The sequence below is a fragment of the Natronobacterium texcoconense genome (assembly GCF_900104065.1).
In the GTDB taxonomy this organism is placed as follows: domain Archaea; phylum Halobacteriota; class Halobacteria; order Halobacteriales; family Natrialbaceae; genus Natronobacterium; species Natronobacterium texcoconense.
Map to the genome: position 1 here is coordinate 221838 of NZ_FNLC01000001.1, position 52749 is coordinate 274586.

General features: G+C 64.0%; 62 protein-coding genes (2 of these 62 running past the window's edge). 30 read left to right on the forward strand and 32 right to left on the reverse strand.

Going from position 1 to position 52749, the window contains the following annotated elements; translation table 11 throughout:
• Positions 1–16 carry the 3' portion of a ubiquitin-like small modifier protein 1 gene (locus BLR35_RS01120; RefSeq protein ID WP_090376094.1) on the forward strand. 269 nt of this gene lie to the left of the window's left edge, so only the last 16 of its 285 coding nucleotides appear in the window; its start codon lies off the left edge, out of view; the stop codon is at positions 14–16.
• 124 nt (positions 17–140) lie between these two features.
• Here BLR35_RS01120 and BLR35_RS01125 read toward each other — a convergent pair whose 3' ends face one another.
• The 4 genes from BLR35_RS01125 to BLR35_RS01140 all read right to left on the reverse strand — a co-directional run bounded on the left by BLR35_RS01125 (position 141) and on the right by BLR35_RS01140 (position 3336).
• The gene (locus tag BLR35_RS01125) at positions 141–440 is read right to left on the reverse strand and encodes a HalOD1 output domain-containing protein (RefSeq protein WP_244510164.1); all 300 of its coding nucleotides are present in this window, start codon (positions 438–440) and stop codon (positions 141–143) included.
• A 295-nt stretch (positions 441–735) separates the two neighbouring features.
• Positions 736–1716, reverse strand: coding sequence for a GNAT family N-acetyltransferase (locus BLR35_RS01130; protein ID WP_090376100.1), 981 nt, complete (start codon positions 1714–1716; stop codon positions 736–738).
• A gap of 2 nt (positions 1717–1718) precedes the next feature.
• The gene (gene gatD, locus BLR35_RS01135) at positions 1719–2969 is read right to left on the reverse strand and encodes a Glu-tRNA(Gln) amidotransferase subunit GatD (protein WP_090376103.1); all 1251 of its coding nucleotides are present in this window, start codon (positions 2967–2969) and stop codon (positions 1719–1721) included.
• Between the two features lie 169 nt (positions 2970–3138).
• Positions 3139–3336: a hypothetical protein gene (locus BLR35_RS01140; RefSeq protein WP_244510165.1), complete on the reverse strand. Its 198-nt coding sequence runs from the start codon at positions 3334–3336 to the stop codon at positions 3139–3141.
• A 160-nt stretch (positions 3337–3496) separates the two neighbouring features.
• On the opposite strand from BLR35_RS01140, the gene BLR35_RS01145 reads away from it, so the two are divergent.
• Positions 3497–4084 carry a hypothetical protein gene (locus BLR35_RS01145; protein WP_090376109.1) on the forward strand — a complete coding sequence of 196 codons (588 nt, stop codon included), beginning with the start codon at positions 3497–3499 and terminating at the stop codon, positions 4082–4084.
• Here the strand turns inward: BLR35_RS01145 and BLR35_RS01150 are convergent.
• Together BLR35_RS01150 and BLR35_RS01155 are read right to left on the reverse strand one after the other, a co-directional pair.
• On the reverse strand, positions 4081–4734 hold the full coding sequence (locus BLR35_RS01150; RefSeq protein WP_090376112.1) for an ArsR/SmtB family transcription factor: 654 nt from the start codon (positions 4732–4734) through the stop codon (positions 4081–4083). The two genes, BLR35_RS01145 and BLR35_RS01150, sit on opposite strands and share 4 nt — an antisense overlap.
• 127 nt (positions 4735–4861) lie before the next feature.
• Entirely contained in the window at positions 4862–5845 is a 984-nt protein-coding gene (locus tag BLR35_RS01155; RefSeq protein WP_090376117.1) for a hypothetical protein, read from the reverse strand.
• 218 nt (positions 5846–6063) lie between these two features.
• Between BLR35_RS01155 and BLR35_RS01160 the strand changes: the two genes are divergently transcribed.
• The 6 genes from BLR35_RS01160 to BLR35_RS01185 all read left to right on the forward strand — a co-directional run bounded on the left by BLR35_RS01160 (position 6064) and on the right by BLR35_RS01185 (position 11891).
• Positions 6064–6465, forward strand: a complete 402-nt coding sequence (locus tag BLR35_RS01160; RefSeq protein WP_090376119.1) for a DUF5802 family protein — start codon at positions 6064–6066, stop codon at positions 6463–6465.
• A gap of 29 nt (positions 6466–6494) precedes the next feature.
• The gene (locus BLR35_RS01165; RefSeq protein ID WP_090376123.1) at positions 6495–7445 is read left to right on the forward strand and encodes a Vms1/Ankzf1 family peptidyl-tRNA hydrolase; all 951 of its coding nucleotides are present in this window, start codon (positions 6495–6497) and stop codon (positions 7443–7445) included.
• A 96-nt stretch (positions 7446–7541) separates the two neighbouring features.
• A complete protein-coding gene (locus BLR35_RS01170) occupies positions 7542–8561 on the forward strand; it encodes an N-acetyltransferase DgcN family protein (RefSeq protein WP_090376126.1) in 1020 nt (339 codons plus the stop codon).
• Positions 8558–9604 carry a dipeptide epimerase gene (locus tag BLR35_RS01175; RefSeq protein ID WP_090376129.1) on the forward strand — a complete coding sequence of 349 codons (1047 nt, stop codon included), beginning with the start codon at positions 8558–8560 and terminating at the stop codon, positions 9602–9604. Before BLR35_RS01170 ends, BLR35_RS01175 begins: the two co-directional genes overlap by 4 nt.
• Positions 9605–9659: 55 nt before the next feature.
• Positions 9660–10787, forward strand: a complete 1128-nt coding sequence (locus BLR35_RS01180) for an acyl-CoA dehydrogenase family protein (RefSeq protein ID WP_090376132.1) — start codon at positions 9660–9662, stop codon at positions 10785–10787.
• A gap of 81 nt (positions 10788–10868) precedes the next feature.
• Positions 10869–11891 (forward strand): hypothetical protein, encoded by a 1023-nt coding sequence (locus tag BLR35_RS01185; RefSeq protein ID WP_090376135.1) that lies wholly within the window; start codon positions 10869–10871, stop codon positions 11889–11891.
• 266 nt (positions 11892–12157) lie between these two features.
• Here BLR35_RS01185 and BLR35_RS01190 read toward each other — a convergent pair whose 3' ends face one another.
• Entirely contained in the window at positions 12158–12793 is a 636-nt protein-coding gene (locus BLR35_RS01190) for an IS6 family transposase (RefSeq protein ID WP_090376138.1), read from the reverse strand.
• 37 nt (positions 12794–12830) lie between these two features.
• Positions 12831–13091, reverse strand: coding sequence for a hypothetical protein (locus tag BLR35_RS01195; RefSeq protein ID WP_090376141.1), 261 nt, complete (start codon positions 13089–13091; stop codon positions 12831–12833).
• A gap of 110 nt (positions 13092–13201) precedes the next feature.
• Between BLR35_RS01195 and BLR35_RS01200 the strand changes: the two genes are divergently transcribed.
• Positions 13202–13546, forward strand: coding sequence for a cupin domain-containing protein (locus tag BLR35_RS01200; RefSeq protein ID WP_090376144.1), 345 nt, complete (start codon positions 13202–13204; stop codon positions 13544–13546).
• Between the two features lie 31 nt (positions 13547–13577).
• On the opposite strand, the gene BLR35_RS01205 is transcribed toward BLR35_RS01200, so the two are convergent.
• The 3 genes from BLR35_RS01205 to BLR35_RS01215 form a co-directional block, all read right to left on the reverse strand.
• On the reverse strand, positions 13578–14129 hold the full coding sequence (locus tag BLR35_RS01205; protein ID WP_090376146.1) for a hypothetical protein: 552 nt from the start codon (positions 14127–14129) through the stop codon (positions 13578–13580).
• Between the two features lie 59 nt (positions 14130–14188).
• Positions 14189–15226 (reverse strand): DUF7972 family membrane protein, encoded by a 1038-nt coding sequence (locus BLR35_RS01210; protein ID WP_090376149.1) that lies wholly within the window; start codon positions 15224–15226, stop codon positions 14189–14191.
• 146 nt (positions 15227–15372) lie between these two features.
• Positions 15373–16389 carry a DUF7972 family membrane protein gene (locus tag BLR35_RS01215; RefSeq protein WP_090379572.1) on the reverse strand — a complete coding sequence of 339 codons (1017 nt, stop codon included), beginning with the start codon at positions 16387–16389 and terminating at the stop codon, positions 15373–15375.
• 198 nt (positions 16390–16587) lie between these two features.
• Between BLR35_RS01215 and BLR35_RS01220 the strand changes: the two genes are divergently transcribed.
• Complete coding sequence (locus tag BLR35_RS01220) at positions 16588–17160, forward strand: hypothetical protein (RefSeq protein ID WP_090376152.1); 573 nt, start codon at positions 16588–16590, stop codon at positions 17158–17160.
• 43 nt (positions 17161–17203) lie between these two features.
• Here the strand turns inward: BLR35_RS01220 and BLR35_RS01225 are convergent, their stop codons facing one another.
• Positions 17204–18274 carry a DUF7972 family membrane protein gene (locus BLR35_RS01225; protein WP_090376154.1) on the reverse strand — a complete coding sequence of 357 codons (1071 nt, stop codon included), beginning with the start codon at positions 18272–18274 and terminating at the stop codon, positions 17204–17206.
• 222 nt (positions 18275–18496) lie between these two features.
• On the opposite strand from BLR35_RS01225, the gene BLR35_RS01230 reads away from it, so the two are divergent.
• The gene (locus BLR35_RS01230) at positions 18497–19003 is read left to right on the forward strand and encodes an FxLYD domain-containing protein (protein WP_090376157.1); all 507 of its coding nucleotides are present in this window, start codon (positions 18497–18499) and stop codon (positions 19001–19003) included.
• Between the two features lie 55 nt (positions 19004–19058).
• On the opposite strand, the gene BLR35_RS01235 is transcribed toward BLR35_RS01230, so the two are convergent.
• Both BLR35_RS01235 and BLR35_RS01240 read right to left on the reverse strand, forming a co-directional pair.
• A complete protein-coding gene (locus BLR35_RS01235) occupies positions 19059–19418 on the reverse strand; it encodes a DUF5658 family protein (protein ID WP_244510166.1) in 360 nt (119 codons plus the stop codon).
• A gap of 192 nt (positions 19419–19610) precedes the next feature.
• Complete coding sequence (locus BLR35_RS01240; protein ID WP_090376160.1) at positions 19611–20168, reverse strand: cupredoxin domain-containing protein; 558 nt, start codon at positions 20166–20168, stop codon at positions 19611–19613.
• A gap of 110 nt (positions 20169–20278) precedes the next feature.
• Between BLR35_RS01240 and BLR35_RS01245 the strand changes: the two genes are divergently transcribed.
• On the forward strand, positions 20279–20851 hold the full coding sequence (locus tag BLR35_RS01245; RefSeq protein WP_090376163.1) for an HPP family protein: 573 nt from the start codon (positions 20279–20281) through the stop codon (positions 20849–20851).
• Between the two features lie 74 nt (positions 20852–20925).
• Here BLR35_RS01245 and BLR35_RS01250 read toward each other — a convergent pair whose 3' ends face one another.
• On the reverse strand, positions 20926–21282 hold the full coding sequence (locus BLR35_RS01250) for a hypothetical protein (protein WP_090376166.1): 357 nt from the start codon (positions 21280–21282) through the stop codon (positions 20926–20928).
• A 145-nt stretch (positions 21283–21427) separates the two neighbouring features.
• On the reverse strand, positions 21428–22267 hold the full coding sequence (locus BLR35_RS01255) for a PspA/IM30 family protein (protein WP_090376169.1): 840 nt from the start codon (positions 22265–22267) through the stop codon (positions 21428–21430).
• A 168-nt stretch (positions 22268–22435) separates the two neighbouring features.
• Between BLR35_RS01255 and BLR35_RS01260 the strand changes: the two genes are divergently transcribed.
• Positions 22436–23044, forward strand: a complete 609-nt coding sequence (locus BLR35_RS01260) for an alpha/beta hydrolase (protein ID WP_090376173.1) — start codon at positions 22436–22438, stop codon at positions 23042–23044.
• Between the two features lie 26 nt (positions 23045–23070).
• Here BLR35_RS01260 and BLR35_RS01265 read toward each other — a convergent pair whose 3' ends face one another.
• Positions 23071–23460 carry an STAS/SEC14 domain-containing protein gene (locus tag BLR35_RS01265; protein ID WP_090376176.1) on the reverse strand — a complete coding sequence of 130 codons (390 nt, stop codon included), beginning with the start codon at positions 23458–23460 and terminating at the stop codon, positions 23071–23073.
• A gap of 145 nt (positions 23461–23605) precedes the next feature.
• Here BLR35_RS01265 and BLR35_RS01270 point away from each other — a divergent pair, with 145 nt between their 5' ends.
• Both BLR35_RS01270 and BLR35_RS01275 read left to right on the forward strand, forming a co-directional pair.
• Positions 23606–24364, forward strand: coding sequence for an SDR family NAD(P)-dependent oxidoreductase (locus BLR35_RS01270; protein ID WP_090376179.1), 759 nt, complete (start codon positions 23606–23608; stop codon positions 24362–24364).
• A 77-nt stretch (positions 24365–24441) separates the two neighbouring features.
• A complete protein-coding gene (locus BLR35_RS01275; RefSeq protein WP_090376182.1) occupies positions 24442–25155 on the forward strand; it encodes a class I SAM-dependent methyltransferase in 714 nt (237 codons plus the stop codon).
• A gap of 12 nt (positions 25156–25167) precedes the next feature.
• Here the strand turns inward: BLR35_RS01275 and BLR35_RS01280 are convergent, their stop codons facing one another.
• The 4 genes from BLR35_RS01280 to BLR35_RS01295 form a co-directional block, all read right to left on the reverse strand.
• Entirely contained in the window at positions 25168–25542 is a 375-nt protein-coding gene (locus BLR35_RS01280) for an ArsR/SmtB family transcription factor (protein ID WP_090376185.1), read from the reverse strand.
• A gap of 47 nt (positions 25543–25589) precedes the next feature.
• Positions 25590–26258, reverse strand: a complete 669-nt coding sequence (locus BLR35_RS01285) for a hypothetical protein (RefSeq protein ID WP_090376188.1) — start codon at positions 26256–26258, stop codon at positions 25590–25592.
• A 79-nt stretch (positions 26259–26337) separates the two neighbouring features.
• Positions 26338–28161: an ATP-binding protein gene (locus BLR35_RS01290; RefSeq protein ID WP_090376191.1), complete on the reverse strand. Its 1824-nt coding sequence runs from the start codon at positions 28159–28161 to the stop codon at positions 26338–26340.
• A gap of 128 nt (positions 28162–28289) precedes the next feature.
• Positions 28290–28916, reverse strand: coding sequence for a DUF7344 domain-containing protein (locus BLR35_RS01295; protein ID WP_090376194.1), 627 nt, complete (start codon positions 28914–28916; stop codon positions 28290–28292).
• A gap of 273 nt (positions 28917–29189) precedes the next feature.
• Between BLR35_RS01295 and BLR35_RS01300 the strand changes: the two genes are divergently transcribed.
• Positions 29190–29531 (forward strand): DUF7113 family protein, encoded by a 342-nt coding sequence (locus BLR35_RS01300; RefSeq protein ID WP_090376196.1) that lies wholly within the window; start codon positions 29190–29192, stop codon positions 29529–29531.
• 1 nt (position 29532) lies between these two features.
• Here BLR35_RS01300 and BLR35_RS01305 read toward each other — a convergent pair whose 3' ends face one another.
• Positions 29533–30810, reverse strand: coding sequence for a DNA double-strand break repair nuclease NurA (locus BLR35_RS01305; RefSeq protein ID WP_090376200.1), 1278 nt, complete (start codon positions 30808–30810; stop codon positions 29533–29535).
• 198 nt (positions 30811–31008) lie between these two features.
• Between BLR35_RS01305 and BLR35_RS01310 the strand changes: the two genes are divergently transcribed.
• Positions 31009–31260, forward strand: coding sequence for a hypothetical protein (locus BLR35_RS01310; protein ID WP_170830939.1), 252 nt, complete (start codon positions 31009–31011; stop codon positions 31258–31260).
• 3 nt (positions 31261–31263) lie between these two features.
• On the opposite strand, the gene BLR35_RS01315 is transcribed toward BLR35_RS01310, so the two are convergent.
• On the reverse strand, positions 31264–31686 hold the full coding sequence (locus tag BLR35_RS01315) for a thiol-disulfide oxidoreductase DCC family protein (RefSeq protein ID WP_090376206.1): 423 nt from the start codon (positions 31684–31686) through the stop codon (positions 31264–31266).
• A 96-nt stretch (positions 31687–31782) separates the two neighbouring features.
• Here BLR35_RS01315 and gpmI point away from each other — a divergent pair, with 96 nt between their 5' ends.
• The 3 genes from gpmI (at position 31783) to BLR35_RS01325 (ending at position 35099) form a co-directional block, all read left to right on the forward strand.
• Positions 31783–33402, forward strand: a complete 1620-nt coding sequence (gene gpmI, locus BLR35_RS01320) for a 2,3-bisphosphoglycerate-independent phosphoglycerate mutase (protein WP_090376209.1) — start codon at positions 31783–31785, stop codon at positions 33400–33402.
• A 128-nt stretch (positions 33403–33530) separates the two neighbouring features.
• Positions 33531–33677 carry a hypothetical protein gene (locus BLR35_RS20485; protein ID WP_170830940.1) on the forward strand — a complete coding sequence of 49 codons (147 nt, stop codon included), beginning with the start codon at positions 33531–33533 and terminating at the stop codon, positions 33675–33677.
• A 135-nt stretch (positions 33678–33812) separates the two neighbouring features.
• Complete coding sequence (locus tag BLR35_RS01325; protein WP_090376212.1) at positions 33813–35099, forward strand: O-acetylhomoserine aminocarboxypropyltransferase/cysteine synthase family protein; 1287 nt, start codon at positions 33813–33815, stop codon at positions 35097–35099.
• 46 nt (positions 35100–35145) lie between these two features.
• Here BLR35_RS01325 and BLR35_RS01330 read toward each other — a convergent pair whose 3' ends face one another.
• Positions 35146–35328, reverse strand: a complete 183-nt coding sequence (locus BLR35_RS01330; RefSeq protein ID WP_090376215.1) for a hypothetical protein — start codon at positions 35326–35328, stop codon at positions 35146–35148.
• Positions 35329–35502: 174 nt separating this feature from the next.
• Here BLR35_RS01330 and BLR35_RS01335 point away from each other — a divergent pair, with 174 nt between their 5' ends.
• Entirely contained in the window at positions 35503–36027 is a 525-nt protein-coding gene (locus BLR35_RS01335; RefSeq protein WP_090376218.1) for a DUF5813 family protein, read from the forward strand.
• A gap of 294 nt (positions 36028–36321) precedes the next feature.
• On the opposite strand, the gene BLR35_RS01340 is transcribed toward BLR35_RS01335, so the two are convergent.
• Both BLR35_RS01340 and BLR35_RS01345 read right to left on the reverse strand, forming a co-directional pair.
• Positions 36322–36552 (reverse strand): Lrp/AsnC family transcriptional regulator, encoded by a 231-nt coding sequence (locus BLR35_RS01340; protein ID WP_090376221.1) that lies wholly within the window; start codon positions 36550–36552, stop codon positions 36322–36324.
• Complete coding sequence (locus BLR35_RS01345; protein WP_090376223.1) at positions 36552–37271, reverse strand: potassium channel family protein; 720 nt, start codon at positions 37269–37271, stop codon at positions 36552–36554. Before BLR35_RS01345 ends, BLR35_RS01340 begins: the two co-directional genes overlap by 1 nt.
• A 103-nt stretch (positions 37272–37374) precedes the next feature.
• On the opposite strand from BLR35_RS01345, the gene BLR35_RS01350 reads away from it, so the two are divergent.
• The 3 genes from BLR35_RS01350 to BLR35_RS01360 all read left to right on the forward strand — a co-directional run bounded on the left by BLR35_RS01350 (position 37375) and on the right by BLR35_RS01360 (position 38806).
• The gene (locus BLR35_RS01350) at positions 37375–37605 is read left to right on the forward strand and encodes an Lrp/AsnC family transcriptional regulator (protein ID WP_090376226.1); all 231 of its coding nucleotides are present in this window, start codon (positions 37375–37377) and stop codon (positions 37603–37605) included.
• A 98-nt stretch (positions 37606–37703) separates the two neighbouring features.
• Complete coding sequence (locus BLR35_RS01355) at positions 37704–38021, forward strand: RPA12/RPB9/RPC11 RNA polymerase family protein (protein ID WP_090376229.1); 318 nt, start codon at positions 37704–37706, stop codon at positions 38019–38021.
• Between the two features lie 368 nt (positions 38022–38389).
• Positions 38390–38806 (forward strand): HIT domain-containing protein, encoded by a 417-nt coding sequence (locus tag BLR35_RS01360; RefSeq protein ID WP_090376232.1) that lies wholly within the window; start codon positions 38390–38392, stop codon positions 38804–38806.
• Positions 38807–39079: 273 nt separating this feature from the next.
• On the opposite strand, the gene tmk is transcribed toward BLR35_RS01360, so the two are convergent.
• Positions 39080–39679, reverse strand: a complete 600-nt coding sequence (gene tmk / locus BLR35_RS01365) for a dTMP kinase (protein ID WP_090376236.1) — start codon at positions 39677–39679, stop codon at positions 39080–39082.
• Positions 39680–39781: 102 nt separating this feature from the next.
• Here tmk and BLR35_RS01370 point away from each other — a divergent pair, with 102 nt between their 5' ends.
• The 5 genes from BLR35_RS01370 (at position 39782) to BLR35_RS01390 (ending at position 45170) form a co-directional block, all read left to right on the forward strand.
• Positions 39782–40699 carry a complex I NDUFA9 subunit family protein gene (locus tag BLR35_RS01370; RefSeq protein ID WP_090376239.1) on the forward strand — a complete coding sequence of 306 codons (918 nt, stop codon included), beginning with the start codon at positions 39782–39784 and terminating at the stop codon, positions 40697–40699.
• A gap of 226 nt (positions 40700–40925) precedes the next feature.
• Positions 40926–42101, forward strand: coding sequence for a tubulin/FtsZ family protein (locus BLR35_RS01375; RefSeq protein WP_090376242.1), 1176 nt, complete (start codon positions 40926–40928; stop codon positions 42099–42101).
• A gap of 158 nt (positions 42102–42259) precedes the next feature.
• Positions 42260–42964 carry a 2-phospho-L-lactate guanylyltransferase gene (gene cofC, locus BLR35_RS01380; RefSeq protein WP_090376244.1) on the forward strand — a complete coding sequence of 235 codons (705 nt, stop codon included), beginning with the start codon at positions 42260–42262 and terminating at the stop codon, positions 42962–42964.
• A 35-nt stretch (positions 42965–42999) separates the two neighbouring features.
• The gene (gene cofG, locus BLR35_RS01385) at positions 43000–44160 is read left to right on the forward strand and encodes a 7,8-didemethyl-8-hydroxy-5-deazariboflavin synthase subunit CofG (RefSeq protein ID WP_090376247.1); all 1161 of its coding nucleotides are present in this window, start codon (positions 43000–43002) and stop codon (positions 44158–44160) included.
• Positions 44161–44201: 41 nt separating this feature from the next.
• The gene (locus BLR35_RS01390) at positions 44202–45170 is read left to right on the forward strand and encodes an AAA family ATPase (RefSeq protein ID WP_090376251.1); all 969 of its coding nucleotides are present in this window, start codon (positions 44202–44204) and stop codon (positions 45168–45170) included.
• Here BLR35_RS01390 and BLR35_RS01395 read toward each other — a convergent pair.
• Genes BLR35_RS01395 through BLR35_RS01415 form a run of 5 tightly spaced genes read right to left on the reverse strand, consistent with a single transcriptional unit; the run spans position 45156 to position 51397 of the window.
• Entirely contained in the window at positions 45156–46535 is a 1380-nt protein-coding gene (locus tag BLR35_RS01395) for a hypothetical protein (protein WP_090376254.1), read from the reverse strand. The genes BLR35_RS01390 and BLR35_RS01395 overlap by 15 nt on opposite strands.
• Positions 46532–47851 carry a DUF58 domain-containing protein gene (locus tag BLR35_RS01400; protein ID WP_090376257.1) on the reverse strand — a complete coding sequence of 440 codons (1320 nt, stop codon included), beginning with the start codon at positions 47849–47851 and terminating at the stop codon, positions 46532–46534. Before BLR35_RS01400 ends, BLR35_RS01395 begins: the two co-directional genes overlap by 4 nt.
• The gene (locus BLR35_RS01405) at positions 47848–48591 is read right to left on the reverse strand and encodes a Yip1 family protein (protein ID WP_211704959.1); all 744 of its coding nucleotides are present in this window, start codon (positions 48589–48591) and stop codon (positions 47848–47850) included. Before BLR35_RS01405 ends, BLR35_RS01400 begins: the two co-directional genes overlap by 4 nt.
• On the reverse strand, positions 48588–50312 hold the full coding sequence (locus tag BLR35_RS01410) for a DUF4129 domain-containing protein (RefSeq protein ID WP_090376260.1): 1725 nt from the start codon (positions 50310–50312) through the stop codon (positions 48588–48590). Before BLR35_RS01410 ends, BLR35_RS01405 begins: the two co-directional genes overlap by 4 nt.
• Complete coding sequence (locus BLR35_RS01415) at positions 50309–51397, reverse strand: M48 family metalloprotease (protein WP_090376263.1); 1089 nt, start codon at positions 51395–51397, stop codon at positions 50309–50311. The genes BLR35_RS01410 and BLR35_RS01415 overlap by 4 nt, the downstream gene beginning before the upstream one ends.
• 182 nt (positions 51398–51579) lie before the next feature.
• On the opposite strand from BLR35_RS01415, the gene BLR35_RS01420 reads away from it, so the two are divergent.
• Positions 51580–52749: the 5' portion of a tRNA (N(6)-L-threonylcarbamoyladenosine(37)-C(2))-methylthiotransferase gene (locus BLR35_RS01420; protein WP_090376266.1), read on the forward strand. 84 nt of this gene lie beyond the right edge of the window; the window shows 1170 of its 1254 coding nt (coding positions 1–1170); its start codon is at positions 51580–51582; its stop codon lies off the right edge, out of view.

Sequence of the window (52749 nt, forward strand, 5' to 3'; positions counted from 1 at the left end):
CAGCGGTGGCGCATAGCGGACGGTGTGGATCGGTATCTCGTCGTCTAGCCCGCCGAGGTGACAGTATCTCTTTCCATCGCTGTTCGAGAAACACGACGATGACGGCAGCTATCGAGAGCAGTCATCGTGGTCGGAGTGAGTTACGGCTTCGGGGCGTGATCCCTGTGGACGATGATACGTCCATCGTCGGTTAGATCGACGATATACGCGCTCTCGAGAGCGATTTCCAGGGACACGACTGTACTGCCGTCGCCGGAACTCCCGGCGAGAAGTTCATCGAGTGCGTTCGGGTCGGTGTGTTCGTGCAGGACGAATCCACTCTCGGCCGGCATCTCCATCGGTTCGACGCCTTCGAGGGCGCAGATCGTACGGACGACCGCGATACTGGGGGATACCTCGGCGTCGTACTCGTACTCAACGGCGTATGGTGGCTTCTCCATGGTAGGATTGTTAGATTGTGTCATACATTGCCTTCGGTGCGTTCGTCTCGCCCTGCTTATAAAACGGCTGGCTGTGCACTGGCAAAGGCCAATTTCTTAGGGACAACCACTATTACAGGGTTTGCAAAGGCTGGATTCCCACGCCGTGTAACTCCCTCCCACGTCCGGGTTTTGTCATCGACTCGTCAGGGTAGTACACGTGCCTGCAAGCCCGTTCGACGCTCCGTGTGATCCGGTCTCGGCTGTCGAAAGAAGTACTCGAGCGCAAAACGGGTATTTTGCCTCGTGCGGGACGCTACCGATCGCTACTTTCCGGGCGCTCGAGCCCCGTCAGATCGGCTCCGAGCACGAAGTCGCCTTCCTCGGAGAGGTCGGCACCGGCGTAGGCGGCGTCGGTGACGTGCTGGCCCGTCTCGGGGATCAGTACTCGCGTCTCGTCAGCACCGAGGTCGGCGGCGTCGCGTGCGATCGCGGCGAACAGCGTCCGTGCCGCGTCGACGTCTTCCCACGCACTAGCCCCGTACTCGGCCCAGGTCCGGGTCTCGCCGTCTTTCTCGCGGTCGTAGGTGCGGGTCCGGTAGGCTGCGCCCGCGAGTCCGTCCTCGCGTTCGACGGCGAAGACGGCCGTCTCGTCGGCGAACCGGTCGAAATCCTCGCGGGTCAGTTCCCTGAGCGCCCACGTCTCCTCGGGAGCGAGTCCGAGTCCGTCGAGACGCTCGCGTGCATCGCTGTGGGTCCAGTAACGCCACGCAGCGGCAGGATCGTTCGTGACTCGAGCGCGGGTCTCTGTCCCGGGTGCAGCCTGACGATCCGGCTGCGGCTTCGCGAACCGGAACTCCGCGAGCGGTTCGTAGCCGTTCGACCGCGACGCGCCGAGCGAGGCCGTGTTCCAGGAGTGAATCATCACGCGACCGATCGTCGCACCTTGCTCGCGCGCCCACTCGAAACAGGCTTCGGTCAACTGGCGGCTGATCCCCTGGCCACGGTAGTCCGCGGCGACGCGGATTCCCTGGAACCAGGCCTCGTCGTCCGTGAGCAACACTGCCTGGACGATACCGACCGGCGTCCCGTCGTCGACCGCGAGGAACGTCTTCTTCTCGTCGCGTTCGTCCTCGTCCTCGAGCCAGTCGTGGTAGATCTCGGGGATGTAGTCCCCACCACGGTCGTCCCAGATGGTCTCGGTGAACGCGAGGACGCCCTCGTAGTCGTCGTGGGTCGCTCGTCGAATTTCGATGCCGCTGTCGCTGTCCGCTTCGTGCTCGATCTCCGGTGTCATCGTTATTCCCAGGGTACCGATCGTTCCTGCAGTTCGCCTGCAATCGAGGTGTTCATCGTCTCTTCGACGTCCTCGGCGTGTTCGAGCGCCCACATCAGTTTGACCTTCGCCGTTCCGGGAAGGGTGTCGCCGGCCTCGATCACGCCCGCCTCGAGCAGGTCACGTCCCGTGTCGTAGACCCGGTCACAGACCCGTCCCTCGAGACATTGACTCGTCATGACGACGGTCGTGCCGTCGTCGACGAGTTCTTCGATCCGTGGGATGAGGTCGGTGTGAACGTGGCCGAGTCCGGTCCCCTCGAGGATCAGCCCCGCCGAGCCCTCGGCGACGTCGAGGAAGGCGGGGTCCATCCCCGGCGTGAACTTGATGAGTTCGACGTCCTCTGCAAGGGCGTCGGCGAGCGAGAGTTCGCGTTCACCGCGCTCCTGGTACTCCCGGCGGAATTCGACGGTCTCGGTTTCGTAGTCGACTTCACCGAGCGGCTCCGCACCGACGGTCTCGAACGCGTCGCGTCGAGAGGTATGATTCTTCCGTACGCGGGTGCCCCGATGGAGCGCACAGGCGTCGTCGCTCTCGGAGGCGTGCATACAGACCAGTACCTCCGCACAGTCGCTCTTCGCGGCCTCGACCGCACAGACGGCGTTCATCACGTTGTCCGACGACGGCCGGTCGGCCGACCGCTGAGAGCCAGTGAAGACGATCGGTACCGGCGTCTCGAGCATGAACGCGAGCGCGGAGGCGGAGTACTGCATCGTGTCGGTGCCGTGCATGACGACGACGCCGTCGGCACCGGCCTCGATCTCCTCGCGGACAGCCTGGGCGAGGTCCTGCCAGATTGCCGGTTCCATGTTCTCGGAGAGGATGTTCGCGACGACGCGGCCGCGATAGTTCGCACGACCCGCGAGGTCCGGGACGGCACGCAGGACGTCTTCGGCGTCGAACTGCGCCGTCACCGCGCCGGTCCGGTAGTCGACGGTCGAGGCGATCGTTCCGCCGGTCGAGATAAGCGAGATCGTCGGGAGGTCGTCGTCGAACTCGATTTCGGACTCGCTGCCGTCGCCCGTGCTGTCGGTGCCGTCGATCTCGTAGACGTCTTCCGCGAGGACGTCTACCTCCGCGCCCTCACGGTCGACGCCGACGTTGTATCCGCCCTCGAGTTTCACGACGAGCTGGTCGTCGTTGCTCGAGGGGAGCAACACGCCTTCGTACGTGCGATCGTCCCGATCGACGCGAACGCGATCGCCTGGATTCATAGGTCAGCGTTGCGGGCCATCGGACTTGAAGGCACGCTTTCGTCGATCGCCCTGTCGGACACTGGTGTGTAAATTCGCCGTGTGCCTGTCGTTCGACCGGTGTGCAAACCGGTTCAGGTGTTCATGTACTGTACTCGTCGATCGCTGCAACGACTTCCGTTCGACAGCCTCACATCATGAACCCGATCACGACCAGTCCCAGCCCGATCAGCAATAGCAGACCCGAAATAAGCGCCGTCAGGAGTCGGATCGACGTCAGTTCGTCTTCGTGAAGATCCAGCCGCGGATAGAGGTGTCGCCCGACACTGAGAAGAGCGATGGCGACGGCGACCACGAGAGCGCCGAACACGATCAGTTCCGTACTCACTGTCGGCCGTACCAGTCCGGTCGTCATAAAATGCTAGTCGCGCCGTCAGGAACCGGCAGCTGTAACGTCTCGTTGACTCCGGTATCGACGAAATCACCGCTCCATTTCGGCTGATTGTCAGGGGGAAAGTTCCATGATGCCAGCCGCTCACTGTTCGCGTATGAGCGACCGCTCGGACGAACTGACCGAGAGCCGGACCCCGGGGTCGACCGACGACCTCCTCGAGGAGACGGAGCGCCTGCTCGAGGACAGCGGATCGGGAACAGGGCTCGAGGACGACGCAGGCCGGCCACCCGCCGAATCCGCCACGCCCGACCAGGCCGAACGCGACCTCGAGAGCGACGCCGACGCTGGGCGTTCGTGGCGCTCTCGGCTCACGCTTCCGTCGACTTCGGTCTCCCGTGGCGACCTCTTCTCGCCGAAGGCGTTTCTCGCGTTCGTCGCACTCGTCAGCGTGGGGCTGTTCGCCGCCAACGCGGTGATTCCAGTCGCCGGCCGGCTGATCGGTATGTTCGCCGTCGCTTTCCTCCTCGGGCTGGTGACGAGCAAACGACGCTATCTCGAGATGACGGCTGCAGGCGTCGCCTCGGGCGGCGTAACGTCACTCCTGATCGATTCGTGGTTCGTGGCGGCCGGTCTCGGAACGCGGGTGCTTGCCATCGGTGCGACGACCGGCCTCGTCGCTGCACTCGCCGGCTACTACTTCGGCCGTGACCTCCGGTCGGGTCTCTCTCGAGACGTCGACTAGGAATTCAACTCCCAGCCACGTTTGGTTCGCTGGACGACCCCGTTGTCCGCCATCGCCTCGAGTAACTCGGCGATGACTTCGCGAGGGGCGTCGACGTCCCGGCTGAGTTCGCCGACGGACTTGGGTTCCGTACGGACACTCGCCAGCACGTCCGCGTAAATCCGGCTCTCGGGGCCAGCGCCGACCGACTCGGAGATTCGATCGAGGGCGTCACAGAGTCGACCCTGAACCCACCGCTGGGCGAGCGAAAGTTCGTTCTCGAGTTGCTCCAGTTCGTCGAGCAGTTCGAGCAGTTCGTCGAGGTCCTCGGTCTCGGCGGGATCGACGTCGAGCGAGAGGTGTCGACAGGTCGTAATGTCGAAACTGTTGTTCGCAGGATAGGCGCTCTTGCTCGCGAAGCCGTACGGCGAGACGCTCACCTCGAGGCGGACGTTCCGGGCGATGTGAAAGTACTTGCGGCGTTGATCGTCGACCCGGCTTTCGATCAGGCCGGCCTCCTCGAGTTTTCGCAGGTGTTCGATGACGGCCTTGGGACTCACGCCGAGATAGTCGGAGATTTCGGTTACGTAACAGGGTTTCCGGGAGAGTAATCGGAGGATCCGTCGCCGATTCTCGTTTCCCAGTAAATCCAGCAACGCGGCGGAGTCCATCGACCGGAGGTACGGTATCGGTGCTGAAAAGGGTGTCTGCTCACACTGGGTGGTCTTTTAGTGTCCTGGACCGCGATGGGAGCCTTCGCGTCCCGAATCGACGCTATCGATTTCGGGCCGCGTTCGATCAGTTGCTCGCGTTATCGCCGGTTCCCTGGTCCTGGCTCTGCCCTTGCTGCCCATTACCGGGGTTTGTCGGCGGCGCGGCTGTCTCGTCATCTGGGTCCTGTCCGGGCGGTTCATCAGGTTGCCCGCCACCGTTTCCGTTCTGGTTGTTCTCAGGGTCTGGCGTCGTGTCGGTCCCGTTCTGTCCGGGCGGTGTCGACGTACCGGGCTGGCCCGACTGATTGTCGTCGTTGCTCTGTCCCGGCGCCGTTCCGTTCTGTCCGGGCGGTGTTGCGTCCTCGCTCTGTCCGGGCGGTGTTGTGTTTTCGCCCTGTTCGGGTGGTGTTACGTCGTCGCTCTGACCAGGCGGTGTTGCGTCCTCACTCTGTCCGGGTGGCGTCGCGTTCTGTCCACCTCGTTCGTTCGCTCCACCGCGGTCTCCCGGCGGTCCGGCACCCGGTTGCTGTGCGAGTCCAGGAATCGAACGTGCTGCATCGGCCACGTCGGAATCCGCGATATTCGAAGCGTTCGACTGGATCGTCTCGAGACGGTCCTCGTCGATCCCTGCTGCCGTGGCACGGGGTTTCGTCCGCTCGATCTCGCGCTCGAGAGAGTCGATTTCGACTGCCAGTCTGGTCATGCGGGCGCGGTACTCCGCCGACTCGCCACCGGACTCGTTCTCGGCTTTCAGTTCGCGGAGTTCCTCCCGTTCGGTCTCGAGACGGTCGATCTGTTCCTCGAGGTCGTCGGTCCGGTCGGCGACGAGGTCCGATCGCCGGTCGTCGTCCGACCGCTCGTAGCTGGCGTCGAACAGGCCGGACTGGACCGACTGTTCGGCGTCGGCGGCACTGGCCTGCATGAAGGTCGCGATCGTCGCGTTGGCGTCGGACGGTTCCGCGTCCGACTCGGCAGTCGAGTTCGTGGCGGCATCGGCTGCAACCGGCGCGATCGCGAGTCCGACGAGAGCGACGACGGCGAGGAGGGCGACCGTCCGAATCGTAGTCATCACTCGGTCATATCATCGATCCCATTAAAAAGACGAATATTCGTTTGTACGGTTCAGTTGCCTCTATCGACGTTCGAGAACGGAGACAAGCGTTTATACGGCTCGCAGGATCCGCCGTTACGTCTTCTCCGGTTATCGACCCAGTCGACGCTGATTGCAATACTGTTTAAATCTGTTCGCAAATAGTTATCCCTCTCCGGACCATGTGTCTGGTTACCATGTTCGAGGTGTTCTCTCGAAGTTACTATCTCGGACGCCTCTACGTGACGCCGACCGACGAAGACCACGCGTTCATGCACACCGACCAGCATCGACGCATCAACGAAGCGGTGTACGCGACCGGCGAGGGGGTAGAGCGGCTGGATTCGCCGCTGGTGATGAAACTCGAGTCGCGACACTTCCCCGTCCACGGCGACGAGGGCGTCCCGGCGAACACGCTCGCAGTCCCGGAGTCGATGTTAGCGGAGACTGACCTCCAGAATCCGCCCACGCTTCAGGAGGTGTTCCTGGCTCGCCGGGAACGTGCCCGGCAGTTACTGTCGTTCGCCGGTGGCTGGCAGGTCGCGGGTGACGCGTCGACGTCCGATCCCGGCGACGACTATCCGAACGCCGGTACCTAAAAGTACTCTCGCTTCGCCTTTTCGCCCGAATGCTCGACCTCGACGAGTTACTCGGACGCGCGTCGCTCAAAGACCGCATCGACGAACTCGAGGCGGAAAACGATCGGCTGCGAGAACAGTACGAGGCCGAGTCCGACCGCCGGGCAGCGGCGGCCACGGCCAGACAGGAAGCCGAGGAGACGGTCAACCGCCTCGAGGACCGGATCGCCCAGCTCGAGGGTGAACTCGAACGGATCGACGAGGACGCGGACGGCCCGACCGTCGACGTTCGGAGCCGCGAGCAACTGCGTGGGGCTCGACTCGAGGAGGTGCTCGACCGTCTCGAGTCGGTCCGAACCGAGTCGGAGGGTGCGCTGACGGCCGTCGTCGAAGACGGCGTCTCCGATCTCGACGCTCGTATCGAACGCGACCTGACGGAAGCCCTCGGCCACGAGCGGATCGCGCTCGTCGACGACGCCGCCCCCTGCGTGCTCTGTGTCGACGACGCCGGGATCGTCTCGGTCGCCCTCGACCCACCTGCTTTCCCCGGTAGCGAATCCGCCTGGAACGATCGGTTTACCCTCGATCGCGAGTGGTTCCAGCCGATCGGTAGCCACGCGCTCGCGCTCGTCCGGACGGACCTGTTCGCCGTCGGCATCTACGACGGCGACGAGCGACTCGAGTTCCACGGCTTCGAGAGCGACGTGAAGGGAAGCCACTCGAAAGGTGGCTTCTCGCAGGCGCGGTTCGAACGAATTCGGGACGAACAGATCGACGATCACCTCGAGCAGGCCACGGAAACGCTCGAGGAACGCGTCGCGGGTGAGGTCGATCGACTCTACCTGACGGGTCAACGCGGCGTCGTCGACACGCTCGCCGAGGAGACGACGGTCGAACCCACGCCGGCAGCGACTGCGGCAGTCGACGCCACCGGAAAGCCGGAACCGGCGCTCGAGGACGCCTACCGATCGTTCTGGACGACGGAACTGCAGGTTCTGTAGCTTCTCGATCACGCCGATTCGCCCTAGAACCGGCAAGATACGTCCGCCAGCGAACCGGAGAGCACCCTTAAGTACTCCCTGGTCCATGTCCCCGATATGCGCGTCGCAATACTCGCCCACGAGAAGTTTCCGGGCCGGGCAAAGACGGCACTCGGCGTACTCCGGTATGCCGACTACGAGGCCGTCGCAGTCCTCGACCGAGAATCCGCAGGTAGCCGCGTCTCAGACCACGTTCCCGACGTCCAAGACGCCCCGATCGTCGAGGGGATGGACGACCTCGAGGCCGACGAGGTCGACGCCCTGCTGATCGGCATCGCGCCGATCGGCGGCGGCTTCGACGAGAGCTGGCGGTCGGACGTCAGGACCGCACTCGAGTACGGCTGTGACGTCATCTCTGGTCTGCACTACTTCCTCGAAGACGACGAGGAGTTCGTCGAACTCGCCGAGGAGAACGGCTGTGAACTCCGGGACGTCCGCAAACCCGACGACGATCTGACGGTCGCCGAAGGGATCGCCGGCGACGTCGACGCCGAGGTCATCACGACCGTCGGCACCGACTGCTCGGTCGGCAAGATGACCGTCTCGATGCGCCTCGCCCGCGACGCTCGCGAGGCCGGCTACGACGTCGGCGTGATCCCGACCGGCCAGACCGGGATCATGATCGAGGGCTGGGGGAACCCGATCGACCGCGTCGTGTCGGACTTCACCGCCGGCGCGGTCGAGGAGATGATCGTCGAGAAAGGCGACGAACACGACTACCTGATCGTCGAGGGGCAGGGCAGTATCGTCCACCCCGCCTACTCCGCGGTCACCTGTGGCATCCTCCACGGCTCGATGCCGGACAAGCTCGTCCTCTGTCACGATGCCGGCCGCGAGGTCGTCCACGGCTACGAGTCGTTCGACCTCCCCTCGATCCCGACGTACGTCGACCTCTACGAGAACCTCTCGGCACCCGTTGCCGAGGCGGAGGTCGTCGCCGGTGCGCTCAACACGTCCGATCTCGAGGACGATGCGGCCCGGGAAGCGGTCGACGAGTACGCCGACGCACTCGGTGCGCCGGCGACCGACGTCATCCGTCACGACACCGACGAGATCCTGGAGGTGATCCTCGAATGACGCTCGAGACCTCCTTCCAGCGCCACACCCTGCCGCTCGAGTTCCCGTTCACGATTTCGCGTGGCACGTCGACCGAGACCGACGTCGTCACCGTCCGTATCGAGGACGACGAAGGGACGGTCGGCGTCGGCGGTGCCGGACCGTCCGCTCACTACGGCGAGACGGCGGATACCGTCGAGGCCGTCCTGCCGGACCTCCTGTCGGTCGTCGAAGACGTCGACGACCCACACCAGCTCGGCCGTATCGAGCGCCGGATGCGCGAGACCGTCGAGCGAAACCCCGCCGCTCGATGTGCCGTCAGCATCGCACTCCACGACCTCGTCACCAAGCGTCTTGGCGTCTCACTGTACGAGTACTGGGGACTCGATCCCGTCGACACCGTCGAGAGCTCCTACACCATCGGGATCGACGACACGGAGACGATGCGGGAGAAGACCGAACTCGCGCTCGAGCGCGGCTACACCACGCTGAAAGTCAAACTCGGCACCGACCGCGACATCGAGATCGTCGAGACGATTCGTGACGTCGCTCCCGCCGAGGACGTCCGGCTGTACGTCGACGCAAACGAGGCCTGGACGCCCCGCGAAGCGGTCCGGAAGATCGAGAAGCTGGCAGCCTACGACCTCGAGTTCGTCGAACAGCCCGTCCCCGCCGAGAACCCCGAGGGGCTCCAGTTCGTCTACGAGCGCGCAGCACTACCGATCGCGGCCGACGAGTCCTGTATCACCGTCGAGGACGTCCCACAGATCGCGAACCGCTGTGACATCGCGAACCTGAAACTGATGAAGTGTGGCGGACTCCGGGAGGCGAAACGGATCATCCACGCCGCCCGCGCCCACGGCCTGCAGGTCATGTGTGGCTGTATGAGCGAGTCCAACGCCTCGATCGCGGCGGCCTGTCACCTCGCGCCGATGCTCGACTACGCCGACCTCGACGGCTCTCTGCTGCTCGACGACGACCCCTACGACGGCGTGGCGATGCCCGGCGGCCGTATCGACCTCGAGAGTCTCGACCGATCCGGTACCGGCGCCGTCCTCGAGTAAGCGAATCGTTTCGTTCGGCCGTGCATTCATCCCCCTCGCTGTCGTGGTCGAGTCTATGAGGTTCACGCTTACTGACGAGCAGGCGGCGTTCCGGGATACGGTACGGGAGTTCGCGACCGAGGAGATCGAACCGCGTGCAAGCGAACTGGATCGCAACGAGGAGTATCCTGCAGAGATTCTCGACTCGCTGGGCGAGATGGGACTGGCCGGACTCACGCTCTCGGAGGAGCACGGCGGCGAGGGCGGCGACCTGGTCGATCTCGTGCTCGCGATAGAGGAACTGTCGGCCGCGATGATGCCCGTCGCGAGCGCGCTCGCCCTGCATCTCGGCGTGGCGACGGTCGTCGAACGGTTCGGCACCGACGAGCAGGCCGAACGATTCTTACCGGAGATGAGCCGATTCGAGACCGTCGGGGCGCTCGGACTGAGCGAGGAGGAGGCCGGCAGCGACAAACTGTCGATGGAGACGACCGCCGAACGGGACGGCGACGAGTGGGTTCTCGACGGTCACAAACGCTGGGTGACGAACTTCCTCGATGCGGACGTCGTCCTCACCTACGCCAGGACGGGTCCCGACGAGGACGCGCCGCACAACATCAGCGCGTTTCTCGTCCCGACCGAGGCGTTCGAGGTCGATCACGTCTGGGAGACGCTCGGCGCTCGCAGCGTCAAGTCGCCGAAGGTTACTCTTGCGGACGTTCGCGTCCCAGACGATCGACGAATCGGGTCGGTGGGCGAGGCGTACGTCCAGCGGAGTCGGGTCGACGTCGGCGTGAACGTCCCGGCACGAGCAGTTGGCCTCGCTCGAGCGGCGCTCGAGGATGCCGTCGAACACGTGACCGACCGCCGGCAGTTCGACGAGCGGATCGGCGACTTCCAGGGGGTCCGCTGGGAACTCGCGGAGATGTCTTCGCAGGTCGACGCTGCACGGCTGTTGACGCTTCGAGCGGCCGATCTCGCGGATCGCGGACGCGACGCGGGCCAGGCGATGAGCACTGCGAAATTCTACGCCACCGAAGCCGCCGTCGACGTCACGAACGACGCCCTCCAGTTACACGGCGGCGTCGGCTACACCGCTGCCAGCGACGTCGAACGCTACCTGCGGGACGCGCGCCTGCTGACGATCGCCGGCGGCCCCAACGCCCTCCACCGGGACACGGTCGCCGACGCCGTTCTCGAGTGAGCCGTCGAGTTAGCGGGGGACACTGTCAGCCCGACCGCCAACATGGTTTACAACGGCGGTCGATGTCGAACGGGCCTGCACATGGACGATCGACGCGACCGCCGGCGGGTTACCCGTCGGACACTGTTGCGGGCATCGGCGGGGACGGTGACGCTGGCAGCGGCAGGGTCGAGTTCGGCCGCAGCCACGGGCGAGGGGCGCGACCGGGCGCTGTTCGAGCGACGCTGTCCCGAGGCGACGCTCGAGCCGAGTATGGGTTACTGTGAGGGCGCGAGCACCGAGGGCTGTGCCGACGACCATCCCGTTACGGTTGCCCTCCAGCGGGAGGTCCGGGAGACGCTCGAAACCGAGTATCCGGACGTCGGCGCGCTGGTCGACGCGGGCTTTAAACCCTACTTCGACACGCTCGACGGGGACGACGACGGCTGGTCGCACTGGCTGAGTCCGGAGTACATCGGTGACGACGCGGTGCTCGATCCCGAACGCCCGGAGTCGGTGCTCGTGGACAACGACTCCTGGCGCTCGATCGGCGTGATGTTTATCGCGACGCGCGACGGGGAACCGGTCGACCCGCCAGCGGTGTACGAGGAGACCGACGACGAGGACGATCCGTGGGGGACAGAAGAGTCGGACTGGGACGACGACCTCGAGTCTTCGGTAGACGCCGATAACGACGAGCACCATCACGACGATCGGGATCGCGACCACGAAGACGACCACGGACACGGCCACGATCACGGGGAGCCTCCTGCCGACGACCCGGACCGCTGTTCTCCGTGGCACTACCATTCCGGGCTTCCCGGCCGGTTCGCCTGGTGGTTCTACCAGAAAGTCTACGAACGGAGTTTCGCCGACGGCGATGTCCGACTCCCCTGTCGGACCCCCTGTATGATGCACGTCTGGACCGTCGAGCATCCCGGTGGCGTCTACGCCCACGGCGGGCCGCCGCCGGAGTATCGCGATCAGCCGCCGGCCGAGGATCCTGACTTCGACACCGACGCCGAACCCGGTAGCGACGAACTCGACTGGGACGTCCTGCCCGACGACGTGACGCCCGACGAGCGACCCGAGTCGCTCTCGGTCGGATTCGATTTCCGGCCGTAACAGTCGTAGTAGCCGTTTAAACCGGGGTTACGGTTTCCTGGCTGGCGTATACTGGAACCATGTATTCGTGATGGTCGTCCCCGTCGACGAGAGAGACCGCGACGGTTTCGGGGACTTCGGAAACGAAGTCGGAAAACTCGATGTTCGGCTGTTCGACTACTTCATCGTCTTCGACGTATACTTCGAGAACCACGGTGATGGCGTAGTCGTCGTCTCTCGTCCCCTTCTCGATTGCGAGTGGGTCGTCCAGTTCGTCGGGGCATTGTTCAGATTAACCTATTCCAGTAGTATGCGAGGCTTTGAAGCCATGTTTCGACCGTTTCTGGATCGGCATTTCTGAAGCAATTTCCAAACTGGTACGTTCGTCGTTTTACTTCCTTGAAGACACGTTCAACGCTGTTGCGTTGACCGTGGCGTTCGTACCGAAACTCGTAGCCACGGCGGTGGAGTGCGGCTTTGAGCCAGTCTGCAGAATCGACGAGAAACACGGCGTCGTCGACGTCGTGTTTCTCGCTTAGTTCGTCGAGGAAGATCCCCGTAAGACCCGTGTTTCTCGTCGGAAACAGCCGAACGTGGAGGAATTCGTTTGTTGCTGGATCAACCGCTGCAAACAGCCAGTACCGGTCGTCAGTGAGCTGGATCACAGTCTCATCAACCGCAACGTGATCCGGTGATTTGCCGTCCTCGGGCTGTAGCTCTGCTTTTTGCACCCAGTTATGGACGGTTGACCGAGCACGGTCGACACCGAATCTCTCCAATATCTGAACAGTATCCGAAAGCGAGAGACCGGCGAGATGAAGGTGGATACTGAGCCGCATCAGCTCGCGCGGTGTCTGCTCGCGCTCCACAAATTCTAACTGAATGTCGCTGCTAAGTAGTGTGAGGCGGTTGAATTCTGGCATGGACACCACGAATTCCACCGCCTCGCTCCTTCAAACTCTAATCTGAACAGCGCCGTTCGTCGGTGACGGACGACCAGACGTGGTCTCTCGCGACCGACGCGGCTTCCCGCTCGAGGTCGTCGCTCGTCGACTCGGCGTCGTCCGTTACCGAAAGCGGCTCACCGTCGGCACGAACGGGGCCGTTCTGGAACGCGGTCAGATCTCGGTCTTCGTCCGTCGTCCCATCGTCGCTTCCCAGACAGCCGGCTCCGACGCCGATTCCCGAAACCAGCCCGGCGAGAACTGTTCGTCGTCGCACGTCCGGTTTACTACTCTGACGTGTGAGTATTTTGTGGTGTTCGCATCGAGTCCTCGTGACGGTTCTACCGGCTCCACGGCCATTTTAAGCGTTCGCCGAAAACGACGACTATGGGCTACGACACCGCAGCCAAGGCCGATCCGGAATCCGTCGTCCCCGAGGAGTTCGGCGGCATGTGGTTCCTGAAAGACGAACTCGAGTCCGATAGCGTCGGCTTCACCGTACTCGAACTCGAGCCCGGCGGGAAGGGCAAGGAACACGACGAGACGGAGACCGGTCAGGAGGAGATTTACTACGTCCTCGAGGGCGAAATCGAGGTCGAACTTACCGACAGCGACGAGACGGTGTCGCTCGAGGCAGACGAGGCGATCCGGCTCGACCCCGACGAGACTCGACAGATCCGCAACGAGGGCGACGAACGGGCGAAGCTGATTCTCGTCGGCGCACCGCTCTGAGGGCGGCGAGTCGTCGTTCGTTCGTCTTCTCTCACGTATCCGGTGCCGGATACGCGTCGCCGTCGATCGTGATCGTGACGTCGTCGGTATCCGGGACTTCGCGTTCCTCGTCCGTGATCCGGAGGACGCTCGAGTGGATCGCGTAGTCGTCACCACCGACGGACGGCGTCTCTATCGAGAACGCCGCGTGGATCCCGTCGTCGGTGCGCTCGAGTTCCTCGAAGACCAGTTCGCGGTCGGATTGCATGCCGTACTGGACGACCAGCAGGTACGCCGTCTCGAAGTCGGTCGCCTCGAGGAAGTCGTCGATCGACCCCTCTCGGTCGAACCGCTCGTCTGCGGTCTCCTGATCGGGAACGACGGTCCAGTAGTGGTCCTCACGGCCTCCCACGTAGTCGCCCTCGGTCTGGTGGTATCCCAGTCCGTCCTCGAGTACGTCCGTCACCTCGGCGTGCGTGTCGACTGTCGTTCCGGACGGCGTCGTCGGTTCCCTGGAAAAGACGCGATCACCGACGGCCGTACAGCCCGCGAGGGCGACAGTGACGGCCGCCGGGACGCCAGCGAGGAGGGGGCGGCGGTACATACGCGATAGTTGATTCGCGATCGACAAATAACTGGCCCGAAGCGACGGCGGTCGTGCCGTCACTCCCACTCGATATCCTCGCCGCGACTCGACTCGCGCAGGATGAACGGCCCGATTGCGAGCGTTCGTTTCGCCATCGTCGCGATCCGGACGATGAACGCGATTAGCAGGAGGAAGGGAGTGACTGCGATCGTCGAGGTCGCCACGACGATCCACACGAGGGCGTCGATGCCGAGGACCGTCCCCGTCACAACGTCGGTATCGAAGAACAGCAGCATCGACATCGCGACGACCAGCGCCGGCACCGCGACGTACATCATCGCTCGCGAGAGGTTGATCAACTCCCACTGGAAGTACAGCGTCTTGAAGTGCTCGCGGGCGAGGCCGAACAGCTTCAGCGACTCGAGCAGGTCGTCGTACGCTGCCTCGGCCTCGTCGGTAAAGGAGTCGGCGTGAGCGTTCTTGATCCGGCGGGCCCGGAAGATCTTCCAGGAGTAGTTGTAATCCAGCGCGGCCTTGACGACGTCGTAGGTGCCAAACTGTGCGGTCTCGAGGTCGTCCCGGATCGCGTCGGCGTGGGTCGTCACGTTGTCGACGAAGTCGTCGACGCGCTCGATCAGTTCGTCGTCCTGGCTGTCCGACACGGCCGTCCGAAAGTCCTCGGCGCGCTCCTCGGAGGCGGCGACGATCGCCTGGACGAACGACGCCGGTTCCGGCGGGCTGATCGGTGCGTCGATCGATTCCTCGATGTCCGTCCGAAACTCGAGTGCGCCCTCGAGACGCTCACGCTGGTCCTCGACGGCACCGAGTTCCTGGGAGAGCACGAGCGAGTTGATCGTGACGACGAGTGTGACGCCGGTGATGAGTGCGGTGACGAGCGCCTGGAACAGCGTGTGGACGGGCTCTTTCTCGCCCATCAGCGCACGCAGGGAGACGGGACTCAGTTCGGCGATGGCCAGCAGGCCGACGAAAACGAAGATCATCAGCCCCACGGTGACCAGCCAGCGGTTAGCGTTCAACAGGAGGTGATGTTTCCAGGTCGGGTCCTCGCTGCGCTCGGCCATCGTGTCGCTCGGCTGGGAGCCGTCGCCGCTCATCGCTCGAGAGCGGGATACCACGGAGGGGCTGAAATAAGTACGGCAGGAATCCGAGACGGCGTCTCATACGGATTGCTGTAACGATTTACCGGTGCAACCGCTGCCCGGGTCGCGGTTGCGCCGGAAATGACTTACAGTAAACTGTATCAACCCAGGTCCTCGTCTCGCTCCGACTCGCGCAGAATGAACGGCCCCATCGCCAGCGTCCGCTTGGCGACGGTCGCGATCCGGAGGATGTACGTGATGAAGATGACGAACGGCGAGATGCCGATCACGAACCCCAGGCTCGTGAGCCAGACCAGATTGTCGACCCCGAGCGTCGTCCCCGGCAACGCGTTCCCGTCGACGTACATGATCATGATCCCCATCACGGTCAGCGCAGGGACCGAGATGTACAGCAGCGCCCGCGAAAGGTTGATTAGCTCCCACTGGAAGTACAGCGTCTTGAAGTGCTCGCGGGCCGGGCCGAACAGCTTCAGCGTGTCGATCATGTGGTTTATCTTCTCGTTTGCCTCGTCAGACAGCGACTCCTCGTGGTCTGCTTGGATCTTTCGGGCGTCGTATATCTTCCGCGAGTAGTTGAAGTTCAGGGCGTTCCAGATAACCTCGAACGTCCCGAACTGGGCGTCTTCGAGGTCTTCTTTGACGCTCTCTGCGTTGCCCGTCGCGTCCTCGACGTAGTCGCTGATCTTCGCTTTCAGTTCCTCGTCGCGTTCGTCCTCCATCTCCGACTCGAGTTCGTTCGCCCGCTCGTGGACGCCATCGACGAGTTCGTAGAGGAAGGCAGCGGGCTCTGGTGGACTCGCGTCCTCGTCGATCGTGTTTTCGACGTCCTGGCGGAACTCCATCGCGTCCTTCATCCGGTCGCGTTGCTGGCCAACGGCACCGAGTTCCTGGGAGAGCACCAGCTGGTTGATCGTGACGACGATCGAGGTCCCAGTGATGATCGCGCCGATGAACGACGAGAAGAGAAACTCGATGCCATCCTGGTTCTCGACGATGAACCGCAACGGCGTCAGCCCGATCTGGCTGGTCGCCACGAGAACGACGAACACGATCGCCAGGATCGCGCCGGTGAACGCCCATCGGTTCAACTGGAGCAAGACCCACAGCCGTACCCCACCGAGACGCTCCTGTTCCTCGTTCGACTCCGAGTCACTCATCGACTGTCCGAACGAACGATATCGGCGAGTAAAATACCCGGCCCGGGAGGTGACGGGCCCGGAGACGAGACCGAACGGGAGAATCACGACCGCGACGTCGTAACTCGAGCCTACGATCGTAACGATACCGAACGACCCTCTCGAAACAGTGACTGTCCACGCAGCCTTTTGCCGGGCGTCGTCGTACGTCGTCGCATCATGAGTAACGTGGACAGTCCAACCGAGCACGGGTTCGGCGGCACTGGAAACTGGCTTCTCGGTGGTGCGCTCGGCGGCGTCGTCGGATCGTTACTGTTCGGCGTAGTGCTGTGGTTCGTGGATTCGGCGATCATCACCGAGGCGATTCCCGCGATATACGGAGTCGAACCGATCGGGACTGCCGGCTGGATCTTTCATCTCGTTCACGGACTCGTTCTCGGGATCGTCTTCGGGATTATCGTCAGCCGAAACCTGATCCTCGGAACGTTGATGGCCGACGTCGAAACCGGCTTCATCGCTGCGATGGGGCCCGGCGTCCGGTTCGCGCTCGCCGGCATGGTCTACGGGCTCGCAGTGTGGGCGATACTCCCGTTGCTCGTGTTGCCGATCTGGATGTCGATCGGCGGAATCGAGGATCCCGGATTCCCGATGCTCGCGTTCGAGACGCTCGTGGGCCACCTCCTCTACGGCCTGTTGCTCGGTGCGCTGTTTTCGGTGTTCGTGGAGTCGTCACAGAAAGCCGAGGAAGCGGAGGCACCGTTCGAGGAGGCGACGGACACTCCACAGGAGTAGTCACCGATCGGGCAGTCACAGTCCAGCGACGAGCGACTCCCGTTCAGTCCGCGGTCTCGCTTCCCCGTTCGCCGCCGTAGGAGACCTCGAACGGCCCCTCGTCGGGATCCTTCTGGGGCAACATCGGGCCGACGGACGCGGTCCGACGGGTCACGGTTGCGGTCCGTAGGATGTACGACGTCAACAGCGCAAGCGGCGAGACGACGACCGCGATGAGGGCACTGACCACGTACGGGAGGTAGGCGATGCTGATGCTCGCACCGCCCAGATCCGCATAGAGGAATCCGATGAGCATCGCCGACAGGACCGCGGGCACCCCACAGTACAGCGTCAACTGCGAGAACCGGGTCAACTCACGCTGGAGGTACGTCGTCTTGAAATGTTCACGAGCAACGTTGAACAACTCGAGGACGTCGATCAGGTCGTCGAACGCCTCGAGCGTGTCCTCGGAGAGATCGTCGTCGTACTTCCCGTGGAGATGTTTGGCGGCGTACAGCTGCCAGGCGTCGTTGTAGCCGATCGCGGCTGAGACGGCACGGAAGGTGCCGAACTTCGTGTGTTCCAGGGTGTCGTCGATTCGTTCGGCACTCTCTATCACGGTATTCGTGTACCGGGTCACCTGCGTCCGAATCTCGTCGCTCGGGTGTTCTCCTGCTTCGGCAGCCAGCGTCTCAGCACGACTGCTAATGGTCTCGACGAGCAACTCGAGCAATCGCGTGGGGGAGGCTGGACTCGCTGGAACCATGGCTGCGTCCGCGGCGTCCTCGCGAAACTCCATGACTCCCTCGAGCTGGTTCTCGGACTCGCCGGCGGCGGCGAACTCCCGGGAGAGGATGAGCTGGTTGATCGAGACGACGAGCGTGACCAGTGAGAACGTGCCGGCGATCATCCCGCCGGCGAGCCGGGTGATCGAGTCGTCGTTGACGAAGGAGATGACGCCGAGTTCGCCCAGGAGGAGAAATCCGACGAAGACACCGATCGAGATGATCGCTGTGAGAAACAGCCGGTCGACTTCGACTAACACCCACTCCCGGAACCGGGTCCACGAGTTCGTCCGCTTCCCGATGTCGGTCCCGAAGGAATCGAGCGTCTCGTCAGTGTCGGACGACCCCATAGCTCTCTCGTTCACCGCTCCCGACAATAAGGCCCCGCGTTGCACACCACGGTCGAATTCTCGTCCTGAGAGCGAGCTGCGCGCAATCGACCGACCGCACACTGCAGGGCCCATACTGAAAGGTATCCGCCCCGTCCGACCGTGCATGCCAGCGCCGACGCCTCCGGCCCTGTGTGCACGCACGATCGATCGTGGCGAACGCTCTCCCGGCCGGCAACGACGATGACCCGACACGACTCGCGAAGCCGTCGCCGCCTTCTCGTCGCCTTCGGTACGGGGAGTGCCGTCGCGCTCGGCGGCTGTCTTGGCGACGAGAGCAGCATCGGCGGCGACGCTCCGGCTTACGAAGACGGCGTGATCGAGGACGTCGACGGCGAGGAACGGTCGGCCGAAGAGATGTCGGCAGCCGAGGCCGTCGCCGAGACCGAGACCAACGAGAGCGTCACACCGCTCGATGGCCTCTCGTTGCGCGATCACGAGTTCGTCCTCGAGGACGACTTCAGGGGATCGACCGTACAGGGGACCGTCGAAAACACCGGCGACGGCCGCATCCAGCTCGTCGAGGTCAGGGTTCGCGTCTACGACGACGAGGGGGCCCAGCTCGGCCGCTATCTCGCCTCCACCGGCGACCTCGACGGGGGCAGGGTCTGGGAGTTCGAGGTCGTCGTGCTCGAGTCGCCAGACGACGTCGCCGACTACGACGTGGCGGTACTCGGGACGCCGACGTGAGGACGTCGCCGGAGGAGACGGCTACGTGTTGACTGGCGTCGCCAGTCAGTGGCTACTACTCGACGAGGACTACGGAGAGATAGACGTTCCAGGCCGTAACCGCGCCCCCGAGTAGCACGAGTCCGATCGGGACGCCGATCCGATAGTCGGATGGCGTAATTCGGTACAGTCCGTAGAACAGGAGAAACGCCGCCATCTTCCAGGGAACGAGAATCCCGTGGCCGACGGAGGCCGTTACGTGAGCGGCGATCGGGTGGGCTTCGACGACCGGTGCCGTCGAGACGAAGTACAGTGTACTCGCGAGGTCGCCGATACCGTACGTGAGTACGGCGAGTATCCACAGTGAGTGGTGAACCGACGGCAGCGCAAGAGCCCAGTCGACGGTGGCCATTCCCGTCGTCTTCGACCAGTTCATTATCGATACGAGGGCGACTCGATAAATGAAAGCTATGGCAGAACTATAGGTACAGGCCCTAATACGCTTGTTTTAACCGGTATGGTCGTGGTCGGATATAGTAGCCACTGAAAGTCAGTGCGCACCCGATCGCACGACACCGGTGCGATCGGTGTGCAAACAGTTTCAGTTGTTACTATACCGATCTGACCGCTACCGATGGGCCTCTTCGAGAAATTTCCGGACTCGCTCATTGTATCGCTCGAGTTCCTCGATGGCGGCGTCGGGATACTCGCCCGATGGCGGGGAGAGTCCCGGCTGGTCGTCCGGATCCGGCCAGCCGACGACGATGCTTCCGACTGCACCCTCGTCTTCGTGAGTCGTACACGCGTAGTCGTAGACGCCTTCGCCGTCGAACTGGTGGTCGAACGACGCTTCTTCCCCGATCAGTTCGGCGCTCGTCCAGGGGTCGGCATCCTCCGGGATCCGTTGCTGGTTGCGGTAGGTGGCCGGATGGTAGGCAGTGACGTCGTGGCTGCCGCTCTCGACGACCCACTCGAGGATCCCGCCGTCGACGAGGTGGACGACGGGCGGATCGAGATGGGGGTCGCCCGGAATCCCGGACAGTTCGACCTCGACGTACGGCTCCGGATCTCCCAGTTCGGGATCGTCTTCACCAGCTGGCGGATCGAGGCAGCCAGCGACCGCACCCGCCAGAAAGCCGCTGCTGGCTGCCAGTATCCGTCGACGCCTGACCCGTTGCCCGCCCATAGCTGAGCGTTCGCGGCTGGCAGGAAAAAGAACGCGGTGGTTACGGAGTCAAACGAGGTCAACTGCAGCGTGAGTACTTTTGCCTGCAGACGACGTTAACTGGGGTAGGTTTGTTCGACTTCGATCACGATTTCGACGTCTCCGACCGCGAGCTGGACCTCAGAGACGAGTACAGCGCGACGGTCAACGTCTTTTTGCACTTTACGGTGCTCGGGCTGATCACCCTCGCGACGGGCCGTCCCTTCCTGTTTCCGAGCCTTGGCCCGTCGGCGTACCTGATGGCCACCGGCGAGAAGGCACGAGCCGAGGGTGCCTACCACGTTATCGGCGGCCACGCGGTCGCCGTCGTCGGGGGACTGATCGCGTACGCGCTCCTGGGGAACGAGGTCAGTGCGTACGTCGTCTTCGACCAGCCGGATCCCGCTTTCTCGATGGACCTCGTCTATCTCTCCGCGAGCGCGACGCTCGCGATGATGTTGACGACGACCACGATGCTGGTGACGAAGACGAATCACGCCGCCGCGTGTGCGACGACGCTGATCGTTGCACTCGGCCTGATGGGGGGACTCGAGGACGCAGCCATCATCGTGGGAGCCGTCGCCATCCTCTGGTACTTCCACGACCGCGTCATCTCGACGCTCGCCGAACGGTTCGGGTTCAAACCGCGAGACGCTCGCGAATAGGACCCTACTCGCTCAGTACCGTTCCAGGCGTCGACTGATGGGTCGAATCGATCCCCACCGCCGGATTCGCCCCATCAGTTCGAGCCTGGACCGCCACTCAGTTCGTCGTCGACACCTTCGTACACCGTCTCCGGTTCGACCGCGAGTTCGTACACCGGTCGCCCCTTCCCGGTCGGCGACGTTCGATCGGCGTCGGTCTCGTCGACCAGCCCCTCGTCCTCGAGCCGGTACAGTGACCGAATCACGTCCGCTTCGCTTACCGAGCCGACGACCCTCGACTCGTCGCTCACGATCTGCGTTTTGCATATCCGGCGGATTTTGGGCGTTTTGACCGGCGTCTCGCCCTCTCGATGCAGCTCGGTGACCCCCAGCAACACCACCTGCTCGAGCAGGGAAATCGAGTCGACCGCGGCTGATGATTCCGTAGCCATATGTGTCGCTTCCACACGGTCAGTGGTAACAGTTACTCCTGCTGGAGCGGTTACGAACGCAGGGAGGCGTCGCTCGCCGATCCATCTCAATTCAGCTAAAAGCCGCTCTCGTCGAACTCGCTTTCGCCGGAAATACAGTGGACGCTCAGTCTCGTTCTTCGTCCTGTAACTCCGCAAGTTCGGCTTCGATCTCCTCGTCGTTGACGTCGTCCTCGAGGTCCTCGAGTTCCGACTCGTCGACGTCGGCCGTCTCCTGTGGCTCGGGCTCCGGCTCGGCCTCACCCTCGCCGTCGCCGACTTCGGACTTGAGCGTCTCGAGTTCGGCCTCGACGCCGCTGCCGGCGGATAGCTCCTCGAGTTCGCGGTCGATGTTGTCCTTGTCCGAGATGACGTCGTCGAAGGCACCGCTCTCGTGGAGTTCGTCCAGCGCGGCGGCGCGTGCCTCCATGTCTTCGGTCTTCTCCTCGGCGCGTTCGATCGCCCGGCCGACGTCCTCGAACTCCTCGCCCGTGGCCGTCATCGCTTCCGACACCGTGGAACTGGCTTCGGCGGCCTCGTAGCGGGCCTTCATCGTCTCTTTCTTCGTGCGGAACTCCTCGATTCTGGTCTGGAGTTCGTTTTTCTGCTCGATGAGCTGATCCTGCTGATTCTGGAGGTCCGCGATCTGACGCTCCAGATCCTCGATCTGGTTCATCTTCGTCTTCTTCTTCTCCAGTGCGCGCCGCGCCAGGTCCTCGCGGTCCTGCTGGACCGCAGTGCGAGCCTGCTCGTTGTGTTTCTCGACGTTGTCCTCGAGGCGGCGTTTCTGCATCTCGAGGCGTTTCTTCTGGGTCGTCAGGTCAGCGATACCACGTTTGACCTCCTGGAGCTGGTCGCGCATCTGCTCGTAGGAGTAATCCAGCGTCTCCGTCGGGTCCTCGGCCCGGTTGAGCAGCGAGTTGATCTTCGACCGGATGACGTAGGAGGTCCGAGAGAGGATGCCCATACTCGTACGTATCGTTCGCCCGCCTTAAAAACATCACTTTGACGACAGACCTGACAGATCTGCCTCGAGGGAGTCCATAGGTGCCGTTCGGTGGATGCTTTCCCGCGTCGACCACCGGTTTTCGGTCGAAACCCGGCGTTGATTAGCTCCCCACCGTAACGAACGCCCATGGCAGACGTTCTGGTACCCGGCGGACGCGACGTCCGCGCCACGCTCGAAGAACCCGGCGAGGCGACGGATGCGATCGTCGTCGCCTGTCCGCCCCACCCACAGCACGGCGGTTCGCGCACCGACGGTCGACTCGTCGCGGTCGGTGAGACGCTGACCGAGTCGGACGGTGTCGCCTGCCTCCGGTTCGACTACGGCCAGTGGGATCACGGCGACGGCGAACTGGCCGACGTCCGCAACGCCGTCCGCTGGGCGAGCGAGCGGTACGATCGCATCGGTCTCTTCGGGTATAGCTTCGGCGCGACGCTTGCGTTGATCGCCACGGCCGACCTCGAGACGGTCGACGCCGTCTCCGCGCTGGCACCGACAGCTCGACTCGGAGACGACCTCGACGCACTCGAGGCGCTCGAGGCACTGTCGGTTTCCACACAGATACTGTACGGCGAACGCGACGACACCGTCGACTGGGAGCCGATCGTCGACCGCGCGACCGAGCGCGGCGACGACGTCGTAGCGATCCCGGGTGATCACTTCTTCGTCGGCCAGAACGGGACGATCACCGACGCCGTCTCGGAGTTCTTCGCGTCGGCGCTGCTCGAGGCGGAGTAACGCAGAAAATCTATTCGACCGATCCGCTACTGCTCTTGGAGCCACGAACGGGCGTCCTCACGATCGTCGAAGATGTGCGAGGTCGTGTTGTCGCCGACTTCGGCGACGAGTTCTTCGACCGAGAGGTTCGCGACGACGCTTTCGGGCTGGACGATAGCGATGTTCTTCAGGGTGCTTTCGAACGCCCGTGGATGCCAGTCGTTCTGGGTCCACTCCTGATCGGCCTGTCTGAGCGTTCCGAGATTTCGCAAGTCGGCGAGCCAGTTTGCGGCGTTCTTTTCCTCGACCAGCTCGAGACCCGCGTTCAACCCGTCGCGATACGCGTCCCCCTCAGCAAAGTTGTGCCAGTCCATGACGACTGTCTGCAAGGTCGTATCCCACTCGATCGTCAGTTCGTCTGATTCGTAGTATGCCATGACCTGATCTGGTCAGGCTGTCTACATAAAAATTCTCGCCAAGCCAAGCGTGTCAAATACAATATTGGTAGAGAACGGTTCACACTCGGCGGACTCGAGCACCTCACCAGTATCCCTATGCCGTGACGGGCCCTATACCAGCAGCATGGAATTAGTTGAAGACGACGTCGCAGTCATCACGGGCGCAGCATCCGGAATCGGACGAACGACGGCACAGACGTTCGCCGAACACGGTGCGTCGGTCGTCGTCGCCGACGTGGACGAAGACGGCGGAACCGACACCGTCGAACGTATCGAGGAAAACGGCGGTGAAGCGACGTTCGTGCAGACGGACGTCTCCGACCCCGAAGACGTCCAGGCGATGATCGAAACCGCCCTCGAGGAGTACGGCGGTATCGACGTCCTCTACAACAACGCCGCGATCGAGGGGCCGGTGTCCCGACTCCACGAGTACGACGACGAGGCCTTCGAGCAGGTCATCGACGTGAACCTGAAAGGTGTCTGGTACGGGATGAAATACGGCGTCGAGGCGATGCGAGCGGACGGCGGCGGGAAGATCATCAGCGCGTCCTCGATCGGCGGCGAAGTCGCGGTTCCCCAGTACAGCGGCTACGGGGCAGCGAAAGCGGCCGTCAGCCACCTCACGAAGTACGTCGCTATCGAGTACGCCGACGAGGGAATCCGGGCGAACGCGATCGCTCCCGGCATCGTCCGCACCGAGATGATCGAGCGCGTGATCGAGGAAAACCCCGAGATGGAAGCGCAGTTCCGCGAGACCGAACCGATGCCCGGTCTCGCCGATCCCGAGGAGATCGCAAACGCCGTGCTCTTTCTCGGCTCCGACCTCTCCTCGCGCGTGACCGGCGTGACGCTGCCCGTCGAGGGCGGCTACCTCGCGCAGTAGCGTCACCGTCCCTTTTCCGACCGGACGGTCACACGTTCGCCTCGAGATTTATTGTATCGACAACAGGTGTGTTCGATATGAACGTTCCCTCCACCGTCGAGCGAGCCCTCGCGGACCGCACCGTCGACGACCGCGTCTGTCTCGAGGCCGGTGCCGGCGTCGGGAACACGACCGCTGGCCTGCTCGAGGCGGGCGCACGGGAGGTTCACGCGGTCACGAACGACCCCGACCACGCCAGTGAGGTTCGCGAGCGGATCGACGACGAGCGAGCGGCGATCCACCTGGCTGACCTGCGCTCGATCCCGCTCTCCGACGACTCCGTCGAGGTCGTGACGGCCCACGCTCTCTGTAACGTCGTTTCGCCGTCGGCGCTCGCACCGATCGCCGAGGAACTAACTCGCGTCACCGCGCCCGGCGGGACTCTCGTCGTCGACGACTACGCGCCGATTCCTGACTCCTCGCCCATCCGGGACCTGTTCGCCGTCGAGAACGCCGCCGCGGAACTGGTCGACGCCGAACCCGCACTCACGTTCTACCCTGCTTCGGGATTGCGTCGGCTGTTCGCGGGCCACGGCTGGGAACACGACCGCACGCGGACGATCCTCGAGCCAGTACCGTGGACGGCCGACCTGCTCGAGGCTCACGTCGACGTCGTCCGCGACTACGCGGCGGACCTGCCAGACGACCTCGCGGAACCGCTGGTCGAGCGGGCCGATCGACTTGTCGCGGAAATCGGGACCGAGGAGGTCGGCGAGATGTACAGCCTCGCCATGCAGTATCCGAAGTCGTAGCCCGAACCAGTCTCAGGCCGAGTCGAACCACGGCGTCCGAAGGTGGACGTGGATGAGTTTTTCGCAGTTGTCCTCACCACAGACCGGACACGGCTCCGGATCGGTCCCGCCCTCGAGTTCGTCACTCCCTGCTGCGTCCGTCGTCGCGATGAGTCGCGTCCCCGCGTGACCGAGTTCGTACCCCTCCTGTCTCTCCCGAACGAAGTACTCACAGAGCCGCGAGAGGTGGTAGTTGAACTTTCCTGAATCCCTGATCCCGACGCGCTCGCGGAGTTCGGAGAACGCGAGGGGTCCGTCGGCCTCCGCGAGCGTCCGCAGGATGGCGAGTCGCGTCTCGTTGCCAAGCGCCTCGAGTGCGTCGGTCGGGTCGTCCATCTCCTCGGTCATCTCTCGTCGTGTTCTATTCCCGACAGTATGGTGTTTGGGGTGGCTCGTCAGGCCGTCTCCGGTTCCTCGAGTTCGTCGGCCAGCGCCTCGAGGTCGTCGACGACCGCCTCGAGCGCGTCGACGGCCGCCTCGGAGTCGGCGTAGTGGGCGAGCGACCGACAGCGGTTCTGGATCGCCTTGTTCGCGGCGTTGATCTCGTCGTACCAGTCGTAGCCGTTCTGGAGCATCGCGTAGTGGATCACGACCCAGAACCCGATCGGGGTCGGGTTCGTCTCCGATTCGGTTCCGACGGGTGGAACGCGCTCGTCGAAAGCCCGGGCCATCTCGAGTGCGAACCGCGTCGTCAGCGGCTTCAGTCGGTATTCGAGTTTCCCGCCCGCCTCGCCTTTGGCGTCTCGTTGCTGTGCGAGCAGACTCTCGAAGTCGGGTTCGTAGCGCTCGAGCGTCCAGCACTCGAGGATGCCGTCGTCTCGTAGTTCCGCCCATCGGTCGCGTTCGGCCTCGCTGAACGCGTCTGGGTCGCCCTCGAAGACCAGTTCGACCGATGGCCCGTAGTCGACGTCGTACTCGTCGAACTGCCCGTATCGCCAGAACCAGCCGGTTTCGAACCAGTCGGCAGCCTCGAACCGCTCCCAGGCTGGGGCGAGGTAGTTCGTGACGAACCGATCCTCCTGTTCGTGGTCGTCGAACGCGAACGTCAGAGTGGCACCTGCCATATCCGACAGGTCCCGGGCGAGAGTATTGATCGTTTGGCGAACGCCAGTTAAGTAAGAGGGCTGGTAATTTCAGCGACGCTTAGTCGCGTCCGTGTCGGGTCAGACACTTCGGCAGCCCGATCAGTTCGACGGGTTCGGAGTTGTCCGGCGAGTAGACGACCATCTGGCCTTTCTCCATGTAGGGGACCTTCGACTCGAGATTGCTCGGGATGTTGACGCTCTTGATGGCGTCTTCGTCGCCTAAGTTGAGGACGATGGTGGTGTTGATCTGTTTGAAGACGGCGTCGTCGATGTCCTGTGGGTCCTGGGTGATCAGGAAGAGGCCGAGTCGCTCCTTGCGGCCCTGCTTCGCTGCCTCGGTGAACTTCTTGATGACCTTGCCCGCCTGCACCGAGTCCGCGTCGGTCAGGAAGTTGTGGGCCTCGTCCATCCCCAGTACCAGCGGCGTCTCCTTGATGCGGTCGTAGGTCGGATCGTTCGAGAGTTTCTCGTCGATCAACAGCGACGAGAGCGCGAGGACGACGGTCTCGGCTGCCCGCGTGTCGCTGACGTGGTAGGTCGGGACGACCGAGAGGCCGCCGGGACGGACGAAGTCGTTGATCATGTCGGTGATCGGTCGTGCGTCCTGGTCGAAGACGTGGTCGAAGCCGAGCACGCGCCGGCGCACGGCGTCGAAGGTGGCCTCGTGGACGCGGCCGGACTCGTCGAGTTCCTCCCGGAGCGCGGGGTCGTCGAGGAACGTGGTGAACTCCTCGTAGGTCGCTTGGGAGCCGTACTCCTTGCGGAACCGCGGCAGAAGCACGCTCGTCAGCGCGCCGTACTGGTTGTCGTTCAGGCCGCTGCCCGCGACCAGCCACGGGTTCTCGTGGACCATCGAGAACGGAATCGTGAACTCGACCTGCTCGGCGCGATGGTGACCCGCCGAGTACGACGAGGAGCCGACTTTTGGTACGAAGGCCGTCGTATCGTCGACGCCGCCGTAAGCGACACCCTCCCGCTCGAGGCGACGAGCATACTCGCCGTCCAGGTCGGGGTTGTCGTCGTGCATCTGGGCGTACTCGTCCTGCGGGTCGAACTGGACGACGGCCGCCTGAACGGACCGGCCGTCCTCCATGGGATACGTCCGTTCCTCGGCGAGGTACTGCCGGAGGATGTTCTTCGCGCCGTGGGTCTTCCCCGACCCCGTCCCGCCGGCGATCAGGCTGTGTCGGAAGACCAGCGGGTCGCCGGAGTCGTAGTCGTCTTTCAAACGGTAGTCGATCGTCGGCGGGGAAGCCGCAGTCTGTACCTTCTCGCCGCCGACCGAGAGGTGGCCGAGGAAGACGCCGTCCTCGGGAATCTTCAGTCCCGTCTTGATCGTCTCGGTGTCGGTGGCCCGCCGGACGACGGTCTGGGGTTTCGGCACGCGGTCGGTCATCCGCCGTTTGAGGTCCCCATTATCGTCGTAGAGGACGGCCACCGGCTCGAGCCCCGCGACGAACTTGTAATCCGCCTCCTCGACCTCGTCGGTGCGCATCGCCCGTCGTGCATGGATCTCGGTCGCGTCGTCGGCGTGATACTGCTGGGCGTACTCCAGTCCCGTAATCCGACAGAACAGCGTCTCGCCGTCGGGGTAGGGAGCGACGAGGTAGCTCCCGATCCGGATCGACGACCGGTTGCCGCGGGTGACGTAGGCCCGCAGCGTCGTGTCGTCCTCGTCTTCGGCGATGCGAAGCCCCTGGGAGACACAGATCGCACCGACGCCGACGTCCTCGCCGCTGGGTTCGACGTCCGTCGGCTCGAATCCGTCGTCAGTAACCGTCTCCGTGGAACTGCTCCCGTCGTTCGTCGCGCTCGAGGTCGGCGAATCGGCCCCGTCGTCGGGGTCGGCGTCGAAGTCGCCGAAATCTCCCAGATCACTCATAGTCACACTATCCGACCGGTTCCTAAAACGCGTTTCCATCCAGCGGATGACACGACTCGGGGAAAGACTGCTGCTCGAGGGCCTTCGAAAAACAGGGAAAGTTCGTAATCGAGTTCGGATCGCGGCGGCTACTGGAGGAGTTCCGGGACGTCTTCGGCGAGCGTGGCCAGACCGCCTTCGCGGTCGTACTCGACGACACCGGTCTCCTCGAGCACGGGAAGGTGGGAGTGGTGGAGTCCGACCTTCGTCCGATCGGGCCCGGGAGCGTCGTCGGAGGCGGCGAGCGTGGACGCGAGCTGTTCCAGCGAGAGAGGCTGGTTGCTGTCGGCAAGTTCGTCGACCAGGCGGAGTCGGAGGGGGTCGACGACTCGTTCGAGTACTTCTTGTTCGTCGTCGGTCTCCTCGAGCAGCGTCGTAAGCGCTGCCGACTGAATCATCGACGGCTCGTGGAGTTCGACGACGCCCTCGGTGCGATCCCACTCGACGATGTCGTGGTCGACGAGCCGCGGGATGTGGTTGTGGACGAGCGTCGTTCGAATCTCCCGTCGCAGTTCCGTCTCCGGCATTGCCGTGTCCTCGGCCTCCGCTTCGAATACGGCCGACGTAATCTCCGCCAGCGATGGTTTCGATAGGTCCTCGAGCGCGGCGAGGAGACGAACCCGTCTGGGGTGCTGGAAGACGTCGTACTGCTCCGTCGGAACGTTGTCCAGCGGGTGTTGCTCGGTCGTGCCGCCGATGTGAGCGTCCGAACTCATTACTACTGTTCACTGCTGCAATCGGGATAAGCCCGTTTCCAAAACGATTTGGGTCAGGTACCTGTCCATTACTTTCGTAATCGACCAATACTCGCGTGCGTCTCCCAGAAGAAGCCGAACAACGGTTCGTAACGGACCTTTGACTGTGGTAAAAACGAGATCGTCTCTACTATCGAACGTATCGGCGGCGGAAACAGCCGCTCTGGATCGGCGGTAGCAGTGAGCTATCGTGGGTCCCACGCCTTTTTCCTGCCTGAGACCGTAGTTATCGGCATGTTCATGGTACGCGGTCGTGCCGGCGGGACCGAACTCACCGGGACTCTGTACGAACGAGGTGAACGCCCGCCCACGTTCAGCGGTGCGCCCGACGGCGACGCCGCGTACGTCTGGATCTGTGACGAGTTCTACGAGGTCGACAGCGGCGGGACGGTCCAGCGAATCGACGACCGCGAGGTTCACGTCGCGTTCGAGTCGCCGATGCCGCGTGGATTCGACACCAGAGAACAGGCTCTCGAGGGAGCCAAAGAACACGTTACCACGCAGTTTGCCCGCATCGGCGTTGACCCGGGTGAAGTCGAACTCGAGGTGGAGAAAGCGGAGCCTCGAGTCGAGTAGTTCAGTACGTCTCGTCCCAGCGGTGGTCGTCGTAGTTCCGGTCCTGGCTCGTTTCGAACTCTTCTTCGAAGGATTCGCGCAGCGATCGTTTCTCCGAGCGATCGATCCTGGCCAGTTCGTCTGCCTTCTCGACGATCGTTGGCGGGCCGTGTGCGATCGCGACGTCCTGCAGTAACTGCATCGTCAGCCGCTCGCGCCGATCCGGATCGCGAGTGAACGCGTAGGGAGCCTCGACCCGATAGATCAGGTCGTCTCGCGGGTCGTAGACGACGAAGAAGGTGACCTCGTAGTTCTCGTTCGAGAGTTTCCGCTCGACGCCCAGCGCGTTCCCGTCGACCGACAGCGGTCGATCCACACCACCCCGCGACCGGAACCAGTTCGTGTAGGAAAGCGCCGACGCGTCGCGCTCCCAGCGACTTCCCTCGACGTCGTCGACGTACTCTCCCCGCTCGAGCAGGCGCGTGAAAAGCGCCGAATCGTCGTTCCACGGTGTGCTGACGTCGATACTCCGGTTGCGTTTCAGCGTCCGTGTGATCACGCGCGTCGCCGGATTCTTGACGAACCCCACGAGCGGTCGGTCTCGCTCGACGAACGTCTCGACGAGACGGACGTAGTTCTCGAGTACCGTCGTCGGGCGCGGGTCCTCGAGCAGGAAGTCCTCGAGGTCGGGGTGGCGGTCGGCCCACCGGAGCAGCCCACGGGGGTAGATGGGGCCGTCGAGCACGAGCAGGTCCTCGACGTCGTCGGCGTGTCCGAGGGCGTGTTCGCTCTCGGCGAGATAGAGCGCGAGCGCGTGGACGACGCCCTCGGCGAACCGCGGCAGCGGCGGCACTTTCACGACCTGGCTGCGGCTGTAGCCCTCGTCGAACTTGTGCCATCCCTCGTCGACCGTCATCGTCTCGTCGTTCGAGTGGACCGTCGCGACGACGGTTCGCGAGCGGTGTAGGTCGAGGTCGCTCGGCGTCGCGCTCATCGCCGCCTGCGCGATGTCGACGACGAGGCCGTTCTTGAACGTCGTCGGGTTGATCGTCCCCGCGTCGAGTCCGTGTTCGGTCGGAAACTCCCGTTCCCGGAGCGCGACGTCTTCGCAGTCGACGAACCGGCGGGCCTGCTCGTCGATCGGCTCGAGGACTGTCCGTCCCTCGTCGTCCAGCAGCGGGTCGAGAAACTCCTCCCAGACGGTCTCGGCGAACGCACGGCGGTCGCGCTCGTCGGCCCCGTGGTCGATCCGCCTCGCGAGCCGCGCAATTCCGTCGAAGTGGACCGGATCGAGCGTCATAGCCGTGGACTCCGAGCGCACCCGCAAAAATCCAGTGGTCGCTCGCTCGTCCGATCGTGACGGCTGACCGAGTAATGACGGATAAAAAGAACGTCTTCTTCTCGAGGGTAGGGAGCCCCTATCACGCATTTACTCGAGAACGGGTAAAATACTATCAGAAAAATTATAATAGGTGGCGTCGTGGACGGTACTACCCCGATGTCAAACGGTACGGAAACCGTCGAAACCCCCGAGCCGGCGATCAACTGGCGACAAACTAGCTCCGGACTTACGCTCTACGAGGAAGGGAAACCCGACGCCTGGATCCGAATGACGTTCGAGGCAGGCGTCGATCCGGAACACCGACTCTACATGGTCTGTGACGAGTGTGGCTCCGTCTTCGCACAGCGAACCAAACCCGGGAAGGGTACGATCTGTGGCGACTGTGGTGCGACGTTCGACCACGACTAACCGCTACTCGAGAAACCGTTCGCGAACGTCGCCCGTCGGCATCATGCACTGCTCTTTCTGGCCGAACCAGTCGTACCGGCGGGCAGCGACGAACTCGTAGGCCCAGTCCCTGAGCCGCCGCGGGACGACGCGACCGACCGTCGCGAGCCCGTAGATTCCACCGAGATACTCCCCGATTCGGATGACGGCGCTCGATTTGACGTGACAGTCGTCGCCGTCGATCAACACGATCGACTCGAGGTCGTCGGCCGACGGCTCGTGTTCGGCCAGCAACTCCTCGGCGACGTCCGACTGGAGGGAGGCGAAGTGGATCCGACCCTCGGGATCCCGTGGAACGACGAACTGCACGAAACCACTACAGAGGTTACAGACGCCGTCGAAGAGGACGATCGGTTCGTCGGGAACCTCGAGGTCGGAGTCGCTCATCACCTCGAGTTCGGGCCGAGCGATGTTCAGGGTTGTGTTTGTCGAAACGTCGCCGACAACGACAGCTAGTTACGCGAGGGTCGGTATCCGTCGCACATGGACGCTGCGTTGATCGTACTCGACGGCTGGGGGCTCGGAACCGGCGACGGTCGCGACGCAGTCGCGGCCGCCGAGACGCCGACCTTCGACCGACTCGCCGATACCGGCGCGTACGGTCGACTCGAGGTCGCGGGCCGGCGCGTCGGACTCCCCGACGGACAGATGGGCAACAGCGAGGTCGGCCACCTCAACATCGGCGCTGGACGTGTCGTCTACCAGGAGTACACCCGCATCTCCGACTCGATAGCGGACGGCTCTTTCCGCGAGAACGACGCGATCAACGCGGCATTCGAGAACGCTCGCGAGACGGACGGCACGATTCACTTCGTCGGACTCGTCAGCGACGGCGGCGTCCACTCCGATCAAGAACACCTTCACGCGCTGATCGAACTGGCGGCCGACCGCGAGGTCGAGGCAGTCACCCACGCGATCACCGACGGCCGCGACACTTCTCCCACCGGCGGCCGGGAGTACCTGGCCGAACTCGAGGACGTGATCGACGAGCACGGCACCGGTCACGTCGCCACCGTCTCGGGCCGATACTACGCGATGGACCGCGACCAGAACTGGGAGCGAACGAACCGGACCTACGACGCCATCGTGAACCGCGACGCCGAGTACGAGGCAGCGTCGGCGCTCGAGGCCGTCGAGCAGTCCTACGACCGAGAGGTGACCGACGAGTTCGTCGAGCCGACGCTGGTTAGCGAGGCGCCACGCGCCTCGGATGGCGAACGGCGAAGCCGTGAGCAGGATCGACCCGCGCTCGAGGACGGCGACAGCGCTGAGCAAAGCTCAGCTGGCAGCCATCTTGCGTTGCAAGATGGCGACTCGGTCGTCTGGTTCAACTTCCGCTCGGACCGCGCCCGTCAGCTCACCCGAATGCTGGCGGACATCCGCCCAGAGGACTGGCACGACGACCTCGAGACCGATCCGCCGAACGCGGAGGTCGTGATGATGACCCAGTACGACAAGACGTTCGACCTCCCGGTCGCCTATCCGCCCACACAACCGGAGAACGTCCTGGGCGAGGTACTCGCCGACGCCGGGAAGACCCAACTGCGGATCGCCGAATCCGAGAAGTACGCCCACGTCACCTACTTCCTGAACGGCGGCCGCGAAATCGAGTTCGACGGCGAGAGCCGCGAAATCGTCGAGAGCCCCGACGTACCGACGTACGATCTCCAGCCCGAGATGAGCGCACCGGCAGTGACCGACACTGCCATCGAGACGATCGAGACCGAGGACCCCGATGCGCTCGTCCTCAACTACGCCAACCCCGACATGGTCGGCCACACCGGTGACTACGAGGCCGCGATCGAGGCAGTCGAGGCCGTCGACGAAGGGCTGGGGCGACTCGTCGAGACGCTCGAGGAGTACGGCGCACACGTCCTCATCACGGCCGACCACGGCAACGCCGACGACATGGGGACGGAAGACGACCCTCACACCGCGCATACCTACAACGACGTCCCGCTCGTCTACCTCGCTCCCGACGGATCCGACGGTAGTCGGACGATCAGGGAAGGCGGCACACTCGCCGATATCGCCCCGACGATGCTCGAGGTGATCGGTCTCGAGCAACCGCCCGAGATGACCGGTGAATCGCTGCTCGAGTGACGTTTACAGCGTCCCTGCGGGAAGAGGCGATTCGTCCCATTCGATCGCCTTTCTCGTCTGTTCTTGCCGACCCGATACCCGACGCTCGAAGGGTAGAATTATGTCCGTCGCGGCAAAACAACCACTAAATGAGTGCTGAAGATATCCAGAGCGGCGAACGAGAGGACGAGATCAAGCGAACGATGTACATCCTGATCATCTGGACGATAGGTGTCGTTCTCGCAGGTATCCTGCTCGTCCTGTTTAGCGACGTGTTCGCGTCGATTTTCACGTGAGAGGTCCGGCCTTCTATCTCCACTTGCGTTCCCGTACGTGGCCGTCTGTCGTCCGTTTCTGACCGTGACGTCGACGGCGGCGTCTTTTGCGACAACTCGCAGTTTTAGGTCCCCTGGAGCCGAGCATCGATACGTATGAGCGACGAATCCGACGATCACCGATTCGCCACCGACAGCGTCCACGCCGGACAGGAGCCGGATCCGACGACCGGCGCTCGAGCACCACCGCTGTACCAGACGACCTCCTACGAGTTCGAGGATACGGACCATGCGGCCGCCCTCTTCGGACTCGAGGAGTTCGGCAACATCTACTCGCGGATCATGAACCCGACGAACGCGATGCTCGAGGAGCGCATCGCGACGCTCGAGGGGGGCGTCGGGGCGCTCGCCACGTCCTCGGGGATGGCGGCGTTCGACCTGGCGACGTTCATTCTTGCCGAGGTCGGTGACAACATCGTCTCGTCGTCGTCGCTGTACGGTGGGACCTACACCTACCTCACCCACACCGTCGAGAAACGGGGGATCGAGACGAAATTCGTCGACACGCTCGACTACGAGGCCTACGAGGAAGCGATCGACGACGACACTGCGTTCGTCCACCTCGAGACGATCGGCAACCCTGCACTCGTGACGCCAGACATCGAACGCATCGCGGACATCGCCCACGAGAACGACGTGCCGCTGTTCGTCGACAACACCTTTGCCACGCCCTATCTCTGCCGGCCGCTCGAGCACGGCGCCGACCTGGTCTGGAACTCGACGACGAAGTGGATCCACGGCGCGGGGTCGACCGTCGGCGGGGTCCTCGTCGACGGCGGCTCCTTCCCCTGGGACGAGGGCGACTACCCCGAAATTGCGGAGCCAAACCCCGCCTACCACGGCGTCAACTTCTACGAAACGTTCGGCGAGCAGGCGTTTGCCATCGCCGCGCGCACTCGCGGCCTGCGCGACCTGGGTAACCAGCAGGCTCCCTTCGACGCCTGGGTCACCCTGCAGAAACTCGAGAGTCTCCCCCTCCGAATGGAAAAGCACTCCGAAAACGCGATGGCCGTCGCCGAGTTCCTCGAGGACCACGACGACGTCGCCTGGGTCAACTACCCCGGTCTCGAGAGCCACGAGACCCACGAGAACGCGAAAGAATACCTCGACGGCGGTTACGGCGGCATGATCACCTTCGGTCTCGAGGGTGGGTACGACGCCGCCGAAACCGTGTGCAACGAGGTCGAACTTGCGAGCTTGCTGGCGAACGTCGGCGACGCGAAGACGCTGATCATCCATCCCGCGAGCACGACCCACCAGCAGCTCACCGAGGAGGAGAAACTGGCAAGCGGCGTCTCCGACGACCTCGTCCGGATCTCGGTCGGCATCGAGGACGTCGACGACGTGATCGCCGATCTCGATCGAGCGATCTCGCAGGCCTGAGCGGGCAAAAGGAGCAGAATCCGGTGATCGGCTCGGATTCCGGCCGTTAGTTCGCCGTCTCGTTTTCGCGACCTCGCTTTTCGTTCGAATCGTTCGTATCGTTCGTCCCGTCCGTTACCGAACGTTTACTCGAGCGCGTCCCGATCGGCAATCCGGAACCGACTCGCTCGTCGGTTCCGAGGAGGCGGGCGAAGCGGCGACGGTCGGCGGCATCTCTGTCGAGAGTCATGCCGACGAGAAACGTCGATATCGATTGTAGTTATGCGGGGCGTTTGCACTGGAAACGGGTGGCTTCGTTCGTGAAACGATCCCGTTCCTTGCTTGCGATTTCGCCCTGTAACGGTTCGATCGCCGAGAAGAAACAGCGTAACACCCTTTTCGGTCACGCCCGTCGATTACACCGATGACCGAACTTCCGGACGCCGCCGAACGCGAACTCGAATCCCACGACGCCTTCGCGCCGACCGACGACGGCGAGTACGAACTCGAGACGACGGTCTTCGACGCCACCGTAACCGCCGACGACGCCGAGGGGAAACGCGACGGGGAGTTCACCGTCACCGTCTCCCTCCCGACGCTCGACGCCGCCGTCGAGGGCGAAACCGTCGCACCAGTCGTCGAAGACGGCTGGTTCGAGACGCTCGAGCGACGACTCGGGGACGTCTTTTCAGTCGCACACACGAGCACGCACGATGAACCGGTCGTCGAACGCGACTCGAGCGAGGTGACCGTCCGACTCGAGTACGTCGCCTGGGACGCCGCCGAGGGGGTCGAGGACGCTAAGACGCTCGTCGAGTACGTCGAGGGAACCTACGCCCAAGGGATCATCCCCGGCTACGACTACCGCGGTCCGGCGGCGACGCTGCTCGCGAACGCCCAGCAGAACGCACAGAACGCGACGGAGGAAGGCGGCGGGATGCCGATGTAAACTGCTCTTTACAGAACTTCATTTACCGGCCGGGAGTGCGACTCAAGCCCTGCGAGAGTCGTACGACTCGGGGGAGGGCAGGCCGCTACACCGGAAGTGCCGCAAGCGACTATCAGGAGCGAGCGGGCCGACGACTGATGTGAGGTGCGCGGCGCTACGCGCCGCGATTAGGCGAACGGCGGAGCCGTGAGCCGAGCGACGGTAGGAGTGACCGAACGGAAGGAGGAGTGCTTTTCATCGAAGTTTTGCCGAGTGCGGTCGCTTCGCGACCGCACGCAGAGCAAAAGTTCGTTTCTAGTCCATCGCGATGTACGTCTGCGTCCCTTCGACGCCGTCGATTTCCTGGACTCGAGTCGCCGCGATTTCTTTTACCTCCGCAGGCGCGTCGACGTTCGTCTTCGCGATGATGTCGACGTCACCCGCGACGATGTAGGCCGACTGGACGCCCTCGATCGCTTTGATCTCGTTTCGAAGCCGGTCCGCCTCTCCCGTGTTCGCTTTGATCATGACGAATGCTGTGACCATCAGTTGACACCTCCGGAGCCGGAACTCGAGCCCGTTCCCGCGTTCACGGCTGCACGCGCTTCCGATTCACCGACGAGCAGCTGTCGAATCTCACTCAGGACCGCGAAGTCGGCGAGGACGACCAGTCGATCGCCGACCTCGAGCGATTCGTCTTCGCCGGGCAACTCGAGTTCGCCGTCGCGTTTGCCAAAGGCGAGGACGGTCGAGTCGGCGGGCAGTTCGAGTTCGGGGATCGTGTAGCCGTTGACGGGTGCGTCGTCGGTGATCGTCAGTTCGACGATCTGTAGCTGCTGTTCGACGTCCGCGATCGCACGGATGGTTCCGCCGAGGAGGGCGTTTTTCGCGCCGATCGCGCCGAGCCGTTCGGGGTAGATCAGTTCGTCGACCTCGTCGGCGTACTTCCGGTAGATCTCCTCGCGGTAGGCTTCGTCGATCCGCAGTATGGTCCGGCAGCCGTAGTGTTTCGCGATCATACACGCTGTGAAGTTGGCGTTTAGATCGGCCGTTAGCGCACCCAGCGCGTCCGCGTTCGTGATGTCGGCCTCCTCGAGGGTTTTCTCGCGAGAGCCGTCGCCGTCGACGACGGTGAACCCCTCGTTCCGGGCCCGTCGGACCCGCGGCTCGTCCCGTTCGATGAGTGTTACGTCGTGGCCCTCGTCGCGCAGGACGCGTGCCGTACGCAGTCCGACCCGACCGGCGCCGATAATCACGAACCGCATGCACAGGGGTACGCTCGCCCCCGTCAATAAGCTTGCCCCGTTTTACCATACACCATGCCAACGGGCAAAGGCTTTAGTCGTGTGATGGAGTACCACACTCCCGATGGTCCACGCGTTCATCATGGTGAAGACGGCCGCCGGGAAGTCGGAAGGGCTGCTCGCCGACATCAGAGGCCTCGAGGACGTCGAGGAAGCCCACATCGTCGCGGGCAACTACGACATCATCGCCGAGGTGGAAGCCGAGGAGGTCTACGACATTCTGAAAGTCGTCTCGACGAATCTCCAGGGGCTCACAGGTGTCACCGACACGAAGACGTATATCGCGATGGATTAAGTTTTGACGTTCTTAGTGAACGACCGTTACAGCTCGATGATTTCTGAAGGTAGTTGAATCAAAAACCTATATCTGCCACGTACGTAGATGCATTTAGAATGCAATTCTGCGACGAGTGTGGTTCGCTGATGCACACGGAGGGCGATACGTGGGTGTGTCGCTCCTGTGAGAACGAGGAACCACGGGAATCGCAAGCGGAAGCGGCGATGGCGACCCGGGAGGGGCAGCGGGACGACGGGGCACCTGCCGTAGCCGACGCGACTCAGGGCTCCACCGAGACGATGCAGGAGCCCTGTCCAGCGGACGACTGCGACAGCGACCGGGCCTACTACGAGATGATGCCGAAGCCGGGCGGTTCCTACGAGGTTCGGCTGTTAACCTGCGTCGAGTGTGGCCACAAGTGGCGCGAGACCTGACGGCGCATCTCGCGAATCCCTACCCCTTAAATACGCACAGACTCCCCTCCTCATTCCGTTCAGAAATGAACGCCGATAGGCAACTGCTGTCTGCTGGTTCTGCTCTAAACTGAAGACGAATAGAACGAACTTTTTCCGCTCGAGTTCGCCTTCGGCGAACCACTCTCTGCTCAGGGATGCAAACCCCCCGTCCGCACGACTCGCGGGCACGACGGTCCCGCGCTGGCGCAAAAACGTCGATGAAAAAGCCGCTCACTCGGGTCGCTCGCTTGCGGTGAGCGAACGGTGCCCCGAATGGACACGACGCCGTGTTGTTCTGTGGATCTAAAGCCCTACTCTTCATAAAAGAGCCGTGAGTGAATTCCGCCATGACCTGTCCGTTCTGCGCCATCGTCGCGGAAGAGGAGGAGGCCGAGGTTCTCGACGAGACTGCCAAAACGCTGGCCTTTGCACCCCTCGAGCCAGTCTCCGAAGGACACCTGCTGGTAATTCCGAAAGCCCACCACGAGAACCTGTTCGACATTCCTGATTCGACGTTTCGGACGGTCGTTACGCACGCGAAGACGATCGCCGAACGGCTTCGGGACGACGAGTTCGACGGCGTGAACGTTCTCCACGCCAGCGGGGAGGCGGCCCAGCAGTCGGTTCCACACTTCCATCTGCACGTCGCGCCACGTCGTTCCACCGACGGGTTGGACCTGTGGCCGGACAGTGGCTACGAAGCGTCGGATTCCGATGGGAGCTACGAGGCCGTAAAAGCAGCACTCGAGGGAAACTCGCAGTAGTTTACACAGTAACAGCGCGAAAGCCCACGATTTACTCGTGGGATGAAGCGCGTAAGATTTAATCAGGCCTCGTACAATACTACCACGTGCCGAGGTCGAGGTAAGGATACGCACCCATACGGGGTAGATGAAGCCCGCTATCTCGACCGGGGGTCGTACTGACCCGACCCAGAACGCAAGTCGTTCGAGGACTCGAACGGACTTGCGAACCTCCCCAACTTGTGGGACCCCCGTCCGTGACGGGAACCCCACGACTTCAGTCGTGGGAGGAGGTCAGTTTCCGGTTACGCCGGCCAGCACGTCTTCGACTTCCTCGAGCACTGCATCCGGTTCCTGCGTCGCGTCGATCCGAACGAACCGATTCTGGTGACGCTCGAGCAGTCGTTCGTAGTTCTCGTGAACCTGCTCGAGGTACTCTACCCGTTCGAATTTGTTCGTCGCGCCCGCGCGTTCCGCGGCGGTCTCGGGGTCGACGTCAAGATAGATCGTCAGGTCGGGTTCGATCGTGAACGGTTCGTGGACGGCGACGACGTACTCGAGGGGATCGGGGACTTCGAGTCGGTCGTACGCTGCGAGGGTGGCACCCTGGTAGGCGAATCGGGAGTCGGAGTAGCGATCCGAGATCACGAGGTCGCCGCGCTCGAGGGCGGGTTCGATCGTTCGGGTGAGGTGGTCGGCGTGGTCGGCGGTGTACAGGAAGAGTTCGGCCAGCGAGTCGGCGTCGTCGTCCTCGATCGAGCGGTAGACGGCGTCACCGTACCAGGAGTCGTTCGTCGGTTCGCGGGTAAAGACCGCGTCGGGGTAGCGATCCTGGAGTGCCTCCCAGACCGTCGTCTTGCCGCTGCCGTCCAGTCCCTCGAGCGTGACGAGCATGGTCGCACGTGGTAGAGAGAAATATAAGGTCCATTCGTTTCGGCGGCGAACCTACCAGCGTAGCCGATCAGTTATTTATCGGTTCGCGTGTATATTCCGACTATGAAGGTCCTCGTCGCTGGCGGCACCGGTTTCATCGGCACGAATCTCTGCACCGAACTCGTCGAACGAGGCCACGAGGTGACGGCGCTGTCCCGGAACCCTGACCGGGGGTCGCTCCCCGAGGACGTCGACCTCGCGATGGGAGACGCGACCGCCTACGAGTCGATCGAGAGCGCAGTCGCGGGGCAGGACGCGGTCGTCAATCTGGTCTCGCTGTCGCCGCTGTATCAGCCGAAGGGGAATCTGGACCACGAGACCGTCCACCTCGGCGGCACGGAAAACCTGGTTCGGGCGGCCGAAACCCACGACGTCGACCGGTTCCTCCAGATGAGCGGCCTCGACGCCGATCCGAACGGAGATACGGCGTTTCTCCGCGCGAAGGGTCACGCCGAAGACGTCGTCCGGGACTCGAGTCTCGAGTGGACGATCTTCCGCCCGTCGGTCGTGTTCGGCGACGGCGGCGAGTTCGTCGGGTTCACGAAGAAGTTGACGACGCCGTACGTCACGGGGCTTCCCGGTGGCGGCGAGACCCGGTTCCAGCCGATCTGGGTTGGCGACCTCGTTCCGCTGCTTGCGGATGCCGTAGCGGACGACGACCACGCTGGCGAGATCTACGAGGTCGCCGGTCCGCAGGTCCTGACGCTCGCGGACGTGACGGAACTGGCGTACGAGGCCGACGGAAAGTCGGTGTCCGTGTTGCCCGTTCCGATGGCGCTTGCGAAACTCGGTCTCACCGTGGCAGAGCCGCTCCCGTTCGTCCCGTTCGGCCCCGATCAGGCACGATCGCTGAAGATTGACAACACTGTTTCCGACAACGACGTCACCGCGTTCGGCGTCGATCCCGACGAACTGACGACGCTGCAGACGTATCTCGAGTCCGACGGTCGTGCGTTCGAGTCGCCACGAGAGCCGACGTGACTGCCTGTCGCACAGTATCCCGTGACTCGTTCCCGTGCCACAACTGTTAATATAAAGAACATGACTGCCGCTAGTCAGACGTTTCTTTTTCCTTGACTATCTCCTTCGAAAAACCGTCCCTTCTATCGATTTTTTATGCTCGTGAATTTTCTCATAAAGGGCACCATCAAAAGACTTATGTCCCTGATTACTCTGTTACCTATTCAACGGAGCCCCCTGACAAACAATGAAGTTGGCGATGATCGGATTCGGACAGGCCGGTGGTAAAATCGTCGATCGGTTTCTCGAGTACGACGAACGAACGAACAGCGCGATCGTCCGTGCGGCGGTCGCGGTTAACTCCGCGAAAGCGGACCTGATGGGACTCGATCGGGTTCCCAAGGAAAATCGTGTACTCATCGGCCAGGCCCGCGTGAAGGGCCACGGTGTAGGAGCAGACAACGAACTCGGCGCGGAAATCGCCGAAGAGGATATCGACGAGATCCAGAACGCGATCGACTCGATCCCGACCCACGAGGTCGACGCGTTCCTGATCGTCGCCGGGATGGGCGGCGGGACTGGGTCGGGGGGTTCCCCCGTCCTCGCGAAACACCTCAAGCGGATCTACACGATCCCGGTTTACGGGCTCGGAATTCTGCCTGGAACTGACGAGGGTGGTATCTACACGCTCAACGCGGCTCGGTCGTTCCAGACGTTCGTCCGCGAGGTCGACAACCTGATGGTCTTCGACAACGACTCCTGGCGACAGACCGGCGAGTCCGTCGAAGGCGGTTACGCCAAGATCAACGAGGAGATCGTTCGACGCTTCGGCGTCCTCTTTGGCGCCGGCGAGGTCGGCGACGACGAGGAAGTCGCAGAGAGCGTCGTCGACTCCTCCGAAATCATCAACACGCTCTCCGGTGGTGGTGTCTCTACTGTCGGCTACGCGAGCGAAGGCGTCGAGCTGAACAACAGCAGCGGTCTCCTCTCCCGGTTTACCGGCGACGACGCCGACCACGACCTGGACGGCGCGAACACGACGAACCGGATCACGAGTCTCGTCCGCAAGGCTGCACTCGGGCGTCTCACGCTGCCCTGTGAGATCGAAGGGACCGAGCGCGCACTGCTCGTTCTCTCTGGTCCATCGGAGTATCTCAATCGAAAAGGGATAGAACGCGGACGCAAGTGGCTCGAAGAGGAAACCGGTAGCATGGAAGTCCGCGGTGGCGACTTCCCACGCGAGGTGCCCGAGGTTTCGGCGTCGGTGCTCCTGTCGGGTGTCACCGACGTCCCGCGGATCAAGCGCCTCCAGCAGGTCGCGATCGAAGCACAGGACAACATGGACGAAATCGCGGCCGAGAGCAACGAAAACCTCGAGGAACTCGTCGACGACGACGAGGACGAACTCGAGCCGTTGTTCTAGATCGAACGAATCGGGAACGCAACGGCGGTGGTCGACGGTCGCTTGCGTGTCGGGGGGCACGTAGAACGCGACCCGGTGTGGTCGACGCGTCGTCCATCGGCGTTTCCCGACTTCGAACTCCGACGTACTTTTGAGCGCGTACGGGCTACGACCGGCAGATGCAGGTCGTCGTGCCGTTCGCCGCAGAGTCGCCCAAGACCCGTCTCGAGAGCGTGCTCTCTCCCGAGGAGCGAGCGACGTTCGCGCGAGCGATGCTCGTGGACGTCCTCGAAGCGATCATCGAGACAGGGTACGAGCCGACCGTCGCCTCGACAGCACCGCTCTCGCTCGAGTCGGGGTTCGACCTCGCCGACGACACGGTCGATCTCGATTCCTCCGCGGCGACGCTTTCCGACGCCGGCGTCGCGGTCGAGGTCGACGACAGGCCACTGACCGACGCGGTCAACGCGCGATTCGAGGCGACCGAGGAACCCGTCGCCGTCGTCATGGCCGACCTCGCGCTCGCGACGCCCGAGGCGCTCGAGGATCTCTTTGCTCGAACTGCCGACGTCGCCGTCGCGCCCGGACTGGGCGGCGGGACGAACGCGCTCGTCGTCTCCCACCCCGAGTTCCGCGTCGACTACCACGGCGCGTCCTATCTCGATCACTGCCGGATCGCTCGCGAGGTCGGTGCCTCGCTCGAAACGGTCGACTCGTTCCGGCTGGCGACCGACATCGACGAACCCGCGGACCTCGTGGAACCGCTCGTCCACGGCTCCGAGCACAAGCACGCGCCGTCGTACCTGCGGGACCTGGGCTTCGAACTCGAGACGACGGACGGGCGCGTCGACGTGGCACGAACCGCTCGCGACCGCTCGAAGTGAAGTCCTTATGTATCACGCGCCGACACTCCGATGTAATGATCCCCGGGGCCAGCGAGTACGGCGTCGACGTGACGATCGACGACGCGGCGGTCGAAGACCTGCTCGAGGTCACGCCCGACGACGTCGACGGACCCTCAGAGTTGACGTTCGCGCGTAACGTCTTCGTCCCGTTGACGACGGCCTGTCGGTACACCTGTACCTACTGTACCTACTTCGATCCGCCGGGACAGGCGTCGCTGCTCTCGCTCGAGGAGGTCCGGGAAATCTGTCGACAGGGTGCCGACGCGGGATGTACGGAGGCGCTTTTTACGTTCGGTGACGATCCAGACGACCGCTACACTCAAATCTACGAGCAACTCGAGGAGTGGGGCCACGACTCGATCCACACCTACCTGCGGGAGGCCTGCGAGGTCGCTCTCGAGGAAGGATTGCTCCCCCACGCGAACCCGGGCGACCAGACCCGCGAGCAGATGGCGGAAGTGGCGGACGTCAACGCCAGCATGGGTGTGATGCTCGAGACGACTGCGGAGATCGACGCCCACGCTGGCCCACGTCGGAAGGAGCCGGGCCAGCGCCTGCAGACGATCCGGACGGCGGGCGAACTCGACGTCGCCTTCACGACCGGCATCTTGGTCGGCGTCGGCGAGGACTGGCGCGATCGCGCGGAGAGCCTGCTTGCCATCCGCGAACTCCACGACCGGTACGACCACGTCCAGGAGGTGATCGTCCAGCCGGTCCGGGAGAACGAACGCTGGTCCGGCGGGACGCCCGACCTCGGGACGATGCGCCGGGTGACGGCGATGGCCCGCGCCGCCCTCCCGGAGGAGGTGTCGGTGCAGGTACCGCCGAATCTCACGCCCGCACGCGAACTGATCGACTGCGGCGTCGACGACCTCGGCGGCGTCTCGCCGGTCACCGACGACCACGTCAACCCCGACTACGCCTGGCCCGCCCTGCGAGAACTCGAGTCGATCGCAGACGATTCGGGACTACCCCTGGAGGAACGGCTGCCCGTGTACGAACGATTCCTGCCGGCCGACCTGCGGCCTGCGGGGTTCGACGGCGTTCCGGCCGAGGGGACGAACGGTGGGAACGACTCGAGTCGCGAGTGGATCTCGTCGACGATCCGTGACGCATTGACAGCTGACGACGAGGCCGGCCGCCGGTACCGGTCGGTGATCGGCTCGTCCGCGTAAATCGTCGGGAAATATAAGTTCGCGTAGCTACCGTACCCGATATGTCAGTCCCCGACGCCGCGGCGACAGCGGAGACCGTTGTCGACGAGATCCTCTCTGCCGTCGTCGCCGACGAGACCGTCCTGGAAGAGATCATCGCCGGCGTGCTCGCACGCGGACACGTGCTCCTCGAGGACGTACCCGGAACGGGAAAGACCCTCACTGCACGGTCGTTCGCGACGGCGCTCGGCCTCGAGTTCTCCCGGATTCAGTTCACGCCGGACCTGATGCCCTCCGACGTTACCGGCTCGTACGTTTTCGAGGAGGAGACCGGCGAGTTCCACTTCACGCCCGGTCCGGTGTTCGCGAACGTCGTGCTTGCCGACGAGATCAACCGTGCGCCGCCGAAGACCCAGTCCGCGCTGCTCGAGGCGATGGAGGAGGGACAGGTGACAGTCGACGGCGAGACACACGACCTGCCGAATCCGTTCGTCGTCATCGCGACCCAGAACCCCGTCGAGCAGGAGGGTACCTTCGAACTCCCCGAAGCCCAGCGTGACCGGTTCATGATCAAGACCTCGCTCGGCTATCCCGACGCCGACGGAACGCGTGAACTGATCGACCGGCGGGCCGACCGCGACCGCCCGGATCCGACCGTCGACCCGATCGTCGACCGCGAGACCGTCCGCGAGTTACAGCGGGTTCCCGAAACCGTCACCGTCGAAGGGCCGCTGCGTGACTACGTCGGCGCGGTCTGTCGAGCGACGCGGACGGACGGCCGAGTCGACGTCGGTGTCTCCCCGCGTGGCGTCCAGCGACTGTTCGAGGTGAGTCGCGCGTGGGCCGTCCTCGAGGGCCGGGACTACGTCGCTCCGGACGACGTCAAGTCCGTCGCGCCAGCCGCGCTCGCCCATCGGCTCGTGTTGACGCCCGAGGCGAGCGTCGAGGGCGTCTCTAGGCGGGCTGTCGTCGACTCCGTGCTCGACGACGTCGAGGTGCCGGCGATGAACCCCGAGTCAGCGAAACAGTAGCTGGGTACCGAAGACGACCGCAGCGAGCGCGACGACGACGGCTCCTGCTGCCGGAGCCGAGAGCGTCGGTGCGAACACCGTCGCAGCGACCAGTCCGATCACGGCGATGGGAACGCCGACGGCCGCGATCAGCGCGCTCCAGCCGGCACGGACGTACTGCGGCCGCCGGGACGCGCCAGCACCGACGTCGCGGGCCAGCGTCCGTCCGTACCGGCCGACGTCGTAGACGAACAGTCCGGCCGCGATCGCAACGAGCGAAATCACGGCGACCCGAATATCCGCGAGCCCAGCGACCGCGTCGACGGTCGCGCCGACACCGACGCCGCCAGCTATGAGTGTGCAGGCGATCACGGTCGCGCTCCCGTGACCGAGTTCCCGGTGCAGCCATCGATGAGCGATCCTCACCGGTAGTCCGGCGACGAGAACGACGGCGGCAACCCCCAGTAGCGAGCCGACGGCCGCTGGCGAGTCGGCCCCGACCACGAGCACGACCGGGAGCGAACCACCCAGGCCGACCGTCGAGCCGACGAGAACCGGAACGACGGCGTTCGACCCCGCGTTCGTGCCGAACCACGAGAATCGAACGATCAGTCCGAACGCGATCGCAGTACTCCCGACGGCGGTTACGACTGCGATCGCGCCACGGACGACCGTCGATCCGGCAATTCCGGCGGCGACTCCCTCGAGAAGCGGGACGTACCAGGAGAGCACCGCGAGCGTCCCGAGGAGGAAGCCTGCGACGATGACGCCGACGGCGAGCAACGAGAGGAGTCCGTTTCGAGCGCGGATATACGAATCACGGGTCGACGGCCTGGCGAACGCGCCGGCGGGAAGCGAGACGAGACCACCTCCGATGGCGATCGCTGCACCGGCCACTGCCAGGAAGAGGCCACCCGTCCCGTGACCCGTAGCCCACAGTATCGTCTCGAGCACCGCTTCTCGCCCGCCCGCTTGAGAGGCGGAGAGCACGGCCAACGCGACCGTTCCGGCGACGAGTCCCGAAAACAGCGCGCCAGTACTGACGCGATCGACTGTCGCGGTCGTCAACCGATCGGAGAGAGTGCCGCCAGTAGTGATCCCGATCACCGCCCCGACCGCCGTCATTGCGGCGCCGGCGACTCCCGTTGCGGTTCCAGCGGCGGCGGCGATGGCGCCGATACCGACGACCGGCAACAGTGCCGAAGCAGCCGCCGTGTGCCAGTACGATCCGCTGAATCCCGCCGCCACTGCCGCGAGGACGAGCCCGAACGCCGCTCCGACGGCGACAGACGGATCGAACGCGGCCAGCGCGATCGTTCCGACGAGAGCCGCGACCGCGACCGTCCACGCCGTCGTCGACGGCAGTCCAACGTCTCCGTCGGTCATCGTCGGCTCACCTCCCCGATAGCCTCGTGGAGAACGAGTCCGAGCGACCGCTCCGGCTCCCAGTCGACGACGCGGGCTCCGGTGGCACGAGCGTGAGCCAGTCGGTTCTCCCGGTCGAGCGCCTCGAGCCGGGTCGCGAGGTCGTCACCGCCCGTCACGTCCGGCGAAACGATTCGTACGGCGAACCCTCGAGTCCGGAGCTGTTCGACGAGTTCGAGCGGCGCGTCGTCGACGAACGAGGAGAACAGGTACACCTGTGCCTCGCCGGGCAGCTCCGTGGCCACCCTCTCACCCAGACCACCGGAAGAGAGGGTGTAGAACCACGAGTCGTAATTCTGCTTGCGAGCCGTCTCTAGCAGTCGCGTCGCTCGTTCTCGCGTCACCGCTCCGGTACCCGGTTCGACTGTCTCGGTCCACCGCTCGGAGATACCGATGACGCCCGTGGGATGGCCTGCGTCTATAAGCGTCTCGAGCGTCCGTTCGGCGGCGTCGGCCGAGTGGTCGACTGCGGGGACGGCTTCCACCGTCGCTGCACGGAACTGGCTGGGTCTGGCGTCGACGATACAGACGACTCGCGTCGATCGTTCGGCGCGGTACTCGACGGTCGCCAGTTCCCGGCTGGCGGCGTACCGTCGCCAGTCGATCGAGTTGACCGGATCGCTCGGTTCGTAGTCGCGTACGGAGTAAAACTCGACGCCGCTGCCGCCCTCGTCGGTCGGTACGTCGCCAGCGTAGTCGTTCGTCGCATCGCCCAGCGGAACCGTCTCGACCGTCGGCGTACAGCGAACGGTGTCCTGGCCGTCTACGTCCGGCGTCCACGTCTCCGTCACCGAACCGCTCGGACCGCGCGTCCGAACCGTCGCGTCGTCGAACGTGTACTCGCCACGCTCGAGTTGCATCTCGTACTCGACGGTCGTCGTCTCGAGTGGCTCGAGGGAGACACAGGCCCGCGGCGTACCGGAGACGACCGACAACGACGCGGGAACGCCGTCGACGATTCGAAGGTCGACGATCGGCTCCGAGTCGGCGTTCTGGACCGTGGTCCGGACGGTCGCGGTCTCGCCGGGATCGACGGAAACGACGGACTCCTGCTTGTCACTTCGTTGCTCGCCGTCGACGTTGATCTCGCGGCTGACTCGGACCACTGCGGACCGTCGAGTGCCGAAGACGGCTGCAGCGACGTACCACAGCGGCAACGTTGCAGCGACGACGAGCACCTGGCTGCCGACCGCGAGACCCGCGCCTGCTACCAGCAACGCTGCGGCGACGGCCCACTCGCCGCGGTCGACCCGGCCGACGGTTCGATCACCGGTCATCGGGACACCTCCGGTTCCGTTCGATCGGACCGTCCGGGGGACAACTCGAGAGTCGACGTCTCCCGTCCTCCTTCGGCGGGTTGCTCGAGCGAGCGCGAATCGGCTCCGATCTCGTCGATCGCCGACAGCGTCCGCCGGACTCGCCGCTCGAAGGCTTTCCCGGGATCGATCGCGCCCCGGAGCCGTTCCTCGAGCGGTTGACCCACGTCGGTCGAGAGGAACGCGGCGGCGACCCGATCGTCGGTCCACGTTCCCGACCGAACCGCTTCGCGGGCGCTGTGGCGATCGAGACCGCGTCTCGCACGGAGGGTGCGAATCGCTCCCTCGTCGAGTCGCTCCACGACCTCGGCGGTCGCTCGCTCGGCTCGACAGCGATACCAGTCGTTTGCGGCCTCGTCGAGTTGCCACTTCGTCTCGCGGGCGACCGGATCTTTCGTTCGCGTGTCTCCCTTCTCGGGTGGCTCGCCGTCATACAGCGGTCGCTCGCTCGAGTCGGCCGCGACGAGTGCCCACCAGAGCGCGCTGATCGCGAGAATCGCGCCGAGGATCGGGAGCAGTACCGCGAGCGCGTAGAGCAGGCCGGCGAGAACCTGGCCGTATCGGACGAATCCTCCGAGAGCCACCGCACCGAGGGAGAGGACGGCACCCCCTGCGATCACCGCGACGGCGAGACGGCTGGGATCGGACGTGAACCATCGTGTGACAGATCCACGACCGGTGGACCCCGAGCGACGGCTCATTCGGATCCCTCCGTACTATCGTCCTCGCGGTCGTCGTGTTCGATCAGGTCGGTCGCCGTTTCACGCGCCTCGAGCACTCGCTCGGGCGAGGGGTCACGATTCCCGTATTCGACGTCGCGAACGATCGAGACGAGTCGGGCCACCTGCTCGCTCGGGAACCCGGCCGCGAGCGCGTGCCGGGCGGCCTGGCCCGGCGTCAGCGTCTCCCGGTTCGCGGGAACGATCCGGTCGAGAAACGCGTGCCAGGCCGTTCGAATCTCGGCGCGCGGGCCTCGAGGAGCGAGCGATTCGTCGGCCAGCGTCGCCGGCTCCGTCCCCTCGGGTTCGTCCTCGTCGTCCTCGTCGTCCTCGTCGTCCGACTCGTCGCCGGCGAACAGATCCTCGAGGAATCCGCTTTCCGTCCGCGAGTCGCCGGAACGAATCGATTGCTCGAACAGCGAGCCCAGCAGCGACACCGAACCGAACGCGCTGCCGAACGAGGAGAGGGCTGGACCGATCGACGGCAGCCCCCGGCCGCTGCGTTCCGGAATCACGAGGTCGAACCGAGGCAGCGACACCGACGGGACGTGGATATCTCGCAGTCCCGCAAACGCCCCCTCGAACGCGTCGACTGCCCTCGAGAACGCCCCGCCGCTCCGGGCGAGGACGTCGGAGACTCCCGAAAGGACGTTCGCGAGCGCGACGAACGTTCCGTTGAGACCGATCCCCCGTCCGTCGGTGCGGGCGGCGAGTCGGACGTAGGTTACGACCCCGCCGACGACGAAGCCGGGGACGAGCACGACGAGCGCCGCAAGCCGGAGATAGAGGTTCTCGACGGTCGTCATCGTGGATTCCTCGCCCACGGTTGCGGTAACCGTCGCCGAATCGTCGATCGGCAGCCAGACGATCGCCCGGCCGTCGTCACCGGTCGTTTCGCTCTCGCCGTCCTCGAGTTCGATCGTCGCGTCCGGGACCGGCGTGCCGTCCGCCGAGACCTGCACGGGAGCGGGCGATCCCGGGAACAGGAACTGGGAGACGAACCCGACCGTCGGCTCGGCGACCTCGACGGTTCGTTCGCCCGCAACCGGACCGCGTTCGACGCTGATATCCGCTGGTCCGGCGCGTTCGGGAAGCGTCACGGTAGCGAACCCGTCCTCGTCCGTCGTTGCTGCTTCCTCGCCGTCGACGTAGACGGTCCCGGCCTCGAGCGGCATCGAGCCGACTTCGGCCGACAGTTCGAAGTCGGCAGTCGGCGCGGCACCGTCGTGGAACTCGATCGTCGCGTTCGTCTCGACGTCGACCGTTCGCGACGTGTTGTCCTCGGGGACCGACACGGTCATCTCGTCGGTGTACGGGACGGTGGCATCGATACGCCCCCAGTCGGTGTATCCGATGGATTCCTCCTCGACTTCGACCTCCCGTTCGCTGAAGGGACTCGCGGAGTCCACTTCGATCCTGACCTCGTTGCCCGGCTCGAGTGCGCCGTCGATCTCGATGGCGGGATCCCGTACGGAGCCGGAATCGGACGTCTCGTCGTCCGAATCGCGGGAATCAGTCATTTCGTCGTCGACTGGATCCGGGGTAACCGAAGGCGTTCCGTCGATCGATTCCCAGTCCCCGGCCGCCGACTCGTCGCCACCCGGCGGGGCGAGTCGCGGATCCGCCGCCGGTAACGCGCTGGCGACGGCCAGCAGACACACGACACAGCCGAGCACGAACAGGAGCTGATGCTTCCCGTTCATTTCGACCCCCTCGTTCGTTCCAGGTCGACGGCAATCTCCTGAAGCCGCCGCACCCGTTTCTCGACCGGTGGATGCGTATCGGTCCCCGCGCCGATAGTCGGCGTCTCCCCCTCGAGCCACGTCCGAACCTGGTCGCGGCGAGTATCGACGGCGGCCGACTCCGCTGTGGCTGGGATCGAGTTCGTGTCGGCGTCGGCACCGGTAACGGGGTTGGTCGGGACGATACACAGCGCACGCGTCCTGGCAATTCGCAGGTCCGTTGCCGGCGTGTCCGTCGTCTCGGCGAGCGTCGTCAGCGCAGTCGCGAGAGCGAGGGGATTACCCGTCGTCCGGGCGGCCGCGGCGTCGGCGGCGAACTCCCGTGCGTGAGAGAGGGTCCGCGTCGACCAGTCGGCGATCGTTGGGAACACCCACAACAGCGGTGCAACGAAGAAATACGTCAGTGCGACGAGCGGGAGAAACCACTGCAACGCAAGTTTTCCCCGGATCGTCAGCTCGTCGGGATCGAACAGTGCCCGACGTGCCAGCCGCGCCGCGTGATAGACTCGATCGGCGATCTCGACGAACAGCGTCGTGATCGTCATCAGCGTCACGTCGCGGTTGGCGACGTGAGCGAGTTCGTGGGCGAGGACGGCCTCGAGTTCGTCGCTGTCGAGTCGCTCTATGAGGCCCGTCGAGACGACGATCGTCGCGTCGGTGAACCGGCCGATCGTGTAACAGCTCGGTTCCTCACCGTCGACGACGCGAACGTTCGGCTCGGGAACGTCGGCGGTCATCGAGAGGCGGCGGACGATGCGGCCGACTTCGTGGTCGGCGTCGCCGCTGCTCGCTCTCGAGAGCACGCGGTTGTAGCCGTAGTACACCTGTGCGCCGAGAAACGCCGCGACCAGCACCGCTGCGGTGAGCCAGGAAACCGGCAACCGAAAGACGTCGACGGCGACCGTTCCGTGCTGGAGGAAGACGATGCTCCCAGCGACGAGCCACGGCAGGAACACGCCGTAGGCCCACAGGACGACGAGGACGAACAGCGCGTTCACCGCGACGAAAACGGCGAGAACGCTACAGATTCGGAGACGAAGGTTCATGGAGGGCGTTACTTCGGATTTCCGTTACAATGTCAAAAATTTTCCCCGACCGTTTCGGTCCGGGAAACGTTCGTCGCGACCGCGAGTAAGCATGGGGTGGAGCCTGTGACCTCGTCACACGACGAATGGAGCCCGATCCGTCGGGCTTTTGGCGTCCCAACCCCGAATATCGGTCGAGACGAATGGCCCGGTACCACATCGAAACGTACGGCTGTACGTCGAACCGCGGAGAGAGCCGCGAGATCGAGCGGCGGCTCCGGGACGCGGGACATTACCGGGTCGACGGCCCCGGGGAGGCCGACGTCGCCATCCTCAACACCTGTACCGTCGTCGAGAAGACCGAACGGAACATGCTCCGTCGGGCCGAGGAACTGGCCGACGAGACGGCCGACCTCTACATCACGGGCTGTATGGCCCTCGCTCAGGGCGAGGAGTTCGCCGCGGCCGACGTCGACGGCGAGGTCCTCCACTGGGACGAGGTCCCCCAGGCCGTCACCAACGGCGAGTGTCCGACGACCACGCCCGACGCCGACCCCATCCTCGACGGCGTCGTCGGCATCCTCCCCATCGCACGGGGCTGTATGTCCGACTGTTCGTACTGCATCACGAAGAAGGCGACTGGGAAGATCGACTCGCCGTCGATCGAGGAGAACGTCCGCAAGGCCCGCGCGCTCGTCCACGCGGGCGCGAAAGAAATACGTATCACCGGACAGGACACCGGCGTCTACGGCTGGGACACGGGCGAACGAAAACTCCACGAGTTGCTCGAGCGCATCTGTGCTATCGACGGCGACTTCCGCGTCCGCGTGGGGATGGCCAACCCGAAGGGCGTCCACGGTATCCGCGAGGAACTCGCCGAGGTCTTCGCCGAAAACGAGAAGCTGTACGACTTCCTGCACGCGCCCGTCCAGTCCGGCAGCGACGACGTGCTCGGCGACATGCGCCGCCAACACCAGGTCGAAGAGTACCTCGAGGTCGTCGACGTCTTCGACGACGCACTCGACTACTGGACGCTGTCGACGGACTTCATCGTCGGTTTCCCCACCGAAACCGACCACGACCACGAACAGTCGATGGCGTTGCTCCGGGAAACCCGCCCGGAGAAGATCAACGTCACCCGCTTCTCGAAGCGCCCGGGCACCGACGCCGCCGAGATGAAGGGACTTGGCGGCACCGTCAAGAAGGAACGCTCGAAGGAGATGAGCGAACTCAAACGCGACATCGTCGCCGACGCCTACGAGTCGATGGTCGGCGAACGCCGCGAGGACTGTCTCGTCGTCGAGGAGGGAACCGCCGACTCCGTGAAGTGCCGCGATTCGGCCTATCGGCAGGTCATCGTCCAGAACGCGACC

Excerpts from the sequence above, each read along its gene's own strand:
- BLR35_RS01265 (WP_090376176.1), bottom strand. The coding sequence starts at position 23,460 with ATGGCATACTACGAATCAGACGAACTGACGATCGAGTGGGATACGACC.
- BLR35_RS01305 (WP_090376200.1), bottom strand. The coding sequence starts at position 30,810 with ATGACGCTCGATCCGGTCCACTTCGACGGAATTGCGCGGCTCGCGAGG.
- BLR35_RS20485 (WP_170830940.1), top strand. The coding sequence starts at position 33,531 with ATGAGTGCTGAAGATATCCAGAGCGGCGAACGAGAGGACGAGATCAAG.
- BLR35_RS01370 (WP_090376239.1), top strand. The coding sequence starts at position 39,782 with ATGAAGGTCCTCGTCGCTGGCGGCACCGGTTTCATCGGCACGAATCTC.
- tmk (WP_090376236.1), bottom strand. The coding sequence starts at position 39,679 with ATGCTCGTCACGCTCGAGGGACTGGACGGCAGCGGCAAGACGACGGTC.
- BLR35_RS01390 (WP_090376251.1), top strand. The coding sequence starts at position 44,202 with ATGTCAGTCCCCGACGCCGCGGCGACAGCGGAGACCGTTGTCGACGAG.
- BLR35_RS01190 (WP_090376138.1), bottom strand. The coding sequence starts at position 12,793 with ATGCCAGAATTCAACCGCCTCACACTACTTAGCAGCGACATTCAGTTA.
- BLR35_RS01270 (WP_090376179.1), top strand. The coding sequence starts at position 23,606 with ATGGAATTAGTTGAAGACGACGTCGCAGTCATCACGGGCGCAGCATCC.
- BLR35_RS01405 (WP_211704959.1), bottom strand. The coding sequence starts at position 48,591 with ATGAGCCGTCGCTCGGGGTCCACCGGTCGTGGATCTGTCACACGATGG.
- BLR35_RS01200 (WP_090376144.1), top strand. The coding sequence starts at position 13,202 with ATGGGCTACGACACCGCAGCCAAGGCCGATCCGGAATCCGTCGTCCCC.
- BLR35_RS01345 (WP_090376223.1), bottom strand. The coding sequence starts at position 37,271 with ATGCGGTTCGTGATTATCGGCGCCGGTCGGGTCGGACTGCGTACGGCA.
- BLR35_RS01125 (WP_244510164.1), bottom strand. The coding sequence starts at position 440 with ATGGAGAAGCCACCATACGCCGTTGAGTACGAGTACGACGCCGAGGTA.
- BLR35_RS01180 (WP_090376132.1), top strand. The coding sequence starts at position 9,660 with ATGAGGTTCACGCTTACTGACGAGCAGGCGGCGTTCCGGGATACGGTA.
- BLR35_RS01280 (WP_090376185.1), bottom strand. The coding sequence starts at position 25,542 with ATGACCGAGGAGATGGACGACCCGACCGACGCACTCGAGGCGCTTGGC.
- BLR35_RS01295 (WP_090376194.1), bottom strand. The coding sequence starts at position 28,916 with ATGAGTTCGGACGCTCACATCGGCGGCACGACCGAGCAACACCCGCTG.
- cofG (WP_090376247.1), top strand. The coding sequence starts at position 43,000 with ATGATCCCCGGGGCCAGCGAGTACGGCGTCGACGTGACGATCGACGAC.
- BLR35_RS01340 (WP_090376221.1), bottom strand. The coding sequence starts at position 36,552 with ATGGTCACAGCATTCGTCATGATCAAAGCGAACACGGGAGAGGCGGAC.
- BLR35_RS01355 (WP_090376229.1), top strand. The coding sequence starts at position 37,704 with ATGCAATTCTGCGACGAGTGTGGTTCGCTGATGCACACGGAGGGCGAT.
- BLR35_RS01285 (WP_090376188.1), bottom strand. The coding sequence starts at position 26,258 with ATGGCAGGTGCCACTCTGACGTTCGCGTTCGACGACCACGAACAGGAG.
- cofC (WP_090376244.1), top strand. The coding sequence starts at position 42,260 with ATGCAGGTCGTCGTGCCGTTCGCCGCAGAGTCGCCCAAGACCCGTCTC.
- BLR35_RS01205 (WP_090376146.1), bottom strand. The coding sequence starts at position 14,129 with ATGTACCGCCGCCCCCTCCTCGCTGGCGTCCCGGCGGCCGTCACTGTC.
- BLR35_RS01250 (WP_090376166.1), bottom strand. The coding sequence starts at position 21,282 with ATGGCTACGGAATCATCAGCCGCGGTCGACTCGATTTCCCTGCTCGAG.
- BLR35_RS01315 (WP_090376206.1), bottom strand. The coding sequence starts at position 31,686 with ATGAGCGACTCCGACCTCGAGGTTCCCGACGAACCGATCGTCCTCTTC.
- BLR35_RS01310 (WP_170830939.1), top strand. The coding sequence starts at position 31,009 with ATGTCAAACGGTACGGAAACCGTCGAAACCCCCGAGCCGGCGATCAAC.
- BLR35_RS01235 (WP_244510166.1), bottom strand. The coding sequence starts at position 19,418 with ATGAACTGGTCGAAGACGACGGGAATGGCCACCGTCGACTGGGCTCTT.
- gpmI (WP_090376209.1), top strand. The coding sequence starts at position 31,783 with ATGGACGCTGCGTTGATCGTACTCGACGGCTGGGGGCTCGGAACCGGC.
- BLR35_RS01215 (WP_090379572.1), bottom strand. The coding sequence starts at position 16,389 with ATGAGTGACTCGGAGTCGAACGAGGAACAGGAGCGTCTCGGTGGGGTA.
- BLR35_RS01335 (WP_090376218.1), top strand. The coding sequence starts at position 35,503 with ATGACCGAACTTCCGGACGCCGCCGAACGCGAACTCGAATCCCACGAC.
- BLR35_RS01300 (WP_090376196.1), top strand. The coding sequence starts at position 29,190 with ATGTTCATGGTACGCGGTCGTGCCGGCGGGACCGAACTCACCGGGACT.
- BLR35_RS01145 (WP_090376109.1), top strand. The coding sequence starts at position 3,497 with ATGAGCGACCGCTCGGACGAACTGACCGAGAGCCGGACCCCGGGGTCG.
- BLR35_RS01375 (WP_090376242.1), top strand. The coding sequence starts at position 40,926 with ATGAAGTTGGCGATGATCGGATTCGGACAGGCCGGTGGTAAAATCGTC.
- BLR35_RS01360 (WP_090376232.1), top strand. The coding sequence starts at position 38,390 with ATGACCTGTCCGTTCTGCGCCATCGTCGCGGAAGAGGAGGAGGCCGAG.
- BLR35_RS01175 (WP_090376129.1), top strand. The coding sequence starts at position 8,558 with ATGACGCTCGAGACCTCCTTCCAGCGCCACACCCTGCCGCTCGAGTTC.
- BLR35_RS01275 (WP_090376182.1), top strand. The coding sequence starts at position 24,442 with ATGAACGTTCCCTCCACCGTCGAGCGAGCCCTCGCGGACCGCACCGTC.
- BLR35_RS01155 (WP_090376117.1), bottom strand. The coding sequence starts at position 5,845 with ATGACTACGATTCGGACGGTCGCCCTCCTCGCCGTCGTCGCTCTCGTC.
- BLR35_RS01220 (WP_090376152.1), top strand. The coding sequence starts at position 16,588 with ATGAGTAACGTGGACAGTCCAACCGAGCACGGGTTCGGCGGCACTGGA.
- BLR35_RS01150 (WP_090376112.1), bottom strand. The coding sequence starts at position 4,734 with ATGGACTCCGCCGCGTTGCTGGATTTACTGGGAAACGAGAATCGGCGA.
- BLR35_RS01255 (WP_090376169.1), bottom strand. The coding sequence starts at position 22,267 with ATGGGCATCCTCTCTCGGACCTCCTACGTCATCCGGTCGAAGATCAAC.
- BLR35_RS01210 (WP_090376149.1), bottom strand. The coding sequence starts at position 15,226 with ATGAGCGGCGACGGCTCCCAGCCGAGCGACACGATGGCCGAGCGCAGC.
- BLR35_RS01160 (WP_090376119.1), top strand. The coding sequence starts at position 6,064 with ATGTTCGAGGTGTTCTCTCGAAGTTACTATCTCGGACGCCTCTACGTG.
- gatD (WP_090376103.1), bottom strand. The coding sequence starts at position 2,969 with ATGAATCCAGGCGATCGCGTTCGCGTCGATCGGGACGATCGCACGTAC.
- BLR35_RS01260 (WP_090376173.1), top strand. The coding sequence starts at position 22,436 with ATGGCAGACGTTCTGGTACCCGGCGGACGCGACGTCCGCGCCACGCTC.
- BLR35_RS01330 (WP_090376215.1), bottom strand. The coding sequence starts at position 35,328 with ATGACTCTCGACAGAGATGCCGCCGACCGTCGCCGCTTCGCCCGCCTC.
- BLR35_RS01395 (WP_090376254.1), bottom strand. The coding sequence starts at position 46,535 with ATGACCGACGGAGACGTTGGACTGCCGTCGACGACGGCGTGGACGGTC.
- BLR35_RS01350 (WP_090376226.1), top strand. The coding sequence starts at position 37,375 with ATGGTCCACGCGTTCATCATGGTGAAGACGGCCGCCGGGAAGTCGGAA.
- BLR35_RS01410 (WP_090376260.1), bottom strand. The coding sequence starts at position 50,312 with ATGAACGGGAAGCATCAGCTCCTGTTCGTGCTCGGCTGTGTCGTGTGT.
- BLR35_RS01290 (WP_090376191.1), bottom strand. The coding sequence starts at position 28,161 with ATGAGTGATCTGGGAGATTTCGGCGACTTCGACGCCGACCCCGACGAC.
- BLR35_RS01240 (WP_090376160.1), bottom strand. The coding sequence starts at position 20,168 with ATGGGCGGGCAACGGGTCAGGCGTCGACGGATACTGGCAGCCAGCAGC.
- BLR35_RS01130 (WP_090376100.1), bottom strand. The coding sequence starts at position 1,716 with ATGACACCGGAGATCGAGCACGAAGCGGACAGCGACAGCGGCATCGAA.
- BLR35_RS01325 (WP_090376212.1), top strand. The coding sequence starts at position 33,813 with ATGAGCGACGAATCCGACGATCACCGATTCGCCACCGACAGCGTCCAC.
- BLR35_RS01415 (WP_090376263.1), bottom strand. The coding sequence starts at position 51,397 with ATGAACCTTCGTCTCCGAATCTGTAGCGTTCTCGCCGTTTTCGTCGCG.
- BLR35_RS01225 (WP_090376154.1), bottom strand. The coding sequence starts at position 18,274 with ATGGGGTCGTCCGACACTGACGAGACGCTCGATTCCTTCGGGACCGAC.
- BLR35_RS01230 (WP_090376157.1), top strand. The coding sequence starts at position 18,497 with ATGACCCGACACGACTCGCGAAGCCGTCGCCGCCTTCTCGTCGCCTTC.
- BLR35_RS01170 (WP_090376126.1), top strand. The coding sequence starts at position 7,542 with ATGCGCGTCGCAATACTCGCCCACGAGAAGTTTCCGGGCCGGGCAAAG.
- BLR35_RS01165 (WP_090376123.1), top strand. The coding sequence starts at position 6,495 with ATGCTCGACCTCGACGAGTTACTCGGACGCGCGTCGCTCAAAGACCGC.
- BLR35_RS01400 (WP_090376257.1), bottom strand. The coding sequence starts at position 47,851 with ATGACCGGTGATCGAACCGTCGGCCGGGTCGACCGCGGCGAGTGGGCC.
- BLR35_RS01185 (WP_090376135.1), top strand. The coding sequence starts at position 10,869 with ATGGACGATCGACGCGACCGCCGGCGGGTTACCCGTCGGACACTGTTG.